General features: G+C 71.5%; 51 protein-coding genes and 1 riboswitch (1 of these 52 running past the window's edge). Of the genes, 35 read left to right on the forward strand and 16 right to left on the reverse strand.

The window, feature by feature from the left end:
* The 4 genes from Acy02nite_RS09595 to Acy02nite_RS09610 form a co-directional block, all read right to left on the reverse strand.
* The coding region (locus Acy02nite_RS09595) for a signal peptidase I (RefSeq protein ID WP_203739551.1) at positions 1-2,213 on the reverse strand (2,213 nt) is incomplete at its 3' end.
* 108 nt (positions 2,214-2,321) lie between these two features.
* Positions 2,322-2,738, reverse strand: coding sequence for a hypothetical protein (locus Acy02nite_RS09600; protein WP_203739553.1), 417 nt, complete (start codon positions 2,736-2,738; stop codon positions 2,322-2,324).
* A gap of 23 nt (positions 2,739-2,761) precedes the next feature.
* A riboswitch (cyclic di-GMP riboswitch) is annotated at positions 2,762-2,836 on the reverse strand.
* A gap of 252 nt (positions 2,837-3,088) precedes the next feature.
* Positions 3,089-3,493 (reverse strand): ribonuclease domain-containing protein, encoded by a 405-nt coding sequence (locus Acy02nite_RS09605; RefSeq protein WP_203739555.1) that lies wholly within the window; start codon positions 3,491-3,493, stop codon positions 3,089-3,091.
* A gap of 115 nt (positions 3,494-3,608) precedes the next feature.
* Positions 3,609-5,177, reverse strand: a complete 1,569-nt coding sequence (locus tag Acy02nite_RS09610; RefSeq protein ID WP_203739557.1) for a hypothetical protein — start codon at positions 5,175-5,177, stop codon at positions 3,609-3,611.
* A 606-nt stretch (positions 5,178-5,783) separates the two neighbouring features.
* Here Acy02nite_RS09610 and Acy02nite_RS09615 point away from each other — a divergent pair.
* The 5 genes from Acy02nite_RS09615 to Acy02nite_RS47175 all read left to right on the forward strand — a co-directional run bounded on the left by Acy02nite_RS09615 (position 5,784) and on the right by Acy02nite_RS47175 (position 10,810).
* A complete protein-coding gene (locus Acy02nite_RS09615; protein ID WP_203739559.1) occupies positions 5,784-8,690 on the forward strand; it encodes a sensor histidine kinase in 2,907 nt (968 codons plus the stop codon).
* Complete coding sequence (locus Acy02nite_RS09620; protein ID WP_203739564.1) at positions 8,687-9,094, forward strand: roadblock/LC7 domain-containing protein; 408 nt, start codon at positions 8,687-8,689, stop codon at positions 9,092-9,094. Before Acy02nite_RS09615 ends, Acy02nite_RS09620 begins: the two co-directional genes overlap by 4 nt.
* A 44-nt stretch (positions 9,095-9,138) precedes the next feature.
* Positions 9,139-9,501 carry a DUF742 domain-containing protein gene (locus Acy02nite_RS09625; protein ID WP_203739565.1) on the forward strand — a complete coding sequence of 121 codons (363 nt, stop codon included), beginning with the start codon at positions 9,139-9,141 and terminating at the stop codon, positions 9,499-9,501.
* On the forward strand, positions 9,482-10,096 hold the full coding sequence (locus Acy02nite_RS09630) for a GTP-binding protein (RefSeq protein ID WP_203739566.1): 615 nt from the start codon (positions 9,482-9,484) through the stop codon (positions 10,094-10,096). The genes Acy02nite_RS09625 and Acy02nite_RS09630 overlap by 20 nt, the downstream gene beginning before the upstream one ends.
* Before the next feature lie 591 nt (positions 10,097-10,687).
* Complete coding sequence (locus Acy02nite_RS47175) at positions 10,688-10,810, forward strand: hypothetical protein (RefSeq protein ID WP_264653250.1); 123 nt, start codon at positions 10,688-10,690, stop codon at positions 10,808-10,810.
* Positions 10,811-10,980: 170 nt separating this feature from the next.
* Here Acy02nite_RS47175 and Acy02nite_RS09635 read toward each other — a convergent pair whose 3' ends face one another.
* Positions 10,981-12,126, reverse strand: a complete 1,146-nt coding sequence (locus Acy02nite_RS09635; protein ID WP_203739568.1) for a uroporphyrinogen-III synthase — start codon at positions 12,124-12,126, stop codon at positions 10,981-10,983.
* The gene (locus Acy02nite_RS09640) at positions 12,123-12,374 is read right to left on the reverse strand and encodes a hypothetical protein (RefSeq protein ID WP_203739570.1); all 252 of its coding nucleotides are present in this window, start codon (positions 12,372-12,374) and stop codon (positions 12,123-12,125) included. Before Acy02nite_RS09640 ends, Acy02nite_RS09635 begins: the two co-directional genes overlap by 4 nt.
* Before the next feature lie 505 nt (positions 12,375-12,879).
* Here Acy02nite_RS09640 and rplM point away from each other — a divergent pair.
* From rplM to glmM, 3 genes are all read left to right on the forward strand, one after another.
* Positions 12,880-13,323, forward strand: a complete 444-nt coding sequence (gene rplM / locus Acy02nite_RS09645; protein ID WP_109598659.1) for a 50S ribosomal protein L13 — start codon at positions 12,880-12,882, stop codon at positions 13,321-13,323.
* 20 nt (positions 13,324-13,343) lie between these two features.
* The gene (gene rpsI, locus Acy02nite_RS09650) at positions 13,344-13,859 is read left to right on the forward strand and encodes a 30S ribosomal protein S9 (protein WP_203739571.1); all 516 of its coding nucleotides are present in this window, start codon (positions 13,344-13,346) and stop codon (positions 13,857-13,859) included.
* 256 nt (positions 13,860-14,115) lie between these two features.
* Positions 14,116-15,471: a phosphoglucosamine mutase gene (glmM, locus tag Acy02nite_RS09655; RefSeq protein WP_203739572.1), complete on the forward strand. Its 1,356-nt coding sequence runs from the start codon at positions 14,116-14,118 to the stop codon at positions 15,469-15,471.
* Between the two features lie 14 nt (positions 15,472-15,485).
* Here glmM and Acy02nite_RS09660 read toward each other — a convergent pair whose 3' ends face one another.
* Positions 15,486-16,652, reverse strand: coding sequence for a pyridoxal phosphate-dependent aminotransferase (locus tag Acy02nite_RS09660; RefSeq protein ID WP_203739573.1), 1,167 nt, complete (start codon positions 16,650-16,652; stop codon positions 15,486-15,488).
* An 8-nt stretch (positions 16,653-16,660) separates the two neighbouring features.
* On the reverse strand, positions 16,661-17,251 hold the full coding sequence (locus tag Acy02nite_RS09665; protein WP_203739574.1) for an MmpS family transport accessory protein: 591 nt from the start codon (positions 17,249-17,251) through the stop codon (positions 16,661-16,663).
* 158 nt (positions 17,252-17,409) lie between these two features.
* Between Acy02nite_RS09665 and glmS the strand changes: the two genes are divergently transcribed.
* Positions 17,410-19,293, forward strand: a complete 1,884-nt coding sequence (glmS, locus tag Acy02nite_RS09670) for a glutamine--fructose-6-phosphate transaminase (isomerizing) (protein ID WP_203739577.1) — start codon at positions 17,410-17,412, stop codon at positions 19,291-19,293.
* A 17-nt stretch (positions 19,294-19,310) separates the two neighbouring features.
* Here the strand turns inward: glmS and Acy02nite_RS09675 are convergent, their stop codons facing one another.
* Positions 19,311-20,747 (reverse strand): alpha/beta hydrolase, encoded by a 1,437-nt coding sequence (locus tag Acy02nite_RS09675; protein ID WP_203739579.1) that lies wholly within the window; start codon positions 20,745-20,747, stop codon positions 19,311-19,313.
* Entirely contained in the window at positions 20,744-21,031 is a 288-nt protein-coding gene (locus Acy02nite_RS09680) for a hypothetical protein (RefSeq protein ID WP_203739581.1), read from the reverse strand. The genes Acy02nite_RS09675 and Acy02nite_RS09680 overlap by 4 nt, the downstream gene beginning before the upstream one ends.
* A 155-nt stretch (positions 21,032-21,186) precedes the next feature.
* Here Acy02nite_RS09680 and Acy02nite_RS09685 point away from each other — a divergent pair, with 155 nt between their 5' ends.
* From Acy02nite_RS09685 to Acy02nite_RS09740, 12 genes are all read left to right on the forward strand, one after another.
* Positions 21,187-21,555, forward strand: a complete 369-nt coding sequence (locus tag Acy02nite_RS09685) for a holo-ACP synthase (protein ID WP_203739583.1) — start codon at positions 21,187-21,189, stop codon at positions 21,553-21,555.
* A 24-nt stretch (positions 21,556-21,579) separates the two neighbouring features.
* Positions 21,580-23,031: an NAD(P)H-hydrate dehydratase gene (locus Acy02nite_RS09690; protein WP_203739585.1), complete on the forward strand. Its 1,452-nt coding sequence runs from the start codon at positions 21,580-21,582 to the stop codon at positions 23,029-23,031.
* A gap of 49 nt (positions 23,032-23,080) precedes the next feature.
* Positions 23,081-24,190, forward strand: a complete 1,110-nt coding sequence (gene alr / locus Acy02nite_RS09695) for an alanine racemase (RefSeq protein WP_203739591.1) — start codon at positions 23,081-23,083, stop codon at positions 24,188-24,190.
* Complete coding sequence (locus tag Acy02nite_RS09700) at positions 24,187-25,329, forward strand: alpha/beta fold hydrolase (protein ID WP_203739592.1); 1,143 nt, start codon at positions 24,187-24,189, stop codon at positions 25,327-25,329. Before alr ends, Acy02nite_RS09700 begins: the two co-directional genes overlap by 4 nt.
* Positions 25,326-25,775 (forward strand): tRNA (adenosine(37)-N6)-threonylcarbamoyltransferase complex ATPase subunit type 1 TsaE, encoded by a 450-nt coding sequence (gene tsaE, locus Acy02nite_RS09705; RefSeq protein WP_203739597.1) that lies wholly within the window; start codon positions 25,326-25,328, stop codon positions 25,773-25,775. The genes Acy02nite_RS09700 and tsaE overlap by 4 nt, the downstream gene beginning before the upstream one ends.
* A complete protein-coding gene (ung, locus tag Acy02nite_RS09710; RefSeq protein ID WP_203739599.1) occupies positions 25,772-26,455 on the forward strand; it encodes a uracil-DNA glycosylase in 684 nt (227 codons plus the stop codon). The genes tsaE and ung overlap by 4 nt, the downstream gene beginning before the upstream one ends.
* Before the next feature lie 9 nt (positions 26,456-26,464).
* Complete coding sequence (tsaB, locus tag Acy02nite_RS09715) at positions 26,465-27,115, forward strand: tRNA (adenosine(37)-N6)-threonylcarbamoyltransferase complex dimerization subunit type 1 TsaB (protein ID WP_203739601.1); 651 nt, start codon at positions 26,465-26,467, stop codon at positions 27,113-27,115.
* Complete coding sequence (rimI, locus tag Acy02nite_RS09720) at positions 27,112-27,549, forward strand: ribosomal protein S18-alanine N-acetyltransferase (protein ID WP_203739603.1); 438 nt, start codon at positions 27,112-27,114, stop codon at positions 27,547-27,549. Before tsaB ends, rimI begins: the two co-directional genes overlap by 4 nt.
* A gap of 90 nt (positions 27,550-27,639) precedes the next feature.
* Positions 27,640-28,692, forward strand: a complete 1,053-nt coding sequence (gene tsaD / locus Acy02nite_RS09725; RefSeq protein WP_203739604.1) for a tRNA (adenosine(37)-N6)-threonylcarbamoyltransferase complex transferase subunit TsaD — start codon at positions 27,640-27,642, stop codon at positions 28,690-28,692.
* A 67-nt stretch (positions 28,693-28,759) separates the two neighbouring features.
* Positions 28,760-29,014, forward strand: a complete 255-nt coding sequence (locus tag Acy02nite_RS09730; RefSeq protein WP_203739606.1) for a hypothetical protein — start codon at positions 28,760-28,762, stop codon at positions 29,012-29,014.
* 42 nt (positions 29,015-29,056) lie between these two features.
* Complete coding sequence (locus Acy02nite_RS09735) at positions 29,057-30,739, forward strand: ABC transporter transmembrane domain-containing protein (RefSeq protein WP_203739608.1); 1,683 nt, start codon at positions 29,057-29,059, stop codon at positions 30,737-30,739.
* Positions 30,736-32,532 carry an ABC transporter ATP-binding protein gene (locus tag Acy02nite_RS09740; RefSeq protein ID WP_203739610.1) on the forward strand — a complete coding sequence of 599 codons (1,797 nt, stop codon included), beginning with the start codon at positions 30,736-30,738 and terminating at the stop codon, positions 32,530-32,532. The genes Acy02nite_RS09735 and Acy02nite_RS09740 overlap by 4 nt, the downstream gene beginning before the upstream one ends.
* Positions 32,533-32,542: 10 nt before the next feature.
* Here Acy02nite_RS09740 and groL read toward each other — a convergent pair whose 3' ends face one another.
* Positions 32,543-34,189: a chaperonin GroEL gene (gene groL, locus Acy02nite_RS09745; RefSeq protein WP_203739612.1), complete on the reverse strand. Its 1,647-nt coding sequence runs from the start codon at positions 34,187-34,189 to the stop codon at positions 32,543-32,545.
* A 74-nt stretch (positions 34,190-34,263) separates the two neighbouring features.
* Entirely contained in the window at positions 34,264-34,572 is a 309-nt protein-coding gene (gene groES, locus Acy02nite_RS09750) for a co-chaperone GroES (protein WP_014687825.1), read from the reverse strand.
* 222 nt (positions 34,573-34,794) lie between these two features.
* Between groES and Acy02nite_RS09755 the strand changes: the two genes are divergently transcribed.
* The 9 genes from Acy02nite_RS09755 (at position 34,795) to Acy02nite_RS09795 (ending at position 46,422) form a co-directional block, all read left to right on the forward strand.
* A complete protein-coding gene (locus Acy02nite_RS09755) occupies positions 34,795-35,973 on the forward strand; it encodes a class I SAM-dependent methyltransferase (protein WP_203739613.1) in 1,179 nt (392 codons plus the stop codon).
* A gap of 89 nt (positions 35,974-36,062) precedes the next feature.
* Positions 36,063-36,545, forward strand: a complete 483-nt coding sequence (gene ybaK / locus Acy02nite_RS09760) for a Cys-tRNA(Pro) deacylase (RefSeq protein WP_203739615.1) — start codon at positions 36,063-36,065, stop codon at positions 36,543-36,545.
* Positions 36,546-36,871: 326 nt separating this feature from the next.
* Positions 36,872-37,978 carry a sugar ABC transporter substrate-binding protein gene (locus Acy02nite_RS09765; RefSeq protein ID WP_203739617.1) on the forward strand — a complete coding sequence of 369 codons (1,107 nt, stop codon included), beginning with the start codon at positions 36,872-36,874 and terminating at the stop codon, positions 37,976-37,978.
* 120 nt (positions 37,979-38,098) lie between these two features.
* On the forward strand, positions 38,099-38,902 hold the full coding sequence (locus Acy02nite_RS09770) for an ATP-binding cassette domain-containing protein (protein WP_203739619.1): 804 nt from the start codon (positions 38,099-38,101) through the stop codon (positions 38,900-38,902).
* Positions 38,899-40,161: a sugar ABC transporter permease gene (locus tag Acy02nite_RS09775; RefSeq protein WP_203739622.1), complete on the forward strand. Its 1,263-nt coding sequence runs from the start codon at positions 38,899-38,901 to the stop codon at positions 40,159-40,161. The genes Acy02nite_RS09770 and Acy02nite_RS09775 overlap by 4 nt, the downstream gene beginning before the upstream one ends.
* A 2-nt stretch (positions 40,162-40,163) precedes the next feature.
* Entirely contained in the window at positions 40,164-41,342 is a 1,179-nt protein-coding gene (locus Acy02nite_RS09780; RefSeq protein WP_203739623.1) for an ROK family transcriptional regulator, read from the forward strand.
* A gap of 168 nt (positions 41,343-41,510) precedes the next feature.
* Entirely contained in the window at positions 41,511-43,199 is a 1,689-nt protein-coding gene (locus tag Acy02nite_RS09785) for a M16 family metallopeptidase (RefSeq protein WP_203739624.1), read from the forward strand.
* Positions 43,199-44,890, forward strand: a complete 1,692-nt coding sequence (locus tag Acy02nite_RS09790; RefSeq protein WP_203739625.1) for an insulinase family protein — start codon at positions 43,199-43,201, stop codon at positions 44,888-44,890. The genes Acy02nite_RS09785 and Acy02nite_RS09790 overlap by 1 nt, the downstream gene beginning before the upstream one ends.
* Before the next feature lie 29 nt (positions 44,891-44,919).
* Positions 44,920-46,422, forward strand: a complete 1,503-nt coding sequence (locus Acy02nite_RS09795) for a molybdopterin-dependent oxidoreductase (protein ID WP_203739626.1) — start codon at positions 44,920-44,922, stop codon at positions 46,420-46,422.
* A gap of 159 nt (positions 46,423-46,581) precedes the next feature.
* On the opposite strand, the gene Acy02nite_RS09800 is transcribed toward Acy02nite_RS09795, so the two are convergent.
* On the reverse strand, positions 46,582-46,968 hold the full coding sequence (locus Acy02nite_RS09800; RefSeq protein WP_203739627.1) for a WhiB family transcriptional regulator: 387 nt from the start codon (positions 46,966-46,968) through the stop codon (positions 46,582-46,584).
* 231 nt (positions 46,969-47,199) lie between these two features.
* On the opposite strand from Acy02nite_RS09800, the gene Acy02nite_RS09805 reads away from it, so the two are divergent.
* Positions 47,200-48,027 carry a response regulator transcription factor gene (locus tag Acy02nite_RS09805; protein WP_203739628.1) on the forward strand — a complete coding sequence of 276 codons (828 nt, stop codon included), beginning with the start codon at positions 47,200-47,202 and terminating at the stop codon, positions 48,025-48,027.
* Between the two features lie 600 nt (positions 48,028-48,627).
* Here the strand turns inward: Acy02nite_RS09805 and Acy02nite_RS09810 are convergent.
* Positions 48,628-49,023: a DUF5319 domain-containing protein gene (locus tag Acy02nite_RS09810; protein ID WP_203739646.1), complete on the reverse strand. Its 396-nt coding sequence runs from the start codon at positions 49,021-49,023 to the stop codon at positions 48,628-48,630.
* Between the two features lie 119 nt (positions 49,024-49,142).
* Between Acy02nite_RS09810 and guaB the strand changes: the two genes are divergently transcribed.
* Together guaB and Acy02nite_RS09820 are read left to right on the forward strand one after the other, a co-directional pair.
* Positions 49,143-50,630 carry an IMP dehydrogenase gene (gene guaB / locus Acy02nite_RS09815; protein WP_203739629.1) on the forward strand — a complete coding sequence of 496 codons (1,488 nt, stop codon included), beginning with the start codon at positions 49,143-49,145 and terminating at the stop codon, positions 50,628-50,630.
* A 17-nt stretch (positions 50,631-50,647) separates the two neighbouring features.
* Positions 50,648-51,769, forward strand: a complete 1,122-nt coding sequence (locus Acy02nite_RS09820; protein ID WP_203739630.1) for a GuaB3 family IMP dehydrogenase-related protein — start codon at positions 50,648-50,650, stop codon at positions 51,767-51,769.
* A 1-nt stretch (position 51,770) separates the two neighbouring features.
* Here Acy02nite_RS09820 and Acy02nite_RS09825 read toward each other — a convergent pair whose 3' ends face one another.
* Positions 51,771-53,150 (reverse strand): M1 family metallopeptidase, encoded by a 1,380-nt coding sequence (locus Acy02nite_RS09825; RefSeq protein ID WP_203739631.1) that lies wholly within the window; start codon positions 53,148-53,150, stop codon positions 51,771-51,773.
* Positions 53,151-53,165: 15 nt separating this feature from the next.
* Complete coding sequence (locus tag Acy02nite_RS09830; RefSeq protein WP_203739632.1) at positions 53,166-54,266, reverse strand: LCP family protein; 1,101 nt, start codon at positions 54,264-54,266, stop codon at positions 53,166-53,168.
* Positions 54,267-54,414: 148 nt separating this feature from the next.
* Between Acy02nite_RS09830 and Acy02nite_RS09835 the strand changes: the two genes are divergently transcribed.
* Together Acy02nite_RS09835 and guaA are read left to right on the forward strand one after the other, a co-directional pair.
* Positions 54,415-56,178 (forward strand): S8 family serine peptidase, encoded by a 1,764-nt coding sequence (locus Acy02nite_RS09835; RefSeq protein WP_203739633.1) that lies wholly within the window; start codon positions 54,415-54,417, stop codon positions 56,176-56,178.
* Between the two features lie 83 nt (positions 56,179-56,261).
* Positions 56,262-57,188 carry the 5' portion of a glutamine-hydrolyzing GMP synthase gene (guaA, locus tag Acy02nite_RS09840; RefSeq protein ID WP_203739634.1) on the forward strand. 621 nt of this gene lie beyond the right edge of the window, so the window shows 927 of its 1,548 coding nt (coding positions 1-927); its start codon is at positions 56,262-56,264; its stop codon lies beyond the right edge, outside the window.

The following is a 57,188-nucleotide window of genomic DNA, read 5'->3' on the forward strand; positions in this document are numbered from 1 at the left end:
GCGGGCTCAGGCTGGGCGGGCTGCTCGGCGACGGGCTCAAGCTCGGCGGGCAGCTGAGTGGCGGGCTCGGCCTCGGTGTGCTGCTCAACGGCGGGCTCGGGCTCTACGTGCAACTGGGCGGGGGCCTCGGGCTCGGTCTCGGGTTCGACGGTCGGCTCGATCTCGGCGTTCTGGGCGGCGACTTCCGGAACGGTGGGCGTGTCCTCTTTCGCCGACTGAAGCTCGATCTTCGCCTCGGTGGCCTGCTCTGCCGGGGTGGCCTCGACTTCCTCGGGTTCTTCAGCGGCGGCCTTCGGCTCGGCCCTCTCGGCCTCCGGTGCCGCCTCGGATTTTGCGGCTTCCAGCGTGGCCTGGGGCTTCTCTGCCGGGGCGGACTCCTTGGCCGTGGGTTCTGGCTCGGTGGCCGGCTCGGGCTCGGGCTTGGCGGCTGCTTCGGGCTCGGGCTCCTGCTTGGCGGCTGCTTCGGGCTCGGGCTGTTGCTCGGCGGGTGTCTCGGGTTCGGGCTGCGGGTCGGCGGTCGTTTCGGGCTTGGTCGCCGTAGGTCCGGCGACGTCGTGCCGAGGCTCGGGCTCGCGGGCGCTCGACGGTTCCGGGGTGGGCTCGGGCTCTGGTGCGGCAGTCTGTGCGGGGGAGCCGATCACCGAAGCGATGCCGAGCGCGGCAGACTTCTGCGTGCGGCGAGCCGGGTGCGGCATCCCGGAGAGCGGCGGCTTCGCGGCGGCCGGGCGAGCGGGGACGATCCGATACCGGTAGACGACCCCGTCATCCCGGACCACGAAATCGTCGGCGCCGTCAGGACGGGTCCAGGTGAGGATCATCTGCCCGTACTTCTCGGCCAGCTTCACCAAGGCCGGCACCGACGCCACGGTGATGACCGTTTCCCCCTGCTTGCTGGCCATCGGCTCGACCGGGACGAGCAGGTGGCCGTATCGTTGCTCGATCTGTTTCCTGGTCCGCAGCGGCACGTGGCGCAGCGCGGCGAACCCGATGCCGATCGCGCCGGCGGCGGCGACGACCAGGAACCAGAGGGCGTACTTTCGCGCGACGGCGGCGGTCATCAGATCTCGGCCGAGCACGCTGATCTGCCGCGGATAGAGCCCGCCGCCGGAACTCGTGCCGGACCGGGTGACGGTCAGGCTGTCCAGACCCTTGGCCAGGGTGAGCTGGGTTTGATCGAGGCCGAGAGCCAGTTGCGGCTCGAACACGGCGCCGTCGGCATGCTTGACGTGTGCGGTGACCAGGATCGTCACCGGGCCGAGATTCGTGCCGATCGCCTCGCCGGCGGCCACGACGCGTTCCTCCACGCCGGCGAGATCGAGAAGGACCGTGCCGGTGTAACGCTCGGCCGCGAAACGCCTCGGCTGGGAGAGCTGCATCGTCGAGTGCCAGCCCCCCTGCGTGGAGAGCCGGGCGTCGACATTGATGGTGCCGGGCTCACCCTGGTACTGCATCTGCAGGTTGGCGAAGTCGGCGAGCCGCCGGAAGATCGGGTCGGGTGAGTAGACGACCGTGCCGTCGTAGGCCGCTGACGGCCTGACCTTCGCCGAGTAGGAGAAAGTCATCGACTCGCCGGTCTGTGCGCCGACCGGCGCGGTCCGGGTGGTGGGCTTCATGAACCCGAGCACGCCGAGCGTGAGTCCTGCCGCCGCGCAGAGAGCGGCCAGGACGGCGAGGATCCGGTAGATCGGGCTGAGGCGGCCGACGGCCTTGACCACGGTCGAGGCCGCTGCCCAGGAGCCACCCTGACCAGCCATACCCTTAGCCCTCTTCTTCCGGCGGCCGCGGGGGATCTCCCGGCGGTTCTTGGCCGTGGCCGCGCCACTGGCGAACAGGAAACCGAGCATGCCCAGGCCGGTCGGGCTCAACAACGGTTTGAGCCACGTGCCGCCCTTCGGGATGTGCAGGAAGGCACGGCCGACCAGTTCATCGGCGGTCGGGGTGGCGCTGTCGACCGAGGGGTTGTTGTCTCCCTTGAAGACGAATCCGGATTCACCGTCGCCACCGATGATGCGGTGCAGCACCTGGACCTGGCCGTGCGCCCCATTGTATGCGGCGATGTCGCCTTTCTTGTACGACTTGGATTTGATCACCAGGACCAGATCATCGGCGTGATAGAGCGGTTGCATACTGACGCCGTGTGTGACGACATAGGAGACCCGATGCGTTGCGACAGCCCATACGGCGATGGCCGCCATCATGATGATGGCGGCCATCGCTAAGCGCTTGAACTTCGATATGGGAATGCTCCGCTGAAATCGATGAGTCTCCAGCGAGATCCTACGTCGCGGACAACGGCGCCAAGGCGTGATCGAGCTACTCGATCATGCCTCCTGGTACTTGCCGTCGATCAGGGTGATCGCGGTCCAGGGAGCGCCCGGCGTGCAGACGAAGGCGTTCGTGCTGGAGGCGACGTAGCCGCAGGTGATCTCGGTGAGGGTGCCCGTGCCCGCGGTGACGGTGACCTTGAGCGTGCCGTTGGTGATCGCGACGTTCGCGTCCGTCTTCAGCGTGATGTTCAGGCTGTCGATGGTGCTCGGAGCGGCGTTGTGGTTGAAGACCAGGGTGTTGATGGTCGCGCCGGTCACCACGATCCCGGTGCTCAGCGCACCACCGACGATGACCGGGGCGGAGGCCGAGGTGCCACCGAAGAAGCCCGATCCGGCGGTGAAGGCGGTGCTGCCGGCGGCGACGGCACCGGCGACGGCCACGCCGCCCACGAGCTGAATGAGGTTACGCATATTGGTTGTTCCCCTGTTCGTTCGGTGGTAGCCCAGCCGACCTCGTGGGTCCTGTGGCTTTGCGTCCCCGGCTCGCGCCGGGTTTGCCTTTCTCGCCGAGCGGACTTCGTTATCCCCTGGCACCGGGTTGTTCGACCGTGACCGGGGTCGGGCTAAGCGTTAGCCGAGAATTGCCTGGACTGGTTTTGGTGTTCTGCTCGCCTGAGCGCCTTCAGGGTGCTAATGGTTGCGGCCGGGTTGCGGTGCTCGGCTGAAAGCGCGGCAGGAGTGTGATTCGGGGGAGGAATGCGACGCGGCGGCCGTCGGCGGACGACCGCCGCGGGGGCGCTCATGGCGTACCGAACAATGGTTCAGAGCTTGTAGAACGTCACGTAGTGATCCGGGGTGAAGTAGGCGACCTTCGTGCTGCGGTTCACGACGATGCGGTACGCGTCGCGCGAGGCGCCGCGGGCGCGGGAGTAGACGTCGTACTCGTTGTAGGTGGCTGACGGCAGGTAGCCCTCACGGTTCTGGAAGGTGCCGCCGGTGTAGTTGTACTGGCCGTACGGCCACGAGTACCAGCCGGCGCTCAGCGGCCAGCCGAGCGTCTGCCAGCCGGTGTAGGCGGTGCGCGCGGCCGAGCAGCGGCTGATCGTGCAGGTCTGGTAGACGGCGGCCTGGGCTGCCGTGGGGACGGCGAGGCCGGTGCCGGCCAGTCCGAGGATCAGCGCGAGGCTGAGCAGCAGCTTGTGGATGCGGGGCACGGGACGGGTCATGGGTCAGCTCTCCGATATGCCGAGGGGGCGGGGCCCGGATATCGAGAATCGTGGCTGTCCCGGGCGCTCGGCGGTACCTCCCGAACGCATCATTCCATCGGAGTTTACGAATGCTTTACTGGCCGCCCAGGCCGCTCACCCAATCGACATAGTCGTTCTCCTGGCCGGGCTTGCGGGCGGGGCCGGAAGGGTGCGGCCCGCTGATCGAGGTCGGCTCGACGACCGGCCCGCGAGCAGCCGGAACCCGCGGATGCTCAGTGGTGATAGCCCCGCGCCCACCGGCAAAGCCTGTGGCGTCAGCGCGCCCACCGGCGAAACCGGGGGCGTCGGGGCGACCGGCCGCGAAGCCGTCGAAACCTTCGCCGCCCTGGCCCGGGGCCGGCGCCGGCGGGCCGGAGCGGCGGCCGGGGAACCCGGAGGCCGGCCGCGGCTGCTGGCCGGAGAAACGCGGCGGGTTCTCGGGGGCCGGAGCTTGCGGCGGTGCCTGGTTCGGTGCCGGCTGCGGCGGGAACGGTGTGCCGGACCGGAACGGGCTGCCGCTGCCATGCCCGAACGGGTTGTTCGGCGTGCCGGCCGGGATGACCCCGGTGTCCGACGGCCGCAGCTCGTGCTCGGGGCGCTGTGCGGCGGCGGCCGCGGCCTGCGCGATCGCGGACTGGGCGGCCACGTCCCGCTTGGGTAGCGGCGGCACGGCCGGCTCGCTGGATGAAGCCGGTGAAACGGGGGAAGCCGGTGAAGCCGCTGAAGTGGACGAGGCCGCTGACGTGGAGGAAGCCGGTGACGCGGCGGAAGCCGACGAGGCGGCGGCGTGAGAAGCGGGAGCGGAAGAGCCGGCCGGGGCGCCGCGGACGAGCGCCGCCAGCACCGAGCCGAGCACGCCGGCGCCACACGCCGTCATCGCCGACCAGTACGGATCGTCCTGGAACCCGGCAGCGTTCACCTCGGGACCGGCCACCAGGTACGCCACGGTCAGCAGGGCCGGACCGGCCAGTCCGGCGAGCCCCGCGGCCGTCATCGACACGCGGCGGGCGCGGGCCAGGAAGCCGATCGCGAGGCCGGCGAGCAGGGCCAGCGTCGGCATGGTGAGGAACGCGGTGTGTGCCGCGAGGGCGGACGGGATCAGGCTGCCGCTCAGCACGCCGAGCCGGACCTGGGCCGGGTCGTGACCGGGGCGCAGGGACGGGCCGATCGAAACCAGCGCGACGATCCACAGCAGCACGGTCACCGTCGCCAGGTTCCAGCGCGCGGCCGGCTTGGCGGCGGCCGCCCACCCGGCGAAGAGGCCCGCGGCGGCGCCCAGCCCGGCGGCGATGCCGATCACCAGGGCCGGCTGCACCCCACTGACCTGGGCGTCGCGGGCCGGCTGGATGGTCAGCGGCAGGACGGCCAGCGAGCCGAGCGCGGCGGCGAGCCCGACGGTGAGCGCGCCACCGGCGCCGAGCGGGCGATCGCGCCAGCGCGGGAGCAGGCCGGTGGCGACGGTCGCGCCGAGAGCGGCGGCGGTCATCGTGATCCAGGTGACCCAGGCAAGCTGCGCGGTCCATTGATCACGCGCAGTGACGTCGAGGGTGAGGTCCAGCCGGACGATACCGAGCCCGTAGGCGATGCCGAGTTGGCCGGCTCCGACCACCGCGGCTGCCGTGGCGGTGGCGGCCAACAGCTTCGCCCAGCTCCGAATTGCCATGCCGGGCACGTTACGTAATGCGGCGTCGGTCACGCCAGTGGGGGCGTGGCTTCTTAAGGCACCCTAAAGTCTGGATCTTCATCGATAGAGATACATCGATTACTCAGCGTCACGGTGGGTCACTTCAGGACGACGTACGGGATAGTTGCGGTACCGGTGCTCCAGAGTGGACACTGTCCCGCACGGACATTGAGTCCGTCGCATCGTGCCAATCCTTGCGAACGTGAGACCCCTGCTCAGAAGCCGCGGTTTCGTCAGGCGCGGGACAGGACTCTCACATAGTGGTTGGAATCGTGATGGCGTTCGAGTGCCGTGACCGCAGAAACGGGCGCGGATGAGGTATTCGCGCACGTCAACCCCACAATCCCGAGCCAACGCCGTTCTCGCGCGCGGCTACCACCCGGACAGCCGGGTGGATTCCGGGAGGATCCAGGCTTCCCAAAACCGTCGGGGGTCTGATGAAATCGCCGCCGTGCCGATTTCGGCACGGACCTTGCTGCGCGCGCCGGACGGGGCCGGACCGCAGCCCCCGGACGCCGCCGCGACGGTGGTGACGTTCCTTCTCCGGGGCGCCCACCCAGGCGGGACGACCGCGAAGGAGATGTCGTGAGCACGGGATCCTCGGGCCTGGCTGTACGACGCGGTCCCTTTCCCTGGCTGCGCGACGCACGCATCCGCGCCAAGGTCGCCGGCATCCTCATCATCCCGCTGGTCGCGGTGCTGGTGCTGGCCTCGGTGCGGCTGATCGAGGTGCGCGGCCGGGCCGTCGACGCCGGACGGGTCGCCGACCTCACCGAGCTCGGCACCGACCTCTCCGGCCTGAGCCGGCTGCTGCACCAGGAGCGGATGGCCGCCGCCGCGTTGCTGGCCACGTCCGACGCGCCGCGGGACGCCTATCAGAACGCGATAGCGGCGACCGACGCGCAGGCACAGACCTTCCGCCGGCATCGTGCCGCGCTGCAGGAGGTGCCGGCCCGGGTGCGCGACCGGCTCGCGCTGATCCAGGAACGGCTCGGCGCGCTCGGCGACACCCGCGGGGCGGTCAACGCCCGCAAGGACGTGACAGTCGCGACCGCGGTGCAGCAATACGGTGACGTGCTGAACGGGCTGGCCGACTACGACGAGACGGTCAGTCAGATCGCCGAACCCGGAACGGTCGCCGACGGGCTGCGCGCGCTCGCCGCGTTCACCCGCATCGAGGCCGCCGCCGCGGACCAGGAGGCGGCCGCGTACGTCGTCCGGGTCACCGGTCAGCTCAGCGCCGTCTGGCAACAGGAGCTGATCGGCGCGCAGGCCGCGCGGCAGGAGGCGCTCGACGACTTCCGGCAGATCGCCACCACCGATCAGGTCGGCCTGGTCGAGTCGGCTCTCGCGGACTCCGCGGTGGCGCGAGCCGACGGAATGATCACCCGCCTGAGCGGGGCGGGCTCCGCGTCGGCGGAGGAGCTGACGAAGGCGTACGGGCAAGTCCTCGATCTTCTCCGGACCACCGAGACCCGGCTGGAGGGTGAGGTCGTCCGGATCGCCGAGGACGACAGCTCGGCGACCGGCAAGCGGTCGACCCTCGAGTTCGTGGTGGTGCTGCTGGTCCTGATCGCGGCCATCGCGCTCGCCGTCTACCTGGGCCGCAACCTGCACCTGTCACTGCGCAGGCTGCGGGAGGGCGCCCTCGCCGTGGCCCACCGCGACCTGCCCGACGCCGTCAGCAAGCTGCAGGACGTCGGCAGTCTCGGCGAGGGCGGCGTCGACCGGATCGTCGCGCAGACCCGGGACCCGATCCGGCTGCCCGACCGGGACGAGTTCGGCCAGGTCGCCGAGGCGTTCAACATGGTGCACCGGGAAGCCATCCGGGTCGCCGCCGAACAGGCCGCGCTGCGCACCAGCGTCTCCGCGATGTTCCTCAGCCTCGCCCGGCGCAGCCAGGCCCTGGTCGACCGGATGATCGGCGAGCTCGACCAGATCGAGCGCACCGAGGAGGACCCGAAGCGGCTCTCCCGGCTCTTCGACCTGGACCACCTCGCCACCCGGATGCGCCGCAACGACGAGAACCTGCTCGTCCTGGCCGGCGCCGACGTGGGAACGCCGCGCCGCGAGGACGCGCTGCTCGTCGACGTGCTCCGCGCGTCGCAGTCCGAAGTGGAGCAGTACAACCGCGTCGAGTTCGGCGCGACCGACACCGACGTCTCGGTCGCCGCGGCCGCGGTCAACGACGTGGTCCGGCTGATCGCCGAGCTGCTCGACAACGCCACCCGGTTCTCGCCGCCGACCACTGCCGTGATGGCGCAGGGCCGGCGCGCCGACGACCGGGCCGTCATCCAGATCGAGGACCGCGGGCTCGGCATCACGCCCGAACAGCTCGAAGTGATCAACCGCCGGCTGGCCGAGCCGGCCGAGGTCGACGTCGCCGCGTTCCGGCTGATGGGCTTCGCCGTCATCGCGCGGCTCGCGGCCCGGCACGGCATCGAGGTGCGGCTGCTGCCCCATCGCGAGGGCGGGACGATCGCGGAGGTCACCCTGCCGGCCGAGATCACCGTGCTGCCGGGGGCGTCGCCGGTCGCGCCGGTGCGGGCGGCGAGCTGGACCCGTCCCGGGCCGGCGCCGCAGCCGGCCGCGGGGATCGACCGTGCGCCCGAGGCGCGGCCACCGGTCCGGTCCGTGCCCGCGCCCACCATCCCTCCGGCGATGCCGCGGTGGGCGGCGATGGAGCTGGGGCCGGTGCCGGACCTGGATCTGCGGCCGACGCCGGACCGGCCGAAACTGCCGACCCGGGTGCCGAAGCCGGACGTGCCGGCGGATCTGCCTCCGGCCCCGCTGTTCGAGCCGGTGTCAGCGCCGGTCTCCGGGCTGCCGGTTTCTGCCCAACCTGTTTCTGCCCAACCTGTTTCGGCTCAGCCTCGTTCCGCCCAGCCCGTTTCTGCTCAGCCGGTCTCGGTTCAGCCGGTCTCGTCGCGTCCGGTTTCCGCCCGTCCGGTTTCCGCGCAGCCCGTCCCCGCGCCGGCCGTGCCCAAGACCTCGACCGGCTCGATCCACGTGGAGATGCAGCACAACTGGTTCGAGGCCGAAACCTCGGGCACACCCGACCTGCGGGGCATGCCGACCGCCGGATACGCCCCGGCCCCGGTCGCCGTCTCTCCGGCGCCCGGCCCGTCCGTCGCGGTCAACGGGACAACGGCTGACGGGCGGACCTCCGAGCACAGCCAGATCCCCAGGCCCCGGGCCGCCCCCGAGGACCGCTGGCGCACCGCGGCCGACGACGGCTGGCAGCGCGCTCGCGAGGCCTTGGCTCCCAAGGACGCCGGCATCACCAGCTCCGGCTTGCCGAAGCGGATCCCGCAGGCGCAGCTCGTACCCGGTGGGGTGCAGGAGGCACCTCGCGCACAGAATCGTCGCAGCCCTGACGACGTACGCGGACTTCTCTCCGCGTACACCCGCGGGGTTCAGCGAGGGCGGACGGACGGCGTCGCCGAATCCGCCGCCGTGGCACCACAGGCTCCTAAGGAGAACGAACAGTGACCAGGCCTCCCACCATGCACGACATGGGCTGGCTGCTCAACAACTTCGCCGACAGCATCGCGGGCATCGCGCACGTGGTCGCCGTCTCGGCGGACGGGTTGTTGCTGGCATCCTCGCGGGATCTGCCGACCGACCGGGCCGAGCAGCTGGCCGCGATCACCTCCGGCGTGGTCAGTCTGACCGACGGCGCGTCCCGGATGTTCACTGCCGGAAAGGTGCAGCAGACCATCATCGAAATGGACAGCGGCTATCTTTTCCTCATGTCCATCAGCGACGGTTCGTCGATGGCCGTGCTGGCGGCGCGCAGTTGCGACGTCGGCCAGGTCGGTTACGAGATGGCGTTGCTGGTGGAGCGCGTCGGCGCGGCACTGTCGCCGGCGGCACGCGAGGCCGTCAGCCACTAGGCGCCGGGGTTGGCAGACCCCGGCGGAGATGAGGTGACCGCGACATGACAGAGCCGCATGATCCCCGGGGCAACCTGGTGCGGCCTTACGCGGTGACCCGCGGCCGGACCGAGCCGATCCGGGACATCCCGATCGAAGCGGTCCTGGTCGCCAGCCCGGCAGCCGTTCAGGAATCGCGTTTTGCCGGACACGACAAATACCGCATCGCCGTCCTGTGTGAACCGAAAGCGCAGTCCCTCGCCGAGCTCGCGGCGCTCACCCGGTTGCCCCTCGGGGTGGCCCGGGTCCTCGTCGCCGACATGGTCGCCGATGGTCTGCTTTCGTTGCACAGCGCCGCTCCCCTCAAGGGTTACACGGAGCGGATGGATCTGCTGGGAAGGGTTTTGAGTGGACTTCGCAAGCTCTGAGCGGGCGGGCGCCCCTCCTTCGGAGATCACCTCCGCGAAGATCGTCATCGCTGGTGGTTTCGGCGTGGGGAAGACGACGCTGGTCGGCGCCGTCTCCGAGATCGAGCCGCTGACCACGGAGGCGGTGATGACCGCGGCCGGCGCCGGCATCGACGACGCCTCGAAGGTGCCGGAGAAGGGCACCACCACTGTCGCGATGGACTTCGGCCGCATCACGATGGCCGAGGACCTGATCCTCTACCTGTTCGGAACGCCTGGCCAGACCCGTTTCTGGTTCATGTGGGACGAGCTCATCCGCGGTGCGGTCGGCGCCGCCGTCATGGTCGACACGCGTCGCCTGACCGATGCGTTCGCCCCGCTCGACTACTTCGAGAACCGGCACCTGCCCTACCTCGTGGCGGTCAACTGCTTCGACGGCGCGCCACGATACGAGCCGGAGGAGGTTCGCGAGGCGCTCGCCATCCCGGCCCGCGTCCCGTTGGTCATGTGCGATGCCCGCCACCGCGAATCGGTCAAAGCCGTGCTGATCAGCGTCGTCGAGCACGCCATGACGACCCTGGTTGCCGAGCACGAGCAGGGGATCGTCGTCGCCTGACGAACGTCTTGGACCCGCGCCGCCTGATTACTTCCGGTCGGCGCGGGTCCTGCTTTTCAAGAACTTCATGTCCCATCTCCGCTGTGGTCCGGATCGTCGCTCCCGCGGGGACCCTTGCGGGCTTCGCAGGGCCGTGGCCGGCCCAGAACGCGAAACCCTCCAGGGCGATCTCCGTGGCTGGTGACGGTCAGACCAACCCCGATCCACCCCACGCCCCGCAGTTATCCACAGCCTGTCCACACCTCAAATCCCCGCAAAGCCGACACCACCGCCAATCGTCCGGCGACGTGACTCCGAACCGCGCGCAGCAACGCCCCAGCCGCCTCTGACCTGTCTTGTTCCACCCCTGACACCCAGCCGCGGCCGCTCGGCTGGTCCCCAGGTGTGCTTCGAGCCCGTGTTTGACCCGTGACGTCCAGCCGCGTCCGCTCGGCTGGTGCTCCGGGGTGCTTTGAGCCCGTGTTTGACCCGTGGCGTCCAGCCGCGCGCGCTCGGCTGGCTTTCAGGATGCTCGGGGGCTTGGCGGAGCTCGAGGTGCAGGGCCGCGCGGGTGGTCTGGGGCGCTGGTGTGTCGGGGCGCGAGGATGGTCCGTGGGTGAGGCGGCGGCGCGGGAGGGTGAGCGCGCCGCTGCCGGGACCGGCCGGGGCGTCGCGGAGCGCGACGGGCGGAACCGGGTGTGGGTGGCCGGGCTGTGGACGGGTTTGTTGCTCTGACCGTGCCCCGCCACGGAGGCCGCCCTGGAGGGTTTCGCGTTCTGGGCCGGCCACGGCCCTGCGAAGCCCGCAAGGGTCCCCGCGGGAGCAGCGGACCTCGACCACAGCGGACGTGGGACCTGAAGATCTTGATGTTGATCGGGGGTTGGCGCTGACGGCGGAGCCGCAGGTCAGATGGGGATTCGGTAGCCGCGTTTGACGACGGTCTGGACGACTCCGGGGATGGCGAGGCCGGCTCGGAGGCGCGCGACCGCCATCTCGACCGCGTGCTCGTCGGCGTTGCGGGGGAGGGCCTGCAGGAGGGCGGCGCGGGAGAGGACGCGGCCCGGCGGGGTGGCGAGGGCGCGGAGGACGGCCATCGGGCCGGGGGCGAGCGGGCGGAGTTCGCCGTCGACGACCGCGGCGTGGCCGCGCAGGGTGATGGCGTGACCGTTGACCTGCAGGGAGATCGCGCGTTTGGGCAGCTCGTCGACGAGGGTGCGGACCAGGGCGCTGAGGCGGGCGCGGCCGGGAGTGGCGACGGGAACGTCGAAGCGGCGCAGCGGGGCGGCGGTGACCGGTCCCACGCCGGCGGCCAGGACGTCGCCGCGGAGCGCGTCGAGGAGGGGGTCGGCGGCTGGGCCCGCGGCGCGGAGCAGGGCCTGGACGGCGGCGGCGGAGGTGAACGTCACGGCGTCGACGAGCCTGCCGACGATCAGGTCGACCAGGCGGTGCAGCGGGGCGGGGTCGGTGGGTGGCGCCCAGCGGTAGACGGGGACCTCGATCACCCGGGCGCCGGCGGCCTCCAGGGCCTCGGTGTATTCCGGCTGGCTCTCGCCGTGCAACTGCATGGCCACGGTGAGGCCGGCGACGCCGCGCGTGGTCAGGTGCTCGACCACTTCCTCGTAGCTCTCGCCGTCCGGGGTCCACTGCTCCTGCAGGCCGGCGGTGCGGACGGCGGCGCGCGCCTTCGGGCCGCGGGCGACCAGGTAGGCGCGGCTCAGCACGGCGTGCAGCGGGTCGGACAGGCCCCAGCCCTCGGCGGCCTCCAGCCAGCCGCGCATGCCGATACCGGTGTTGACCAGCACGATGTCGGGTGGATCGTCGAGGCAGGCGCGGGTCGCGGCGCGCAGTTCGGCGTCGTCGGCGATCGGGACGATGCGCAGCGCGGGAGCGAGCACCACCCGGGCGCCGCGGCTCTCCAGCAGGGCGGCGAGCTCGTCGCGGCGGCGGTCGGAGGTGACGCCGATGGTGTAACCGGTGAGCGCGGCGGCGGGCTGGGCCAGCGCGGCAGCGGTCAGCACCGGCCGGCGGGCGCCGGGGATCCGGTCCCTCATCCCGCGATGCTCCGGGCGGGGACGGTGATGCGCCGGGCCGGGGTAGCGACGGCCGGGATGGTGGCGATCCGGGCCGGGGTGGCGACGGCCGGGATGGTGGCGCTCCGGGCCGGGGTGGCGATGGCCGGGATGGAGGACGGGAGGGTGAGAAGTCGCGGCGTGGCCGGGCGGTCCACCGAAGGGCACGCTCGAGAACCGTCGTCCTCAGCGTCGACCCGCTCCCACGTCACGCTTACGGTTCTCGCCATGCCTCCGTCCGGGGCACGCCGCGACTTCTCCTCACCATCCCGGCGAGCCGGGGTGGTGAACACCGTCAGGTCCGTCCTCAACCCTGACGATGGTCTTTCCATGGTGCGCCCGAACACGCCGCCTCGGCCAATGCCGGGCCGCGTCGTCGGGGGTTCCGCACCGTTGGGCATGCCAGGAAGCCTGCCGGTGGCGAATTTCGGCCGGACGTCCCATTTGTTTCGAGCCTGCTAAGAGCATTCCGGAACAGCCGGGCTTGCGTTGCGACACCCGCGGTCGGGCGAGTCCGAAGACCGAGTATGCTGGATACCGTTTGAGGTCCCGCCTCGGGCCATTCACCCAGGGGCAGCCTGTTTTGACCACGCGCCGCGCGGCCGGGTATTGTTGCCTGCTGTTGTGCGATAGCTGGCGAGCGCTCCCCCTGGGGTGTGCTTGATCGTCGTGTCGACGTCGAGTTCGACGCGACCAGCGCGCGCCCCCAGACCGACGACGAGACAAGGTAATTCTGTGCGTACGTACAGCCCGAAGCCGGGTGAGATCGAGCGTCAGTGGCACATTATCGACGCTTCTGACGTCGTTCTGGGCCGCCTGGCTACCCACACCGCGACCCTCCTCCGCGGCAAGCACAAGCCGACGTTCGCCCCGCACGTCGACACCGGCGACTTCGTGGTGATCATCAACGCCGGCAAGGTCGCTCTGACCGGCAACAAGCGGCAGACCAAGGTCGCCTACCGGCACTCCGGCTACCCGGGTGGTCTGAAGCAGGTCGGTTACGAGGAGCTGCTGACCAAGCGCCCCGAGAAGGCGATCGAGCTGGCCGTCAAGGGCATGCTCCCGCACAACAAGCTCGCGCGGCAGATCATCAAGAAGCTGAAGGTGTACCCGGGCGCCGAGCACCCGCACGCCGCGCAGCAGCCGCAGCCGTTCGAAATCAAGCAGATCGCGCAGTGAGCGCGGGAGAAGGCAGCAGCATGACCGACATCATCGAGCCCGAGGCCGTCGAGCCCGAGGCTGTCGTCGAGACCGTCGAGGAGCCCGCTGAGACGGTCGTCGTGGTCGAGGAGCCCGCGGCGGCTCCGGTCCGCGCCCCGCGCCCCGGTGGTCGTCCGATCCAGACCGTCGGCCGCCGCAAGGAGGCCATCGTCCGGGTGCGTCTCGTCCCCGGCACCGGCAAGATCACCTGCAACGGCCGTGAGCTCGAGGAGTACTTCCCGAGCAAGGTTCACCAGCAGCTGATCCGCGAGCCGCTGGGCACCGTCGAGCGCGCCGAGCAGTTCGACGTCTTCGCGAACCTGCGTGGCGGCGGCATCACCGGCCAGGCCGGCGCGCTGCGTCTCGCCATCTCCCGGGCTCTGATCTCCAACGAGCCCGACGACCGCCCGGCCCTGAAGAAGGCCGGCTTCCTGACCCGTGACGCCCGGGTCAAGGAGAGCAAGAAGTACGGTCTCAAGAAGGCCCGTAAGGCTCCGCAGTACTCGAAGCGCTGATTTTCCTGCGACGGCCGAGTGTGCTTCCCGATTGAGTCGGGGAGCGTGCTCGGCCGTCGTGGTTTTTCGGCGTCTGGTCGATGCTGTGGTCGCTGTGCCGGCGCTGTCACGCGCCCGGCGGCGCCTGTGGTTGCCATGACAGAGCTTTTTCTCGTGTGACACCCCCCTCCCCCCAACTAGCCGTTCCGGTACTCCTGCCCTGACCAGTTGTTGTTGCACGCTTGAGGGCACTTGTCACCGGCGAAAGGAAGCCGCCATGGGGCGACTCTTCGGCACCGACGGCGTTCGCGGCCTCGCGAACGGCGAACTGCTCACCCCGGAACTGGCCCTCTCGGTCGCCGTCGCGGCTGCCCGGGTGCTGGTCGAGACCGACAGCAGCCACCGGCCGCTCGCGATCGTCGGGCGTGACCCGCGAGCCAGCGGCGAAATGCTGGAGGCGGCCGTGGTCGCCGGCCTGACCAGCGCGGGGGCCAACGTGGTCCGGGTCGGCGTGCTGCCGACGCCCGCGGTCGCGTACCTGGTGGGGCAGACCGGCGCCGATCTGGGTGTGATGCTCTCGGCGTCGCACAACCCCATGCCGGACAACGGCATCAAGCTCTTCGCCGCCGGCGGCCAGAAGCTCCCGGACGAGCTGGAGACCCGGATCGAGAAGGCGATCGAGGACGGGCACGGCCTGGTCGGGCGGCCCACCGGCGCCGGCATCGGCCGGGTGCACGACCTGCTGGACGGGGCCGAGCACTACATCAAGCACCTGACCGAGTCGCTCCCGCACCGGCTCGAGGGCATCAAGGTCGTCGTGGACTGCGCGAACGGCGCGGCCAGCGAGGTCGCCCCGGTGGCGTACCGGGAGGCCGGCGCCGAGGTCATCGCGATCCACGCCGAGCCGGACGGGCTGAACATCAACGAGGAGTGCGGCTCCACGCACCTTGACAAGGTCCGCGAGGCGGTGCTGCTGCACGGCGCCGACCTGGGCCTGGCGCACGACGGCGACGCCGACCGCTGCCTGGCCGTCACCGCGTCCGGCGAGGAGGTGGACGGCGACCAGATCATGGCTATCCTGGCGCTGGCCATGCGCGACGCCGGCACGCTGACCGACGACACCCTGGTCGCCACCGTGATGAGCAACCTGGGTCTGCGCATCGCCATGAAGCAGTCCGGGGTCAAGCTGATCGAGACCAAGGTCGGTGACCGCTACGTGCTGGAGCACCTGCAGGCCAACGACCTGGCGCTGGGCGGCGAGCAGAGCGGGCACATCGTCATGCCGGCGTTCGCCACCACCGGCGACGGCGTGCTGACCGGCCTGCACCTGATGGCGCAGCTCGCGGCGAGCGGCAAGTCGCTGGCCGACCTGGCCGCGGTCGTGCACAAGCTGCCGCAGGTGCTGATCAACGTGAAGGTCGGCAACCGCGAGGCCGGGGCCGCCGCCCCGACCGTGCAGGCCGCCGTGGCGCTCGCCGAGGCGGAGCTGGGCGAGACCGGGCGGGTGCTGCTGCGGCCCTCCGGCACCGAGCCGCTGGTCCGGGTGATGGTCGAGGCCGCCACCGAGGACGCCGCGCGCACGGTCGCCGAGCGGATCGCGGGCGAGGTGCGGGCCGCGAGCCCGGTCGCCTGACCTTCCTGCCCGACCTACAACGCCTTGAGGCGGTCGGCCGCTTCGTCGATCACCTCAGGGCGCTTGCAGAAGGCGAACCGGATCAGGTGCCGCCCGGCCTCCTGGTGGTCGTAGAAGACCTGGGTGGGCACCGCCACGACGCCGCAGCGCCCGGGCAGCTCACGGCAGAACGCGACGCCGTCGGTCCCGCCCAGCGGCCGGATGTCGGCGGTCACGAAGTAGGTGCCCTCGGGCGCCAGCACGTCGAACCCGGCCGCGGTCAGTCCGGCGACCAGCCGGTCCCGGTTCGCCCGCAGACCTGCCGTGAGACCGGTGAAGTACGACTCCGGCAGGGCCAGGGCGACCGCGACGGCCGGTTGCAGCGGGGACGCGTTCACGAACGTCAGGAACTGCTTGACCCGCTGCACGGCGGAGACCAGCGGCGCCGGACCGGTGGCCCAGCCGACCTTCCAGCCGGTGCAGGAGAACGTCTTGCCCGCCGACGAGATGCGCAGCGTGCGTTCGCGCATCCCGGGCAGCGTCGCCATCGGGGTGTGCACGCCGTCGAAGACCAGGTGCTCGTAGACCTCGTCGGTGACGGCCCACGTGTCGTGCTCCTGGCAGAGGGCGGCGATCAGCGCCAGCTCCTCGGCGGTGAAGACCTTGCCGGTCGGGTTGTGCGGGGTGTTGAGCAGCACCAGCCGGGTGCGCGGGCCGAACGCCGCCCGCAGTTCCGCCTCGTCGAAGCCGTACCGCCCGTCCGGCCCCGGGCGCAGGGTCACCGGTCGCCGGACCGCGCCGGCCAGGGTGATCGAGGCCGCGTACGAGTCGTAGTACGGCTCGAAGCACACCACCTCGTCGCCAGGCTCGCAGAGCGCCAGGACGGCGGCCGCGATCGCCTCGGTGGCGCCCGCGGTGACCACGACCTCGGAGTCCGGATCCCGGCTCAGCCCCCAGAACCGCTGCTCGTGGGCCGCGATGGCGTGTCGCAGCGCCGGGATGCCGGGCAGCGGCGGGTACTGATTCGCGCCGCTCGACAGGGCTTGCACGGCCGCGGCGAGCATCTCCGGCGGGCCGTCCGTGTCCGGGAAGCCCTGACCGAGGTTGATCGCGCCGGTCCGGGCGGCGAGCGCGGACATCTCGGAGAAGATCGTGGTCCCGAACGGACGCATCCGCTCGACGAGAGGCTCCCTGCTGCTCACCGTGCTCCCTAGTTGAACGTGACCTTGTTGCAGGTGGCGGTGGCGCCGACGCCCGACGCGCTGTGCTCGGCCACCGTCCTGCCGTCGACGGTCGCCTTGCAGGAGATGCTCCCGTCCTGCAGCGAGATGCGCAGCGCCGACACCGACACGAACGACACGCCGTCCATCTCGACCGACAGCCGCCACGGCAGTTTGGCGTCGTTCACCGTCCTGGGCAGACCGCCCAGCTTCTCGGTGTAGACGATGGTCGCCGGACCGTCGCCGCTCACCTCGTACTTCACGGTGATCTTCGCGCTGCCGGCGGTGCTCGGCGCCACCGTGGGCGCCTTGGTGGGCAGGGCCGTCGGGACCTTCTGGATCGCGTCCCCGGCCTTGTCGCGGGCCCGCTGGAACAGCAGCACGCCGGTGGTCACCACGCCGCCGCACAGCAGCAGCGAGACGGCCAGGACCAGGGCGACGAGCGGGACGTTGCTGCGGCGCGGGGCCGGTGGCGGTGGTCCATGGGGACCTTGTTGCCCATAGCCAGGTGGGGCATAGCCGACCGGCGGAAACTCGGAGGTGGGCGGATAGTCCCGCGACGGGTCCTCCTGGTAGCTCATCTCGTCCCTCCGGGTTCGGCCCCTGACGAGGCCGATGACGACGGTACGCCACCGGAGCGAGTGCCCACCGCGCGGTCTATGTTTCCGATCACGTACGATGCTCGTAAGAGTGCTTCTCGAGCATGACGTTTGCGCGAAAGTCGGCTACGCTGCCCGGCATGTGTGGGATCGTTGGTTACGTAGGCAATCGCCCGGCATTGAGCATCGTTCTCGATGGACTCCGCCGGCTGGAGTACCGGGGGTATGACTCCGCCGGGGTCGCCGTCATCGACGGTGGCGTGGTGCGCACCGAGAAGCGGGCCGGCAAGCTGGCCAACCTGGAGAAGGCGCTCGCCGAGCGGGCCGCGGACGGCATCGCCGCCGGGCGCACGGCCATCGGGCACACCCGGTGGGCCACCCACGGCGGGCCGACCGACCGCAACGCCCACCCGCACCTCTCCGCCGACGGCCGGGTCGCCGTCATCCACAACGGCATCATCGAGAACTTCTCCCGGCTGCGCGCCGAGCTCGAGGCCGACGGCATCGAGTTCCGCAGCGACACCGACACCGAGTGCGCGGCGCACCTGCTCGCCGCGGAGATGCGCGCGCTGCGGGCGGCCGGCGGGCAGGACAGCCCCGCGCTGCTCGCCGAGGGCATGCGTCGCGTCGTGCGCCGGCTGGAGGGCGCGTTCACGCTGCTCGCGGTCGACGTCGAGGTGCCCGACGCGGTGGTCGCGGCCCGGCGCAACTCGCCGCTGGTGGTCGGCCGCGGCGAGGGGGAGTACTTCCTGGCCAGTGACGTCTCGGCGTTCATCGAGCACACCCGCGAGGCGGTCGAGCTGGGTCAGGACCAGGTCGTCCTGATCACGCCGGCCGGCATCGAGATCACCGACTTCGACGGCAACCCGGCCGCCGGTCAGGAGTTCCACGTCAACTGGGACCTGTCCGCCGCGGAGAAGGGTGGCTACGAGTACTTCATGCTCAAGGAGATCGCCGAGCAGCCGCAGGCCATCGCCGACACGCTGCTCGGCCGGCTCAGCGAGCGCGGCGAGATCATCCTGGACGAGGTCCGGCTCACCGACCAGGACCTGCGGGACGTGGACAAGGTGTTCATCGTGGCCTGCGGCACGTCGTTCCACGCCGGCATGGTCGCGAAGTACGCCATCGAGCACTGGGTGCGCATCCCCTGCGAGGTGGAGCTGGCCAGCGAGTTCCGCTACCGCGACCCGATCCTGGACCGGTCCACCCTGGTCATCGTGATCAGCCAGTCCGGCGAGACCATGGACACCCTGATGGCGCTGCGGCACGCCAAGGAGCAGAAGGCCCGGGTGCTCGCCATCTGCAACTCCAACGGCTCGACCATCCCGCGCGAGTCGGACGCCGTCCTTTACACCCACGGCGGGCCGGAGATCGCCGTCGCCTCGACCAAGGCGTTCCTGACCCAGCTGGTCGCCTGTTACCTGATCGGCCTGCACCTGGCCCAGATCCGTGGCGTGATGTACGCCGACGAGGTCGCCGCCGTGGTCGAGAAGCTGCGCGCCACCCCGGACAGCCTGCGCACCCTGCTGGCCCGGATGGAGGACGTCCGCGCTCTCGGGCGGGACCTGTCGACCGCGTCCACGGTCCTGTTCATCGGCCGTCACGTCGGCTTCCCGGTGGCCCTGGAGGGCGCGCTCAAGCTCAAGGAGCTCGCCTACATGCACGCCGAGGGCTTCGCCGCCGGTGAGCTCAAGCACGGCCCGATCTCGTTGATCGACCAGGGCACCGCGGTGGTCTGCGTGGTGCCGTCGCCGGCCGGCCGCGGCGTGATGCGCGACAAGGTCGTCTCCAACATCCAGGAGGTCCGCGCCCGTGGCGCCCGGACCATCGTGATCGCCGAGGAGGGTGACGACGACGTCGCGGCCTTCGCCGACCACCTGATCATGGTGCCGCCGACGCCGACCCTGCTCGCGCCGCTGATGACGACCGTGCCGCTGCAGATCCTGGCCTGCGAGATCGCCGCGGCCCGCGGTAACGACGTGGACCAGCCCCGCAACCTGGCGAAGTCGGTCACCGTCGAGTGATCCGCTGAAGCCGGCCCTCATGGCGCCCCGCCCAGGGTGATCCGGGCGAGGGCGTCGAGGGCCGGCTTGCCCCGGTCCCAGTAACCCAGGTGGCCGGCGTCCCACTGGCTGCTGAAGACCCGCGCGCCGAACCTCTCGTCGCCCGGGTTGTGCCCGAACCACAGCTCGTCGGCCGGCCCGGTGGGCGGCGGCGCCGGCAGCAGGTGGCGGACGGCGGTCCCGGGCGAGACCGCCGTGTACTGGATCGGGTCGCTGATCGACGTCGACGCGAACACCCGGTCGGCCGGGACGGTCAGCTCCCTCACCGAGTCGGCGCCGACCCCGGGCGAGCCGACGAAGACCACCCGGTCCGCGTCCAGCGCCCCGGTCGCCGCCTTGCCGACCACCAGCGATCCGTAGCTGTGCCCGAGCACGGTCTGCGTCGCCGCCGGCCCGTCGTGGCTGGCCCGCAACCCCTCCTGGAACCGGCGCAGCCCGACGGCGCCCTCCTCGGCCTGCCGCGCCGACCAGGCCTCCTGCAGGAAATCCGGCGCGTCGTAGCCCAGCCACACCACCGCACTGGTCGCCGTGGCCGGGCCCAGCTCGGTGGCGCGGGCCGCGACCCGCTCGGCACGGACCAGCTCGTGATCAAGCCCGGCCAGGTCGGAGGTCATCCCCGGCACATGGGTCAGCACGTTCGCGGCGCGGTCCGGGTCACCGAAGGCGACCACCGCCGTGCCGTCATTCCCGACATCCAGGCCCAGCAGGTACGCCCGGGGCCCGCCCTCGCTCTCGAGACGCCCGGCGAGCCGGTCCAGCCCGCGCAGCTTGCCCGCGTCAGCGCCCGTGCGCAGCAGCTGGTCGCGCCGGTCCGCGAGCAGCAGCCGGTTCGCCAGATCCCGGTCGGCGACCGGAACCCCGTCCAGCCCGGCGACCGTGCCCGGCTCGTTGCCGAGCAGCCACATCCGCTCGGCCGGGGACAGCCCGTCCCACCACTGCCGGACCTGGGCCGGGGTGGCAGTGCAGTCCGGCCGTCGTCGCTCGCCCGGCGCCACCGGCAGCGCCGCCAGCTCGGCGAGCCGGGCCGTGGCGCTCGCATCGGCGGACTCGGCCACCCGCAGGGCGCCGGCCAGGTCGGGCCGGTCCAGGGCGGGCTCGGCGCCACCGGCCGCGGCACGGGCGCGGTCGAGCAGCACCCGGGCCCGGGACAGCGCGGCCGAGAGCTCGGACAGCACTTGATCGGCTCGCCAGCAGAGCAGCCGGAACAGCACGAGCCGGCGGCGGAGCGTGCCCAGCCGGGTGACCGCGGCGTCGGCGGCCGCGCCCGACCAGGCCGCACGCAACCGGTCGACCAGGGGACCGAACTCGCCGCAGAGCGCGCCCGTGAGCGCGGCCCAGCGGCGCCAGGCGAGGGCGGCGGCGCTCCAGCGGGCCGGATCGGTGGCGCGCAGGCGGTGGTAGGTGACGACGCTCAACGGGCCCCTCGCAGCCGCGCCGCGGCACGGGCGTCGGCATCGTCGTACCCGGCGATCGTGGTCGTGATCAGGGTGACGGTGTCGGTGAGGGCGGCACCGAGGTCGCGCAGGGCACGCACGGCGGCGTCGGTGATGGAGGCGGTGGCGTCGACGGCCGCCCAGCGCGGGCCGGGCACGGGTGACGGCGCCGCGGCGGCTGCCTCCCGCACCCGGGCCGCGGTGGCGCCGGTCGCGGTGGCGGTGTCCCGCAGTTGCTGCGTGTCGACGTCGAGGTCGGGATTCATGGCGGCGAGGCTAGGCGTTCTCCCCGGGGCTCCGGGACGCCCTGTGGACAACCCCGAGGGGGTCATCCACAGACACCCGACGGGTGGGCCCGGCCACCCCCTGCACCTCGCCTCGCTCCCACCCGATCCGCGATCCAGGGCCTAGGGTGTCCGTTGTGATCGTGTCTGTCGGCATCGACGTCGTCCTGGTGGACCGCTTCGCCCAAGCGCTGGAGCGGACGCCGCTGCTCACCGACCGGCTGTTCACCGAGGAGGAGCGGCTGACCGGCTCGGGGAACCCGCGTTCGCCGGAGTCGCTGGCCGCCCGGTTCGCCGCGAAGGAGGCGGTCGCCAAGGCCCTCGGCGCGCCGGCCGGGCTGCGCTGGCACGATTGCGAGATCGTCACCGATCCGGACGGGCGGCCCTGGTTGACCGTTTCGGGTACGGTCGCCGCCGCCGCCTCGGAGCGCGGCATCAATCGATGGCATCTGTCGCTGTCCCACGACGGCGGCATCGCCTCCGCGATGGTCGTCGCGGAAGCCTAGGAGGCGGAAGCCTAGGAGGACAGCATGCGCCTTGCCTGGCGGGTCGCCGACGTACGCGCGGCGGAGAAGACGCTGATGGCGACGCTGCCGGAGGGCACGCTGATGCGGCGCGCCGCGGCCGGACTGGCCCGGCGCTGCGCGCTGCTGCTGGAGCCGACCGGCGGGGTCTACGGCTCCCGGGTGCTGCTGCTGGTCGGCAGCGGTGACAACGGTGGCGACGCGCTCTTCGCCGGGGCGGCGCTGGCTGCCCGGGGCGCCCAGGTGCGCGCGCTGCTGCTCAACCCGGACCGGGTGCACCTGGCCGGGCTCGCGGCGCTGCGCCGGGCCGGCGGGTTCACCACCGTGGACCTGCCCGCCCGTGCCGACCTCGTGGTGGACGGCATCGTCGGGATCGGCGCGTCCGGCGGCCTGCGACAGCCCGCGGCGGCGATCGTCGCGTGCCTCGGTGACCTGCGCGGGCGTACCGGGGAAAGGCCGTTGATCGTCGCGGTGGACGTGCCGAGCGGGGTGCGGGTCGACACCGGTGACGTGCCCGGCGACGCGGTGACCGCGGATGTCACAGTGACCTTCGGCTGTCTCAAACCGGCGCACCTGGTCGGCCCGGCGGCGCCTCGCTGCGGGCAGGTCGAGCTGGTCGACATCGGGCTGGGGCCGAACCTGGTCACCGACCCGGCGGTGCGCGTGGCGGACTCGCAGGACATCGCCGAATGGTGGCCGCGCCCGGGAGCGGCCTCGGACAAGTACACGCGCGGCGTGGTCGGCCTGGCCACCGGCTCGGCGCAGTACCCGGGCGCCGCGCTGCTCTCCACCTCCGGGGCGCTGGCCGGCCCGACCGGGATGGTGCGGTACGCCGGCAGCGCGCAGGAGGAGGTCGTCCGCGCGCATCCCTCGGTGGTCGCCGCGCGGCGGGTCGCCGACGCCGGGCGGGTGCAGGCCTGGGTCTGCGGCTCCGGGCTCGGGACCGGGGCGGACGCCCGCACCGAGCTGCGCAGCGTGCTGGCCACCTCGCTGCCGGTCCTGCTGGACGCGGACGCGATCACCCTGCTGGTCGGCGGCGAGCACGCCGAGGACCTGCGCCGGGACGCGCCGCTGGTGCTGACCCCGCACGACGGCGAGTTCAAGCGGCTGGCCGGGGAGGCGCCGGGCGCCGACCGGATGGCGGCCGCGGCGCGGCTGGCCGCCTGGACGAACGCGGTGGTGCTGCTCAAGGGCGACCGGACGATCGTGGCGACGCCGGGCGGCGAGATCTGGGCGAACCCGACCGGCAGCCCGGCGCTGGCCACCGCGGGCAGTGGGGACGTGCTGGCCGGGCTGCTCGGCTCGCTGCTGGCGGCGGGGCTGCCGGCCGTCCGGGCGGCGGTCACCGCGGCGTACGTGCACGGGCTGGCCGGCCGGCACGCGGCGGAGAACGGGCCGGTCACCGCGCCCGACATCGCCGCCGCGCTGCGTCCCGTGCTGGCCGGCCTGCTGGGGTAGCCACCCGGCCCGAGACGAAACTGTCGTACCCCTCAGTAGGGTGGATGGCATGTGGCAGGCCGAAGTCCGCGTCGATCTGGACGCCATCCGGGACAACGTCGCGTTGCTGCGCGCCCGCACCTCCGCCGAGGTGCTGGTCGCCGTCAAGGCGGACGCCTACGGGCATGGTCTCGTCCCGGCGAGCCGCGCCGCGGTGGCCGGCGGCGCGACCTGGCTCGGGGTGGCCACCCTGGGTGAGGCGCTGGAGCTGCGCCGGGCCGGCATCGAGGCCCGCGTGCTCGCCTGGCTGCTCGCGCCCGGGCTGCCGCTGCACGAGGGTGTCGAGGCGGGCATCGATCTGAGCGCCGCCACCCCCGATCTGATCGCCGAGCTGGTCACCGCCGCGCGCACCGCCGGGCGGCCGGCCCGGGTGCACCTGAAGCTGGACACCGGGCTGGCCCGCGGGGGTGCGGTGCCGTCGGAGTGGCCGGCGCTGTTCGAGGCGGCGGCCAAGGCGCAGGCCGGCGGTGACGTCGAGGTGGTCGGCGTGTGGAGCCACTTCGCCTGCGCCGACGAGCCGGGCCACGAGTCGATCGACCGGCAGCTCGCCGCGTTCACCGCCGGGCTGGAGCTGGCCGGGCGTTACGGGCTGGCCCCGCGCTACCGGCACATCGCGAACTCGGCGGCCACGCTGACCCGGCCGGACGCGCATTTCGACCTGGTCCGGGTCGGGATCGCGGCGTACGGGTTGTCGCCCATCGCCGGGCAGACCTACGGGCTGCGGCCCGCCATGACCGCCCGGGCCCGGGTGACGCTGACCAAACGGGTGCCGCAGGGGCAGGGCGTCTCCTACGGGCTGACCTATCACACGGCGCGGGAGACGACCCTGGCCGTGATTCCGCTGGGCTATGGCGACGGCGTGCCACGTCATGCGTCCAGCGCCGGGCCGGTGCGGGTGGGGGAGGTCACCGCGCGGATCGCCGGGCGGGTCTGCATGGACCAGTTCGTGGTGGACGTCGGTGACGCGCCCGTCGCGGCCGGTGACGTGGTGACGCTCTTCGGCGACGGCGGTCCGAGTGCCGACGACTGGGCCGAGGCCACCGGCACGATCAACTACGAGATCGTCACGCGGTTCGGCAGCAGCCGGGTGCCGCGGGTCCATGTCGGGGAGATCGCGTGAGCCCGTCGCGAGCTGCCCGGACAGCGGGCATCGCCGGCGCCGTGGTCGGGGTGGCGGCCGCCGGGCTGGCCACCGCGTTCGCGGTGGAGCGGGTGCTGGTGCGGCGGTCGGTCAACAAGCCGGGCGATCCCTATGTGGACGAGCCGTTCGGTGATCAGCCGTTCGACGAGGGCCTGACGGTGACCGCGGCCGACGGCACCGAGCTGCACGTGGAGATCGTCGATCCGAAGCTTCCGGAGGAGCCGGCCGAGCCGCCCGCCCGGCGCTGGCTCGGCCGCAAGAAGCCGGAGAGAGCCGAGAAGGACGAGGTCAAGGTCAAGCCGACGATCGTCTTCGTCCACGGCTTCGCCCTCGACATGGGCACCTTCTACTTCCAGCGCAAGGCGCTCGCCGAGCGCGGCGATCACCGGCTGGTCTTCTACGACCAGCCCGGCCACGGTCGCTCCTCGAAACTGCAATCCGGGACGTACGACATAGCCGCGCTCGGCAGATCGCTGGCCGCGGTCTTGGACGCGACGGTGCCGGAGGGCCACATCATCCTGGTCGGCCACTCGATGGGCGGCATGACGATCATGGCGTTCGCCGAGCAGTTCCCGGAGTGGTTCGGCAACCGGGTGACCGGCGTCGTGCTGATGTCCACCTCGGCCGGCCTCTTCGACAAGGCGACCCTCGGCGTGAGCAACGTGGTGGCCCGGTTCAGCTCGCCGTTCTTCCCGCTCTGGGACAAGGCGGCCAAGCTGGGCGGCGGCACCATCGACCGGGCCCGGGTGGCCTCGTCGGACCTGGCCTGGCTGCTCACCCGGCGGTACGGGTTCGGCGACGCCCAGCCCAGCCCGTCCCTGGTCACGTTCGTGGAGAGCATGAACTCCAAGACCTCGGTGGAGACGCTCACCAAGTACCTGAACACCCTCTACCGGCACAGCCGCCTGCCGGCCCTCTCCGCCCTGCGCGGCGTCCCGGTCCTCGTGGTCGTCGGCACCCGGGACTACCTGACCCCGGTCACCCACTCGGAGGAGATCATCAAGGTGCTCCCCGAGGCTGAGCTGCTGAAGGTCGAGAACAGCGGGCACGTGGTGATGCTGGAGAAGGCCGACGAGGTGAACGCGGCCCTGATCCCGTTCCTGGAGAAGATCTCGTGAAGCTGACCACCGTCGAGGAGACGCAGGCGTTCGGCCGCCGCCTCGCCGCCGTGCTGCGCCCGGGCGACCTGGTGCTGCTCGCCGGCCCGCTCGGGGCCGGCAAGACCGCGCTGGCCCAGGGCATCGGGGCGGGGCTGGGCGTGCACGGGCCGATCACCTCGCCCACGTTCGTGATCGCCCGGGTGCATCGCGGTCCGGTGCCGATGGTGCACGCGGACGCGTACCGGCTGGGGGATCGTCCCGACCCGCGCGCCGAGATCGACGACCTGGACCTGGACGCCTCCGCCGACGAGGCGGTCACCGTGGTGGAGTGGGGCGCCGGCCTGGTCGAGCAACTGAACGACGAATACCTGCTGGTCACCATCGACCGGCTGGACGACGACACCCGAGTGATCGAACTGGTTCCGCACGGCGGCGACTGGGCCCGACGACTGGAGAGAATGTGAACCTGACCGAGCTGCTTCCCGGCGAGTGGCGCACCGAGCTGGCCCCCTTCCTGGACGAGAAGGCGACGGCCGCGCTGGGCGAGTTCGTCGCCGCGGAGTATGCCGAGCACACCGTCTACCCACCGGTGGAGGACCTGTTCTCGGCGTACCGGCTGTGCCTGCCGGAGCAGACCCGGGTGCTGATCCTGGGCCAGGACCCGTACCACGGCGCGGGCCAGGCGCACGGGCTGAGCTTCAGCGTGCGTGACGGCGTGCGGGTGCCGCCGTCGCTGCGCAACGTGTTCAAGGAGCTCTCCGAGGACGTGAACATCGCCCCGCCCAAGAGCGGCAACCTGAGCGGCTGGGCGCAGCAGGGCGTGCTGCTGCTCAACGCGGTGCTCACGGTTCGGGCCGGCAAGGCCGCCTCGCACGCCAACAAGGGCTGGGAGACGTTCACCGACGCGACGATCCGGGCGCTGAACGAGCGGGACGAGCGGGTCGTCTTCCTGCTCTGGGGCAACTACGCGAAGAAGAAGGCGGTCCTGGTCACGAACCCGGTGCACGCGGTGATCGAGGCCGGCCACCCGAGCCCGATGAACCCGGCCGGTTTCCTCGGCAGCCGCCCGTTCAGCGCGGCGAACAAGGCCCTCGCGGACGGTGGGCGCCCGGTCATCAACTGGGACCCGCGGGCGACCGACTAGGCTCTTTCCGTGCTTGTTCTGGCTCTGGACACCGCCACGCCGGCGTCGACGGCGGCGCTCATCGAGGTCACCGCGGACGGCCTGTTCGGCGTGGCGGAGAGCCGCACCGTCGATCCCCGGGCGCACGGCGAGAAGCTGGCGCCGGAGATCGCGGCGGTTCTCGCCGAGGCCGGCTTGCGGCCACGTGACCTGACCGCGATCGTGGCCGGTCTCGGCCCCGGGCCGTTCACCGGTCTGCGGGTCGGGCTGGCCACGGCCGCGAGCATGGGTCAGGCGCTCGGCATCCCGACGTACGGGGTGTGCTCGCTGGACGCGCTGGGCCGGGCCGCGGGGCCGGGCCGGGTGCTGATCGCGACGGACGCGCGCCGCCGTGAGGTGTATTACGCGACGTATGCCGACGGCGTACGGGAAAGTGGTCCTGATGTTGCGAAGCCAGCGGATGTCGCGGTAAACGTCGACAAATCGGCTGGTGAGGGCGCGCTGAAGTATGACTTCGGTGTGCCGGTGGAGGAGCACCTGCTCTACCCGTCCGGCGCGGCTCTCGTCGCGATCGCGGCCGATCGGGTCCGGGCCGGGGCGCCCAGCGAGATCCTCACCCCGCTCTACCTGCGTCGCCCGGACGCCGTCGAGCCGGCGGGCCGCAAGCCGGTGCTGACGTGAGGATCGAACGGTTCCGCTGGTGGCACATCGACGACGTGCTGCCGCTGGAGGAGGACCTCTTCGGCCCGGAGAAATGGTCGGCCGCCATGTTCTGGAACGAGCTGGCCCAGCGCAACCACTACGTCGTGGCCCTGGAGAAGGACGCCCTGGTGGGCTATGCCGGTCTCTCCATCGTGGACCGCGAGGAGTCCTGGGTGCAGAACATCGCGGTCCGGCGTGACGCCCAGCGGCTCGGCATCGGCCGGGCCCTGCTCGAGAACCTCCTGGCCGAGGCGGAGCGGAACCGGGTCGGTCGGACACTGCTCGAGGTGGCGGTGGACAACCACGCGGCGCAGAAGCTCTATGCCACTTACGACTTCGAGCCGGTCGGCATCCGGCGCGGCTACTACCAACCCAGCAACACTGACGCCCTGGTGATGATGCGAGATGCGTGACGAGCCCCTGGCCCTCCGGATCAAGACGGTGGTGGCGCGCGATGCGTGACGAGCCCGTGATCCTGCGGATCGTGACGGTGGTGACGCGCGATGCGTGACGAGCCCCTGGTCCTCGGGATCGAGACCTCCTGCGACGAGACCGGCATCGGCATCGTCCGCGGCCACACCCTGCTCGCCGACGCGCTCGCGTCCAGTGTGGATCAGCATGCCCGCTTCGGCGGCGTGGTGCCAGAGGTGGCCAGCCGCGCGCACCTGGAGGCGCTGGTGCCCACCATGCAGCGGGCGCTGGACGAGGCCGGCGTCACCCTGGCCGACATCGACGCGATCGCCGTGACGAGCGGGCCGGGGCTGGCCGGCGCGCTGCTGGTCGGGGTGGCCGCCGCCAAGGGGTATGCGCTGGCCGCCGAGAAACCGATCTACGGCGTGAACCACCTGGCCGCGCACGTGGCGGTGGACACGTTGGAGCACGGCCCGCTGCCCGAGCCGGCGATCGCGATGCTCGTCTCCGGCGGCCATTCGTCGTTGCTGCTGGTCGACGACCTGACGGCGGGCGTGACGCCGCTCGGCGCGACCATCGACGACGCGGCCGGCGAGGCGTTCGACAAGGTGGCGCGGCTGCTGGGGCTGGGCTTCCCGGGCGGGCCGATCATCGACCGTTCGGCGCGTGCGGGCGATCCGGGGTCGATCGCGTTCCCGCGGGGGCTGACCGCGCCGAAGGATCAGGCCGCGCACCGGTTCGACTTCTCGTTCTCCGGGCTGAAGACGGCAGTGGCCCGCTGGGTGGAGGCGCGTGAGCGGGCCGGCGAGCCGGTGCCGGTGGCCGACGTCTCGGCGAGCTTCCAGGAGGCGGTGGTCGACGTGCTCACCACCAAGGCGATCGACGCGTGTCTGAGCAACGGGGTCGGCACGCTGGTGATCGGCGGGGGCGTGGCGGCGAACTCGCGGCTGCGGGTGCTGGCCGAGGAGCGGGCGGCCAAGCACGGGATCGTGGTGCGGGTGCCACGGCCGCAGCTGTGCACCGACAACGGCGCGATGGTGGCGGCGCTCGGCTCGCACCTGGTCGCCGCCGGTGTCGCGCCGAGCCGGCTGGACCTGCCCGCCGACTCCGCGATGAGTTTGACGGCGGTGAGCGTCCCCGGGTGAGGGCGGCTCGTCGCCGTACGGGAGAAGCGGGTTTGATTCTGATCGTGATCCGGGGTAGACAGCGAGCATGATCGCGCGGATGTGGGAGGTGCGGGCCTCGCGCAGCGGCTTCGACGAGCTGCTGAGCTGGGTCTGCGACACGGCGGTGCCCAGCGTGGAGGTGCTGCCACAACATGTGTCGAGTGACGTCTATTCGTCCACTGATCATCGCATCGTCGTCATCACCAAATGGCGCAACACCCCGGAGAGCCTGCCGACGCCGCCGGAGAAGCTGGTAGCACGCGCTCCGCACGTCTGGGATTTCACTCCCGTCGATCGCTGAGCGGTCGCTCCACGGGCCCGGCGGCCGTACCGTCGGGGCCTGATGCGCAGATTGCCCGTGGCCGATCCCGGCCTGCCCGACGCCCGTTCCGCCACCCGTTTTCTGAGCTGGCTGGTCCGGCGCTCCCGTATGACGATCGTCATCGGCATCGTTCTCTCGGTCGCCTGGATGGCGTGCCAGTCCCTGGTTCCGGCGATGGTCGGCCGGGCCATCGACGCGGCGGCCGAGGAGCGTGGCGGCGCGTTGCTCGGCTGGGGTCTGGTGCTGCTCGTGGCCGGCGTCGTGCAGGCGCTGACCGGGATCAGCCGGCACCGTTTCTCGATCTACAACTGGCTCGGCGCGAGTTTCCGGACCGTGCAGGTGACGGTCCGGCAGGCGAACCTGCTCGGCTCGTCGCTGCCGCGTCGCCTGGAGACCGGCGAGGTGGTGGCGATCGGCACCGCTGATGTCACGCACATCGGCGGCGCGGTCGACGTCGCGTCGCGGGGGACGGGCGCGGTGCTGGCGGTCAGCATCGTGACGCTGCTGCTGTTGCACACGTCGGTGCCGCTCGGGCTGGTGGTGCTGATCGGCGTGCCGGCGCTGATGGCTGTCGTGGGTGGACTGATCCGTCCGCTGCACCGCCGGCAGCAGGCGTACCGGGAGCAGCAGGGCCGGCTGACCGGTCAGGCCGCCGACCTGGTCACCGGGCTGCGGGTGTTGCGCGGGGTGGGCGGGGAGGCGGTCATGGTGGCGCGCTATCGCGCCCGGTCGCAGGCGCTTCGCGCGGCCGGCGTACGGACGGCCACCGTCGAGTCCCTGCTGGAAGCGGCCCAGGTCCTGCTGCCCGGAACGTTCCTGGTCCTGGTGACGTGGCTGGGCGCCCGGTTCGCGGCGGACGGGCGGATCACCGTGGGCCAGCTGGTGTCGTTCTACGCGTACGCCGCGTTCCTGGTCGCGCCGCTGCGTCAGCTCACCGAGTCGATCGACAAGGTGACCCGCGGCCACGTGTCGGCCCGCCGGGTGGTGAAGCTGCTCGGGCTGTCCCGCGGCACGCCGCCGCAGTCCCCGGCGGAACGACCATCGGGGGACCTGACCGACCCGGACTCGGGGGTGCGGGTCGTGCCCGGACTGCTCACCGCGATCGTGACCGAGGACCCGGCGGACACGGCCCGGATCGCCGAGCGCCTCGGTGGTTACGCCGCCGGCGCCGAGCTCGGCGGGATCCCACTGGGGTGTCTGCCCCCGGCCGGGCTGCGGGAACACATCCTGGTGGCGGAGAACGACGCCCGGCTCTTCTCCGGGCGCTTACGGGCCGATCTGGATCCGGACCGCGGCGGCCGGCTCGACGAGGCGCTGGAGGCGGCCGCCGCGCAGGACATCGTGGACGGTCTGCCGGACGGCTTGGACAGCGTGGTCGCCGAGCGTGGCCGCTCCTTCTCCGGCGGCCAGCAGCAGCGGCTGCGACTGGTCCGGGCACTGGTCGCGGACCCGGAGATCCTGATCCTGGTCGAGCCGACCAACGCGGTCGACGCGCACACCGAGGCGCGGATCGCCGAGCGGCTCCGGGCCGTACGCTCCGGGCGTACCACCGTCGTCTGCACCTCCAGCCCGCTCGTGCTGGGGCACACCGACCGGGTGCTCTACCTGGAACGGGGACGGGTGGCAGCCGCCGGGACCCATCACGAGCTGCTGGACTCGGAGCCGCGGTACGCCCGCGTGGTCCTCCGCGAGGAGCAGCCGTGACGCATGCACTCCCTGTCGCCGGCCGTTCCCAGGCCTGGCGTTACGCCCGATCGTTGTTCCGCACCCACCCCGGCATGTTCCGCGCCACCATCGGGCTGCACCTGCTCGCCGCGCTGGCCGGCCTCGCCGGGCCCTGGCTGCTCGGCGACCTGGTGCAGGCCGTCCAGCGGTCGGCGCAGGTGGCCGAGCTGAACCGGCTCGCCACCGCGCTGGCCGGGTTCGTGCTGCTGCAGGCCGTGCTGATCCGGTTCGCGTATCTCGCCTCGGCCCGGCTCGGCGAGCAGGTGCTGGCCGAGTTGCGGGAGGAGTTCATCGCCCGGGTGCTCACGCTGCCGCTCGGAACGGTGGAGTCGGCGGGGACCGGGGACCTGCTGACACGTACCACCCGGGATGTCGACGCCCTCTCCCGGTGCGTCCGGCTGGCCGTGCCGGAGACGCTGATCGCCCTGCTCACCGGTGGCCTGGTGGTGGTCGCGCTGGTCGCGGTCAGCCCGATCCTGGCCGCTCCGCTGCTGATCGGCGTGCCGATCACGGTCGCCGGGACCCGGTGGTACGTCCGTCGCGCCCCCGCCGGATATCTGCGGCAGAACGCGGCCTACTCGGAGGTGACCGACGGGCTCGCCGAGACGGTCGAGGGCGCCCGCACGGTGGAGGCGCTCGGGCGGCAGGGGCAGCGGATCGCGCGTACCGACCGGGACCTGGGCCGATCGTGGCGGGCCGAGCGGTACACGTTGTTCCTGCGGACGATCTGGTGGCCGGTGATCGAGGTCAGTTACGTGCTGCCGATGGTGCTGACCCTGCTCGCTGGCGGCTGGCTCTACCTGCGGCACGCGGTCTCACTGGGCCAGCTGACCGCCGCTGTCGTCTATGTCCAGCAGCTGATCCACCCGCTCGACAGGCTGCTCTCCTGGCTGGACGAGCTGCAGGTGGGCGCCGCGTCGCTGGCCCGGCTGCTCGGCGTGGCGGACGCGCCGGAGCCGTCCCGTCCGGCCGCGCCGCTGCCGGTGGGCACCCGGATCGAGGTGCGCGGGGTGCGCTTCGGCTACCTCGAGGGGCGTGAGGTGTTGCACGGCGTCGACCTGACCCTGCGACCGGGGGAGCGGCTGGCCGTGGTCGGCCCCTCAGGCGCCGGCAAGTCCACCCTGGGCCGGCTGCTGGCCGGCATCCACCGGCCCACCGAGGGCAGCGTGACGGTCGGCGGGGTGCCGCTCGGCGCGCTCGCCCCGGACCGGCTGCGCGCCGAGGTGGCGCTGGTCAGCCAGGAGCACCACGTCTTCATCGGCACCCTGCGGGAGAACGTGGCGATGGCCCGCCCGGCCGCGCCGGAGCCGGACGTGCGGACCGCTCTGGCCGCCGTGAACGCCCTGGAGTGGTCGGACGCGCTGCCCGCCGGGCTGGACACCCCGGTCGGCGACGGCGGGCATCCGCTGACCGCGGCTCAGGCGCAGCAGGTGGCGCTGGCCCGGCTGATCCTCGCCGACCCGCACACGCTGGTGCTGGACGAGGCGACCGCGCTGCTCGACCCGCGGGCGGCGCGGGACCTGGAACGGTCGCTGGCGGCGGTGGTGCACGGGCGGACCGTGGTGGCGATCGCGCACCGGCTCTTCTCCGCGCACGACGCGGACCGGGTGGCCGTGGTGGAGGACGGCCGGATCACCGAGCTGGGCTCGCACGACGAGCTGGTGGCGGCGAACGGTTCCTACGCCGCGCTCTGGCGTTCCTGGCAGGGCGAGGCGCCGGAGAAGCCTCCGGACATGGCGAGGGCGCGCCCCCGGGAGGACGCGCCCTTCTGAAACCGATGGATCAGAAGCCCGGACCGTGCTGGTGGCCGTGCCCGTGACCGTGACCGTGGCCACCGGCGGCGGCCGGCTCCGGCTCGGCCGGCTTCTCCACGATCAGGCTTTCCGTGGTCAGCAGCAGCCCGGCGATCGAGACGGCGTTGGAGACCGCGTTGCGGGTCACCTTCACCGGGTCGATGATGCCGGCGGCGGCCAGGTCCACGTACTCGTCGGTGGCCGCGTTGAGGCCGTGGCCCCAGCCCAGCTCGTTGACCTTGCCCACCACGACGTAACCGTCGTGGCCGGCGTTCTGGGCGATCCAGCGCAGCGGCTCGACCAGCGCCTTGCGGACGATCGAGACGCCGATCGCCTCCTCGCCGGTCAGGTCCAGGTTGCCGTCGAGCTCCTTGGCGACCTGCGCGAGAGCGGCGCCGCCGCCGGGGACGGTGCCCTCCTCGACAGCCGCCTTGGTCGCCGCGATGGCGTCCTCGATGCGGTGCTTGCGCTCCTTCATCTCGACCTCGGTCGCGGCGCCGACCTTGATCACCGCGATGCCGCCGGAGAGCTTCGCCAGCCGCTCCGAGAGCTTCTCACGGTCCCAGTCGGAGTCCGACGCCTCGATCTCCTTGCGGATCTGCGAGACCCGGTCGGCGACCTCGGCGGAGTTGCCGCCGCCGTCGACGATCGTGGTGTTCTCCTTGTCGACGACGATCCGCCGGGCGCTGCCCAGCTGCTCGAGGCCGACCTGGTCGAGCTTGTAACCGAGCTCGGGGGCGATCAGCTCGCCGCCGGTCGCGATCGCCAGGTCCTGCAGGATCGCCTTGCGGCGGTCACCGAAGCCGGGCGCCTTCACGGCAGCGACCTTGATGGTCTTGCGCAGCGAGTTGACCACCAGGGTGGAGAGCGCCTGGCCCTCCACGTCCTCGGCGATGATGAGCAGCGGCTTGCTGGTCTGCAGCACCTTCTCCAGCAGCGGGAGCAGCTCCTCGATGCTGGAGATCTTCTGGGTGGTGATGAGGATGTGCGCGTCCTCCAGCACCGCCTCCTGCGACTCGGCGTCGGTCACGAAGTTCGGCGAGATGAAGCCCTTGTCGAACTGCAGGCCCTCGGTGACGTCGAGCTCGGTCGCCATCGCCGAGCCCTCCTCGACGGTGATGACACCGTCGCGGCCGACGCGGTCCATCGCCTCGGCGATCAGCTCGCCGATGGTGGCGTCCTGCGCCGAGATGGTGGCGACGTTGGCGATCGCCTTGTGGTCGGCGACCTCGACGGCCTTCGCCAGCAGCGACTTGGACACGACCTCGGAGGCCTTGTCCATGCCGCGCTTGAGGCCGATCGGGTTGGCGCCCGCGGTGACGTTGCGCAGGCCCTCACGGACCAGGGCCTGAGCCAGAACGGTCGCCGTGGTGGTCCCGTCGCCGGCGACGTCGTTGGTCTTGGTCGCCACCTCCTTGACGAGCTGCGCGCCGAGGTTCTGGTACGGGTCGGTGAGCTCGATCTCCTTGGCGATGGTGACACCGTCGTTGGTGATCGTCGGAGCGCCGAACTTCTTGTCCAGGACGACGTTGCGGCCGCGCGGGCCGAGAGTGACCTTGACCGTGTCGGCGAGCGTGTTGACGCCGTGCTCCAGCAGGTGCCGGGCGTCGTCAGAGAAGCTGAGGATCTTCGCCATGTATTGGTCCCTTCAAGCGCCGACGCCCTGCCCCGATTTCCCGGAACAGGGCGCCTGCACAGTCGGTTTAGGTCTTACTTCTCGATGACCGCGAGGACGTCGCGGGCGGAGAGCACCAGGTACTCCTCACCGGCGTACTTGACCTCGGTGCCGCCGTACTTCGAGTAGAGGACCACGTCGCCGACCTTGACGTCGAGCGGAACGCGGTTGCCCTTGTCGTCGATCCGGCCGGGACCGACGGCGAGGACGGTGCCCTCCTGCGGCTTCTCCTTGGCGGTGTCGGGGATCACGATGCCGGAAGCAGTCGTGGTCTCAGCCTCGTTCGCCTGGACCACGATGCGGTCCTCGAGCGGCTTGATCGCAACCTTGGTCGCGGTAGTCACGGGCATACCCTCCTGGGTACAGGTTTCGCCGGCCTTGAACCAGGCCAGTCAATGCCTCATGCCACCGGGCGGGGCCGTCGTCGCGGGTGCCGGTCCGCCTGGTGCCTAACCGCCACGGGCGAGCCCGGGCGGCTGGCACCCTCATGTTGAGAGTGCTAACCGGAGATTATGCCGGAACTAGCACTCCGTCAACCAGAGTGCCAACCTGTCACGCCGGGGAGAATGCCTGGTGTGACCCCTGAACTTCTTACCCTGCTGCAGACCCCGCAAGGGGTGGATGCCCTGGCCGCGGCGGCCGAGGCCGGCGACGGCGAGCCACTTGCCGCGGCCTCGGCGCTGCGGGCCCGGGGCTTCGGCGCGGAGCTGGCCGCAGCCGCACTCACCCAGGCTAGTTTGCGCCGGCGGGCGGCGGTGAAGTTCGGCCCGGACGCCACCCGAATGTTCTTCACCCGGCAGGGTCTCGAGCAGGCGACCCGCGCCGTGGTCGCCGAGCGCCGGGCCGCCCGGCTCGCCGCCTCCGGCGCGACGACCCTCGCCGATCTGGGTTGCGGCCTGGGCTCCGACGCGCTCGCCGCGGCGCGGCTGGGGATCTCGGTGCACGCCGTGGAGGCCGACCCCGCCACGGCCGCGCTCGCCGCCGCCAACGCGCGGGCCGCGGGGCTGGCCGATCGGATCACTGTCACCTGCGCCGACGCCACCACCGTCGAGGTGGAGAGGTTCGACGCGGTCTTCGCCGACCCGGCGCGCCGCCAGGCCGGGCGTGGCCGGGTGTTCGACCCGAAGGCGTACTCGCCGCCCTGGGACTTCGTGGCCGGTCTCGCCGAGCGGGTGCCGCGGACCGTGCTCAAGCTGGCCCCGGGCATCGACCACGGCCTGCTGCCGCCGGGCGCTGAGGGTGAGTGGGTCAGCGTCGGCGGCGACCTGGTCGAGGCGGCGTTCTGGTGCGGCCCGCTGGCCCGCGCGCCGCGGCGGGCGACTCTGGTCGGCCTCGGCGAGCTGACCGGCTCGGGGCTGGCGAAAGCGCCGGTCGGGCCGGTCGGCGCGTGGTTCTACGACCCGGACCCGGCAGTGGTCCGGTCGCACCTGGTCGCGGAGTTCGCCGCGGGGATCGGCGGCCGGCTCGGCGACCCGGAGATCGCGTACGTCTACACCGACGACCCGGTCGACACGCCGTTCGCGCGCCGGCTGGAGGTCACCGACATGCTGCCGTTCTCACTGAAGCGGCTGCGGGCGCTGCTGCGCGAGCGTGGGGTGGGGACGCTGGAGATCCGCAAGCGCGGCTCCGCGCTGGTGCCGGATCAACTGCGCAAGGACCTGAAGCTGAGCGGACCGCATGCCGCCGGCCTGGTGCTGACCCGGGTGGCCGGCGCGCCGACCGCGCTGCTGACCGCGCACTCGTGACGACGACGAAAGGCGCAACGTAACCGAATCGTCGCAACGGGTCGGTATCGGGGCGAGGCGTAGATCACTTCGGGGGTACCGTGCCGCACATGCCGAAGAAAGCGGCCGGCACCCCGGCCACCGTGCTGCTGACCGCGGAGAAGGTGCCCCACACCCTTCATCCGTACGAGGTGTCGCCCGACGCGCCGAACTACGGCGCCCTCGTCGCGCAGGCCCTCGGGGTGGCGCCGAAACGGCTGTTCAAGACGCTGATCGCCGAGGTGGACGGCCGGCTCGTGGTCGGCGTCGTGCCGGTCACCGGCGATCTCGACCTCAAGGCGCTGGCGCACGCCGCGGATGGCAAGCGGGCCACGCTCGCCGAGCGGGCCGCCGCCGAGCGCAGCAGTGGCTACGTGCGCGGCGGCATCTCTCCGCTGGGCCAGCGCAAGCGACTGCCCACAGTGATCGACTCCTCGGCGCAGGACCTGGATCTCATGTACGTCTCCGCGGGCCGCCGCGGTCTGCAGGTCTCCCTGGCGCCGGCCGACCTGATCCGGTTGACCAGCGCGACCGTCGCGGTGATCAGAAGCTGACACAGCGTCCCGGTGATGACGACCGGGATCCTTCGGGCCCACCTCGCGATCTCACTCAGCGTCACCTGACGTACCAAGATCGACGACTTTCCGGGGCAGTTCACGCATGCAGGGGCTCAGTCGTGTTGCTGGATTGTTATCCAGCGTTACGAGATAGATCTCCGCAGTGGGTTGTGTTCCAGGCCACTGTCGGAATACGTTGCCGGGCACAACAAACCGGTTCCTGATCCATCGGCGCCCAGGGGAGCGACACTCCCAGGCACGCACCACCCCTGTGACAAATCCGAACGAAGGCCCCGGATTTACCCCCCGAAAGGACATACGGAATGCGTAAGGGACTGTTCGCCCTTGCCGCGGTCGGCCTGCTGGCCACCGGAAGCATGGCTGCCTGTGGTGACGACAAGGGCAGTGACACCGGTGCGTCCGGTGGTAGCGGTAGCAAGGTCGGCAAGGTCGGCGTGATCCTGCCCGACACCAAGAGCTCGGCTCGGTGGGAGACGGCGGACACGAAGTACCTGACGGAGGCGTTCAAGGCCGCGGGCGTCGAGGTCGAGATCAAGAACGCGCAGAACGACAAGGCCGCGTTCCAGACCATCGCCGACGGCATGATCCAGGGGGGCGTCAAGGTCCTCATGATCGTCAACCTGGACGCGGGCACCGGCAAGAACGTGCTGGACAACGCCAAGAAGGCCGGCATCGCGACGATCGACTACGACCGGCTGACCCCGGGCGGCGGCGCCAACTACTACGTGTCGTTCGACAACGTCCAGGTCGGCAAGCTGCAGGGCGAGGGCCTGGTCAAGTGCCTGACCGACGCGAAGGCGGACAAGCCCTTCGTCGCCGAGCTCAACGGCTCCCCGACCGACAACAACGCCACGCTGTTCAAGCAGGGCTACGACTCGGTCCTGCAGCCGAAGTACGACTCGGGCGACTACCAGAAGGGCCCGGACGACTCGGTTCCGGAGTGGGACAACGCCAAGGGCGGCACCATCTTCGAGCAGCAGCTCACCAAGCAGCCGAAGATCGCGGGCGTGCTCGCCGCCAACGACGGCCTCGGTAACGCGGCCATCGAGGTGCTGAAGAAGAACAAGCTGAACGGCAAGGTCCCGGTGACCGGCCAGGACGCGACCGTGCAGGGCCTGCAGAACATCCTCGCCGGCGACCAGTGCATGACGGTCTACAAGGCCATCAAGAAGGAGGCCAACGCGGCCGCCGAGTTGGCTGTCGCGCTCGCCAAGGGCCAGAAGCCGACCACCGCGACCGGCACCACGGAGGACCCGACCACCAAGGCGGCCGTCCCGTCCGTGCTGCTGACCCCGGAGGCGATCACCAAGGAGAACGTCAAGGCGGTCGTCGACGACGGCTACGTCACCAAGGCGGAGCTGTGCACCGCCGCCTTCGCCGCGGCCTGCACCACCGCCGGCATCAGCTGACCCAGCGCAGCATCACCGCTTGAACCGGCGACGGCGCCGCTCACGCACTCGCGTGGGCGGCGCCGGAGTCGGTTGCGGCGGTCCCCGAACGGCCGGTCACCGAACGAAGGAGAAACATCCGTGGCCGCGACACCCCTTTTGGAGCTGCGCGGGATCGACAAGAGCTTCGGTCCCGTACAGGTCCTGCACGATGTCGAACTGAGCGTCTACCCCGGCGAGGTGACCGCCCTGGTCGGCGACAACGGCGCCGGCAAGTCGACGCTGGTCAAGTGCATCAGTGGCATCTACACGATCGACGCGGGCACGGTGACGTTCGACGGCAAGCAGGTTGCCATCCACAGTCCCCGGGAAGCCGCCGACCTCGGCATCGAGGTCGTCTACCAGGACCTCGCGCTCTGCGACAACCTGGACATCGTCCAGAACATGTTCCTCGGCCGGGAGAAGGTCCGCGGCATCGTCCTGGACGAGCCGACGATGGAGCAGATGGCCGGTGAGACCCTGGCCAGCCTCTCGGTCCGCACCGTCAAGTCGCTGCGCCAGCTCGTCGCCAGCCTCTCCGGCGGTCAGCGTCAGACCGTGGCGATCGCCAAGGCCGTGCTCTGGAACAGCCGGGTCGTCATCCTCGACGAGCCGACCGCGGCCCTCGGCGTCGCGCAGACCGCCCAGGTGCTGGAGCTGGTCCGCCGGCTGGCCGACAACGGCCTCGGCGTGGTCCTGATCTCGCACAACATGAACGACGTCTTCGCGGTCTCCGACCGGATCGCCGCGCTGTACCTGGGCCGGATGGCCGCGCAGGTCAAGGCGAGCGACGTCACGCACTCGCAGGTCGTCGAGCTGATCACCGGCGGGCGCAGCGGCAACCTGGGCCTCCCGCCGGAGAAGCCCACCGACTTCGTCGACATCACGCCGGGAGCGGACCAGTGACCACCACACCCACCCTTGAGACCGCCGGTGGCGTCAAGGTCGTCAAGCCGACCGTCGGCAGCCACATCCGCGACTACTTCGGGCGGATCCGGGGCGGCGACCTCGGTGCGCTGCCCGCCGTCCTGGGCCTGGTCATCCTGGTGGCGATCTTCGGCAGCGCCCGCAGCGACACGTTCTTCAGCGCCGGCAACTTCGCGAACCTGTTCAACCAGGCGGCCGGCGTCATCATGATCGCGATGGGCCTGATCTTCGTCCTGCTGCTGGGCGAGATCGACCTGTCCGCGGGCTTCACGGCCGGCCTCTGCGGCGCCGTGATGGCGGTCCTGCTCACCGAGCACGGCTACAACCAGGCCATCTCGCTGGTCGCCGCGCTCGTCACCGGTGTGGTGATCGGTGTGGTGCTCGGCCTGCTGGTCTCGAAGGTCGGCATCCCGTCGTTCGTCGTGACCCTGGCCGCCTTCCTGGCCTTCCAGGGCATGCTGCTGGTGCTGCTGGGCGAGGGCAAGAACATCTCGATCCCGGACGGCTTCATCAAGTCGCTCAACAAGGACAGCCTCCCGGTCGGGTGGAGCTGGGGCCTCGCCGTGGCGGCCGTCGCCGGGTTCGCGCTGGTCCAGTTCCTGCGTCACCGTGGCCGGGCCCGCCGTGGCCTGGTCACCGAGCCGCTCGGCATCATCGCGATGCGCATCGCCGGCATCGCCGCGCTGCTGCTGATCTCGACGGCGATCCTGACCCAGGAGCGGGCGATCAACCCGGCCGTCGCGACGCTCAAGGGTGTCCCGATCGCGGCGCCGGTGATCGGCGGTTTCCTGGTGCTCTGGACGTTCGTCCTGGGCCGCACCACGTACGGCCGGCACGTCTACGCCGTCGGCGGCAACGCCGAGGCCGCCCGTCGCGCCGGTATCCCGGTCGACCGGATCCGCATCTCGGTCTTCGTGATCGGCTCGTTCATGGCCGCGGTCGGCGGTGTCATGCTGGTCAGCCGGGCCGGCTCGGTCGACCCGAACACCGGTGGCAGCAGCACCCTGCTCTACGCCGTCGGCGCCGCCGTCATCGGTGGCACCAGCCTGTTCGGCGGCAAGGGCAAGGTGATCCACGCGGTGATCGGTGGCGCGGTGATCGCCGTCATCGACAACGGCATGCTGCTGATGGACTTCTCGTCCGGCACGCGCTACATGTTCACCGGCGTCATCCTGCTCATCGCCGCCGGTGTCGACGCGCTGGCCCGGCGCCGGGCCGCGGCAACGGGCAACCGGTAGCGATGCGCGCTGGCCCCAGCCAGGACGAGGTCCGTCGGCACAACCTCGGGACACTGCTGCGGTACGTCCACGTACACGGCGCCACGTCCCGGGCGGAGCTCACCTCCCGGCTCGGCCTCAACCGCAGCACCATCGGGGCACTCACCGCCGAGCTGACCAGCGCTGGGCTGGTCAGCGAGGCGGTGCCGAAGGAGACCGGCCGGGCCGGGCGACCGTCACTAGTCGTCCGGCCCGAGTCGGAGAAGATCTTCGCGTACGCCCTGAGCATCGAAGTGGATCGCCTGCGTGCCGCCCGGGTCGGGCTGGGCGGGCAGATCCTGGAGCAGTACGAGACGGTCCGGCCGCCCGGCATGAGCGCCGACGAGGCGGTCGAGCCGCTGGCCCGGTTCGTCCGCGCGATGCACGACCAGGTCGGCGACGACGCCCGGTGCGTGGGCAGCGGGCTCGCGGTGGCCGGCATGGTGCGCCGCGAGGACGGCATGGTCCGGCTCGCGCCCACCATCGGCTGGGTCGAGGAACCGGTCGGCGCGGCGCTGCGCGCGGAGCTGGGCGCGCCCGGCACGCTCAGCATCGGCAACCACGCGGACGTCTGCGCACTGGCCGAGCACGCCCGCGGCGCGGCGGTCGGCTGCGACAACGTCATCTACCTCTACGGCGACGTCGGGGTGGGCGCGGGCATCGTCGCCGGTGGACGCCGGGTCACCGGGCACGGCGGGTACGGCGGCGAGGTCGGTCACATGGTGGTCAACCCGTACGGACGTCCCTGCGACTGCGGCTCGCGCGGCTGCTGGGAGACCGAGATCGGCGAGCACGCGCTGCTGCGCCTGTCCGGGCGCGAGGGGCGTACCGGCCGGGACGTCGTGCTCGAAGTGGTCGACGCCGCCGTCCGCGGGGACAGTCAGGCCCAGCACGCGTTGCGGCACGTCGGCGACTGGATCGGTTTCGGGGTCGGCAACCTGGTCAACATCTTCAACCCGGAGGTGGTGATCTTCGGCGGCACGCTGCGCGACGTCTACCTGGTCGCCGCCGCCCAGATCCGCAGCCGGCTCAACGCGGTGGGACTGCCCGCCTGCCGGGAGCACGTCCGGCTGCGCACCCCCGAGCTCGGTGCGGACGCCGCCCTCATCGGTGCCGCCGAGCTGGCCTTCGACCACCTGCTGGACGATCCGCTGGTCTCCTGACCACCGGGGAGGAGCCGGCGATCACCCGGGACGCGCGAACGGCCCCGGAAGTTCTATGCTGCCGCGCATGCCCCCGCACCACCCGGTACCGGACCCCGCCGCCGTGTACTCGAAGATCGCCGAACGTCGCTCCCTCCCCGACGCCCACCGGGCGCCCGGGAGTCCCGCATGATCACCCGGCTCGAGGTCGACGGGGTGCCGGCGGTGCTCGGGCCGACCACCGGCCCGATGCACGCCGGCCTGGCCTTCCGGGTCGGGGTGGCGGACGAGACGCTGCCGTGGCGCGGCCTCACCCGCCTGGTCGAGCACCTCGTACTGGACGGGCTGGGCGCCGCTGACCAGCAGCACAACGGCACGACCGGGACCGAGCACACGTTCTTCCACGTGCAGGGCACCGCCGACGAGATCACCGCTTTCCTCGGGGCGGTCTGCGATGCGCTGCGCGAGCCCGACCCGGGGCGGATAGCGCGGGTCCGGGAGCGGCTGCGCGCCGACGGCCGCGGCAACGACCCGCTCGCCCTGTGGCGGCACGGCGCCCGTGACTTCGGGCTGACCGGCTACCCCGAGTGGGGCCTCGACCGGATCGGCCCCGAGCAGCTGCGTGACTGGATCGCGCGGTACTTCACCAGGGAGAACGCGGCTCTCTGGGTGGCCGGGGAGAAGGTGCCCGAGGGGTTGAAGCTGCTCCTGCCCAGCGGTGAGCGGCAACCGGCCCGGACCCCCTCGTCGGCGTTGCCGGCCGGCCCGGCGTGGTTCAGCGGGGCGGACAGCGACGTCGCGTGGGACGCGGTGGTCGACCGCGAGGCGCGTGCCGCGGTCTTCGCCAACGTGCTGGAACGGCAGATGTTCCGGGAGCTGCGGCAGCACGAGGGCATCTCGGACACGGTCCGCACCGACTACCAGCCGCGGGCCGGTGGCAGCGCACGGATCGTCGCGTACGCCGACGCCCTCCCGGAGAAACGCGAGGCGGCCCTCTCCGGCCTGGTCGGCCTGCTCGCCGGGATGCGCGCCGGCCGGATCGACCCGGAGGACGTGACCACCGTGATCACGCTGACCGCCGACGGGCTGGCCGAGGCCGACACCCGGGGCGGGCGGCTGCCCGGGCTGGCGTTCAACCTGCTGGCCGGCCGGGAGCTGAAGGACCTGGAGGAGGCCGTCGCCGAGGTCCGTGCGGTGACCCCGGGGGACGTGGCCGAGGTGGCCCTGGCGGCGTACGACGCGGGCCTGCTGATGACGCCGGAGGGCACCGCCGCGGACGGGGCCGGTTACACCGCCGCGCCCACCCACTCCGAGTCGCCGATCGCCGGCCGCGTGCACAAGGCGATCCGCGATCCCCGGCACCACCTGGTCAGCGGGCCGGACGGGGTGAGTCACGTGATCGGCGGCGAGGCCGCGACGGTCCGTTACGACCAGGCCGTGGCCGTGCTCGCCTGGCCGGACGGCGCCCGGCAGCTGATCGGCCCGGACGCGATCGTGGCCCGGGTGGAGCCGGCGCTGTTCCGCGGCGCCGCCACGGTGACCCGGGACGTGGACGCGCGCGTGCCGGCCGAGCTGCGGATCGAGATGCCGGCCCGGGACCCGGAGCGGATCCCGCAGCCACCGGCCGCGCCGCAGCGGTCGCGGCGGGAGCGGGTCACGCCGTACGTGTCAATCGTGGTCAATGTCTTGATCTGTCTGCTGCTGGCCGGTGTCGTGGTGGCCACTGTCGTGTCGCTCGGGACCGGGTCGTCGCTGGGTGGCAGGGGCACCGGGGCCGATCTCACCGCGGCCGCGATCTGCCTGGTGATGGCGTGGCCGGCCGGGCGGGCTGTCCCGGCCAGGGTACGTGAGCTGCGCGAACGGTGGGCCGGCCGCTGATGATCAGGCGACTCGACGTCGACGGGGTGCCGGCCCTGCTCGCACCGGGCACCGGGCCGATGCACGCCGGCCTCGCGTTCCGGGTCGGGCTGGCCGACGAGCCGCTGGCCAGGCGCGGCATCACGCACCTGGTCGAGCACCTGGTGCTGCACTCGCTCGGGATGGCCGATCACCACTTCAACGGCACGACCGGGGTGGAGCACACCTACTTCCACATGCGCGGCGCCGAGGCGGACATCGTCACGTTCCTCAACGGGGTGTGCGCCGGTCTGCAGGACCTGCCGATGCAGCGGCTCGAGGTGGAGAAGGACATCCTGCGCACCGAGGAGAACGGGCGCGGCGAGGGTCCTGCCGACGGGCTGGCGCTCTGGCGGCACGGCGCCCGGGACTACGGGATGCCCGTCTACCCGGAGTGGGGCCTGACCGGAATCACCCCGGACGATCTGCGCGCCTGGGTGGCGCACTGGTTCACCACGGAGAACGCGGTGCTCTGGATCGCCGGGCCGGACGTGCCCGCCGGGCTGAGGCTGGCCCTGCCGCACGGTGCGCGCCGCCCCGCGCCGGTACCGTCCTCGGCGCTGCCGGTCCGGCCCGCCTTCTTCCCCGGCCCCGCCAACGTGGTGGCCTGGAACGCGGTCGTGCCGCGCCGGCCCGCCGCGTCGGTCTTCGCCGGGGTGCTCGAACGCACGCTGTTCCGGTCACTGCGCCAGGAGAGCGGCCTCTCCTACACCGTGGAGAGCGATTACGACCCGCGGGGCGACGGCACCGCGGTGCTGACCGCGCTCGCCGACGTGCTGCCGGAGAAGCAGGACGCGGCGCTCCGCGGCTTCATCAACGTGCTGATCGCGGCCGGGGCCGGCCGGATCGACCCGGCCGACGTGACGGCCGTGGTGAACCAGCGCTGCGCGGACCTCGTCAGGGCCGAGGAGAGCGGCGCCCGGCTGCCGGGGCTGGCCTTCGGCCTGCTCGCCGGGCGTACGCCGCAGACCGCCGAGGAGGTGCTGGCCGACCTGCGCGCGGTCACCCCCGACGACGTCGCCGAGGTGGGCCGGGCCGCCGTCGCCGACGGGCTGCTGATGACGCCCGGGAGCACGACCCCGGAATGGGCCGGTTACACCGCGGCGCCGGAACGGTCGGCCGAGGCGGTGCGCGGACATTCCTACCCGTCACTGGACCGTCCCGGCGCTCACCTGATCGCGGGCGAGGACGGGGTCAGCGCCGTCGACGAGGAAACCCTGGTGACGGTCCGGTTCGACAGCTGCTCGGCGGTGCTGGCCTGGCCGGACGGCGCCCGCCGGTTCATCGGCCACGACGGCATCCAGGTGCACCTCGAGCCGGCCCTGTTCGCCGGCGGCCACGCCGTGGTGGCCGCGCTCGACACCCGGGTGCGCCCCGACCTGCGGGTCGCCATGCCACCGCGCGATCCGGCCCGGATCCCCGTGCCGCGTGCGCCCGCGACCCCCGCGCCGGCGGTGCGGCCCGTCCACCGGGGTGCGGCGATCGCGCTGGTGGTGGTCCTGAGCGTGGTCATCCTGCTCTGCGGCGGGCTGGGCCTGCTGATGGCCGCCGACTCGGCCCTCGATGCCGAGGACCGGGACGTCGCGATCGGCATCGCCGTGGTCGGTCTCGGTCTCGCGGCCGCCGCCGGGTATGGCGTACATCGCCTTACGAAACGCTTACGCGGCAGCTGACTTTCAGTTTGGCGAGGCAGGATGGCGCGGTGAGGACATCGATCCGGGCCGGGCTGGCCGGTGTGGCGGCGGCCGCTGCCGCACTCGGGGTGGCGGAGCTGCTCGCCGTCGTCGCCGGGGCGCGCTCGGCGCCGCTGGTGGCGGTCGGCGGGGTGGTCGTCGACCACGTGCCGGCCGCGGTGAAGGACTTCGCGATCGCGGTGTTCGGCACGCACGACAAGACCGCGCTGCTGAGCGGGACGGCGATCCTGCTGGCCCTCTACGCATACGGGGTGGGCGTGCTCGCCACCCGGTCGTGGCCGCTCGCCGGCGCGGGGATCGCGCTGTTCGGCGCGATCGGCGCGGCAGCAGCCACGACCAGGCCGAACGCGGGCGTGGGCGCCGCGATCCCGTCCCTGCTCGGTGCGGCGCTGGCCTTCCTCGTGCTGCGGCACCTGCTGCGGGTCGGCGCCCGGCCCGCGGTCACCGAGGCGGAGAGTCGCCGCGCCTTCCTCAAGCAGGCCGGCATCGTGGCGGCGGTCGCTGCCGGTGGCGGCGTGGCCGGCCGCTGGCTCGCCTCGCGCGGCGCCGCGACCACCGCCCGCAACGAGCTCCAGCTGCCGGCGGCGAGCGGGCCGGCCCCGGTCGTCCCGGCCGCCGCTCAGGTCGACGGCGCGGTGCCCTATGTGACGCCGACCAGGGACTTCTACCGGATCGACACCGCGCTGATCACTCCGCGGGTCGACCCGGCGAACTGGACCCTGAAGATCCACGGGATGGTGCGCAACCCGATCACGATCACCTGGGCGGAGCTGCTGAGACGTCCCATGGTCGAGCGTTACGTGACGATCGCCTGCGTCTCCAACGAGGTCGGCGGCGACCTGATCGGCAACGCGCTGTGGCTGGGCACGCCGATCAAGGCGCTGCTCGACGAGGCGGACCCGCTGCCCGAGGCGGACCAGGCCGTGCAGCGCTCGGCGGACGGCTGGACGTGCGGCACGCCGACCGCCGTGCTGCGCGATGGGCGGGACGCGCTGCTCGCGATCGGGATGAACGGCGAGGCGCTGCCGGTCGAGCACGGCTTCCCGGCCCGGATGATCGTTCCCGGACTCTACGGGTATGTCTCGGCCTGCAAGTGGATCACCGAGATCGAGCTGACTCGATTCTCCGACTTCGATGCGTACTGGGTGCCCCGCGGGTGGTCCGCCCAGGGCCCGATCAAGACCGAGTCGCGGATCGACTCACCCCGCGACGGCGCCTCGAAGAAGCCCGGCCCGATCGTCGTGGCCGGCGTCGCCTGGGCCCAGCATCGGGGCATCGCCAAGGTCGAGGTGCAGGTCGACGACGGTCCATGGGAGACGGCGACGCTCGCGCCGGTGGTCTCCGACGACACCTGGCGGCAGTGGACGCACACCTGGACGGCGACGTCCGGCGATCATGCGCTGCGGGTGCGGGCGACCGATCTCGACGGGTACACCCAGACGTCGGACCTCGCCGATCCGGCCCCCGACGGGGCAACGGGATGGCACCGGGTGACGGTCTCTGTCAGCTAGGTCAAAGCCGCACTTTCGGTCCGACTCGAAAACGCAAGTCGCTCATACGGTGGGTTGCATGTCCACCAATGCGGTTGAAGAACCGCTGAACCACTCGACACGGCCCCCAGGGGAGGACCGTGTCGCCAGTCGTGTGGTGATGCCGCGTGCCGGGCGTTCTCAGGCCGCCGGTGCCTGCCGCTGTGCGGGCACTGCCGATTTGTGGGGCCGGCCGAGGCGCGCCTCGAGCCGGGCCAGGTCGACTCGTCCGTGACGATCGGCCAGATCCTCCCAGCCGACCGCGAGCAGCCGCAGCCGCTCCGATTCGCTGAACCCTCCCCACACCCCGTACGGCTCGCGCACCGCGAGGGCGTGGGCGGCGCACTCGGCTCGCACCGGGCACGCGCCGCACATCGTCTTGGCCTTGGCCTCCCGGCGATTGCGGGACGACCCGCGCTCGCCGTCGGGGTGGAAGAACTGCGCACTGTCCCGGCCCCGGCAGAGCCCCATGCGCTGCCAATCCCAGAGATCTGCGATGGGCCCCGGCAGCCTGCGAACGTTCGACATCAACACCCTCCTCACCGCGCGGCACCGCGGAGTGGTCGACATGGGGGCCTGAGGCAGGCCTCACGCGGGTGTACCCCGGCAAATGCCGGCTCACACGCAACATGTCGATGTCTCTCCGAGCGCAGTGGCAAAGAGGGGGCAAGTCATACCTTTCTTTCCCGTTTTTTCCATCTAAAGCGCGTAATGCTGCGGCCCTCGCGTGATCTCCTCTGAGAGAGAAGGAGGATCACTGTGCGTACCGTCCTCGTGTGCGTCCGAACCCCGCTGGCGGCCCAAACCGTCGCGTCGACCGCGGCCCGGCTCGGCATGACCGGCGTCGTCCGGACCGCGGTCAGCGAGACCGAGGCCATGATCCGACTGGCGGAACGGCCGGCCGAAGTGGTCCTGGCCGACACCGCCGTGACCCGGCCCGACAGCGTCGGCTTCACCCGGCGCGTGCTCGCCCGCGCGCCGCAGGCCCAGGTGGTGCTCTTCGGTGCTGAAGACCCCCGGGTGGCGGCGGCAGCCGTCGCCGCCGGCGCTCGCGGCGTCATCCGTGGCGTCGAGCACGACCTGGTCAGCGTCGTCGCCAAGGCGCTGCTCCTGCTGCTGTTGCCGGTGCGCCCGCAGGGCATGCCGATCAACGGCAACGCGCAGCCGGCCACCGTGGCCGGCGGTATGCGCAACAACAACTCACCGGCCACCCGCGGGCAATACGGCATGGGCGTCGGCGCGCCCAACGCGGCCGCCGTCCCGGCCATGCTGCCGAACTCGCCGATGGTCCCGGCGCAGCGCGGCGACGCCCCGATCGACCCGGCGACCGGCCGGCCGATGGTGGCCTGGCCGGGCAACGAGATGGGCGAGGCGCAACCGGCCGGCCGCCGGCTCACCCTGACCGAGCGTGAGCTGCAGGTCCTCCGGGGAATGGCGGACGGCAAGAGCAACGCCGAGATCGGCCGCGAGCTCTTCGTCTCCGAGGACACCGTGAAGACCCACGCGCGCCGGTTGTTCCGCAAGCTCGGCGCCCGCGACCGTGCCCACGCGGTGGCAGCGGGTTTCCGCGCGGGCCTCGTCGCCTGACAACGCCGCCGGCGGGGATTCCTCGCCGGCGGCGTCACCGTCACTACCTGAAGATCAACTTCAGGATCTTCATGTCCCCTCTGGTCTGTGGTCACCCTCCGCTGCTCCCGCGGGGACCCTTGCGGGCTTCGCAGGGCCGTGGCCGGCCCAGAACGCGAAGCCCTCCAGGGCGATCTCCGTGGGTGGTCCGGCTCAGAGCAGAAACCCGTCCGGGCAGCCCCGCAACCGGCGAAGTCCCGAGCCCGGCCCGGCGCGGCGTAGTCGCAGGGCCGGGGCCGTGGCGCGCCCACGCTCCCGGCTGGTTCTCATGGGCGTAATGAGGCACGAATTACGCCCATGAGAACCAGCCCGGGGGAGTGGGGCGCGCTGCCTGGCCGGCCACCGGCTACGTCGCGGGGCTGCGGCGGGGCGGGACTCTGCGGCGGGCGGGAGCTGTCACCGGGGGTTCTGCTCTGAGCGGGACCACCCACGGACATCGCCCTTGCGGGCTGAGCGTTCTGGGCCGGTCACGGCCCTGCTCAGGTCGCGAGGGTCCCCGCGGGAGCGGCGGAGGGTGACCACCGCGGAGAGGGGACCTGAAGATCTTGAATGTGATCTTCGTCAGTCGTCGTCGCTGCCCTCGGTGAGGGTGTCGTGCACGCCGTCGGCGTAACCACGCGCGTATTCCCACGTCACGTAGTGATCGGGGTCGGGGTCGTAGGCCGGCTCGTGCACCCGGGGACGTCCGCTGCTGAGCAGGTGGCGCAGGTTGCCGCGGAGCAGGTCCCAGTCGAAGTAGTGCGGCTCGTGACAGTCCTCGCACTCGATGACCAGACCGCGGATGCCGGTCGGGCTCAGTAATGCCTGGTAGATCTCCAGGTCGGAGAGATCCTCCAGAACGTCTTGCCGCTCGTCCTCGGTCAGCGGTTCGTTCTCGGCGTCCTCGTTGAGGTCGTCGAGTTCCGCGGCCGGGTCGGCGGGGTCGCCGTTGAACGGGTCGATCGGCTCTTCTTGCACCCCCATACCGTACTCACCTCGCGGGGGAGTGTGCTGGCCCGCACGTTCTGTCCGCCGCCCGGGTGCCCCGCCCGGGATGGGTAGGATGATGAACTCCGCCTCTTGTCTAGGGATGATCTGTGGAAACTGACAGCGCTCGCACTGTTCCCCTCGGTCTGACTTTCGACGACGTGCTGCTGCAGCCCGGCGAGTCCGACGTGGTTCCGAGCCGGGTGAACACGGTCACGCGCCTGACGCGCAACGTCGAGCTGTCCATTCCGCTCCTGTCGGCGGGCATGGACACCGTCACCGAGGCCCGCATGGCGATCGCCATGGCGCGCCAGGGCGGCATCGGGGTCCTGCACCGCAACCTCTCGGTCGAGGACCAGGCAGCCCAGGTCGACCTGGTGAAGCGGTCCGAGTCCGGCATGATCACCAACCCGATCACCTGTGGGCCCGACGACACGCTGCGCCAGGTCGACGCGCTGTGCGGGCGTTACCGGATCTCCGGCGCCCCGGTCGTCGACGCCCAGGGTGTGCTGGTCGGCATCGTCACCAACCGTGACATGCGGTTCGTCAGCGACCTGGACGCGAAGGTCCGCGACGTGATGACCAAGGCCCCGCTGATCACCGCGCGGGTCGGGGTGAGCAAGGACGAGGCGCTGGAGCTGCTGGCCAAGCACAAGGTGGAGAAGCTGCCGCTGGTCGACGAGGGCGGTCACCTGCGTGGCCTGATCACGGTGAAGGACTTCACGAAGTCCGAGCAGTTCCCGAACGCGGCGAAGGACGCCCAGGGCCGGCTGCGGGTGGCCGCGGCGGTCGGGGTCGGCGACGACTCGTACAAGCGGGCCCGCGCCCTAGTCGACGCCGGGGTGGACGTGGTGATCGTCGACACCGCGCACGGTCACCAGCGCGCTGTGCTGGAGATGGTCGCCCGCCTGAAGAAGGACGTCACCGTCGACATCGTCGGCGGCAACATCGCGACGTATGCGGGCGCCAAGGCCCTGGTCGAGGCCGGCGCCGACGCCGTGAAGGTGGGTGTCGGCCCGGGCGCGATCTGCACCACCCGCATCGTCGCGGGCGTGGGCGTGCCGCAGATAACGGCGATCATGGAGGCCAATCGGGCCTGTGCTCCGGCCGGCGTCCCGGTCATCGGCGACGGCGGCATTCAGTACAGCGGCGACATCGCGAAGGCGATCGTGGCCGGCGCCAGCACGGTGATGCTCGGCAGCCTGCTGGCCGGCTCGGAGGAGAGTCCCGGCGAGCTCATCTTCATGAACGGCAAGCAGTTCAAGTCGTACCGGGGGATGGGTTCCCTGGGGGCGATGCAGTCACGTGGTCAGGCGAAGTCCTACTCCAAGGACCGCTATTTCCAGCAGGATGTGAACGAGGACAAGCTGGTGCCCGAGGGCGTCGAGGGTCAGGTGCCCTATCGTGGTCCTCTGTCCAGGGTGGCGCACCAGCTCATCGGCGGCTTGCGCGCGGCCATGGGCTACGTGGGCGCGGAGACCATCCCCGATCTTCAGGAGCGGGGTCAGCTCATCCGGATCACGGCGGCCGGGCTCAAGGAGTCCCACCCGCACGACATCCAGATGACGGTCGAAGCCCCCAACTACCACTCCCGTTAAGAGGATCTGGAAACCCGATGCGTGACGTAGTGGAGATCGGCCTCGGTAAGACCGCCCAGCGCGGCTACCACCTGGATGACATCGCGATCGTGCCGAGCCGCCGGACCAGGGACGTCGACGACGTCTCGACCGAGTGGAAGCTCGACGCGTACCCGTTCAAGATCCCCTGCGTCGCGCACCCGTCGGACGCGACCCAGAGCCCGGAGTCGGTGATCGCCCTGGGCCGCCTCGGTGGCCTGGGCGTGCTCAACGCCGAGGGCCTCTGGACGCGCTACGAGGACCCCAGCAAGATCCTCGAGGAGCTGGCCTCGCTGGACGAGGAGGCGGACGCGACCAAGCGCCTGCAGGAGGTCTACGCCGAGCCGATCAGGCCGGAGCTGATCGCCGAGCGTGTCCGGCAGATCCGCGAGGGTGGCGTCACCGTCGCCGTCCGGGTGTCGCCGCAGCACACGCTGGCGCTCGCCCCGGTGATCCTCGACGCCGGCGTCGACCTGCTGGTCATCCAGGGCACCCTGGTCTCGGCCGAGCACGTCTCCACCACCGACGAGCCGCTGAACCTCAAGGAGTTCATCGCCGACCTGGACCTGCCGGTCATCGTCGGCGGTTGCACCGACTACAAGACCGCCCTGCACCTGATGCGCACCGGCGCGGCCGGCGTGATCGTCGGGGTCGGCGCGGACGAGTGGTCGACCACCGACACCGTGCTCGGCATCCGGGTGCCGATGGCCACCGCGATCGCCGACGCGGCCGCGGCCCGCCGCGACTACCTGGACGAGACCGGTGGGCGCTACGTGCACCTGATCGCCGACGGCGGCATCGCCACCTCCGGTGACATCGCCAAGGCGATCGGCTGCGGCGCGGACGCGGTGATGCTGGGCGAGCCGTTGTCGCTGGCCGAGGGCGCGCCGGCCGGGGGCGCGTGGTGGCACTCGGCGGCCAGCCACCCGGCGTTGCCGCGTGGCGGGTTCTGCATCGCCGGGGAGCCGGACGGGTCGCTGGAGCAGCTGCTCTACGGGCCGGCGGATCGTGCCGACGGGCAGCTGAACCTGTTCGGCGGGCTGCGGCGGGCGATGGCGAAGTGCGGTTACCGCGACGTCAAGGAGTTCCAGAAGGTCGCCCTGGTCCTGGACAGGGCCTGATCTAAAGGGCCGGTGCGGTGGTGCCGGTCAGCCAGGCCGTGAAGAAGGTGTCCAGATCCTTTCCGGACACCTTCTCCGCGGTGGCGATGAACTGGGCGGTGTCACCGTTGCCGTTCCCGCGCTCGCTGGTCCACGTCTTCAGCAGCCGGAAGAAGGCCTCGTCGCCGATCGTCCTGCGGAGCGCGTGCACGACCAGCGCCCCCCGCTCGTAGACGGCGTCGCTGAAGATCCGATCCGGTCCGGGGTCGGCGGCCGGCTGGGTCCAGTCGGTCGAGGCGTAGGTCGTGTCGAACTGCTGCTGCGCCGGCTTGCCGCCGTCGTGTTCCGACCAGAGCCATTCCGCGTACGTCGCGAAGCCCTCGTTGAGCCAGATGTCACGCCATCGGGTGAGGGCCACGCTGTCCCCGAACCACTGATGTGCCAGCTCGTGCGCGACCACCCCGGGGTTGGCCTTGTCGAAGAAGGTGCTGCCGTAGACCGGCCGGGACTGCGTCTCCAGGGCGTACCCGATCCGGTCGTCGTCGACGACCACCCCGCCGTTGGCGTCGAACGGGTACGGCCCGAACACGCTCGCCAGGTAGTCGGTGATCTCCCCGGTGCGGGCGAGCGACCGCGCGGCCGGCCCGTTCTCCGGCAGCGACTCGGGCACCGCGACGATCATCGGCTTGCCGCCGTGCGTGCTGGTGCCGATCCGGTACTGCCCGATCACGACGGTGGAGAGGTAGCTCGCCATCGGCGCTGCCTCGGACCATCGCCAGGTGGTCCAGCCGTCCTTGGTCGCGCGCGGCCCGGGCACCCCGTTGCTGATCACTTCCAGCCCGTCGGGCACTGTCATCGCGAGGGTGAAGGTGGCCTTGTCGGACGGGTGGTCGTTCACCGGGTACCACGTGCTGGCCGACTCGGGCTGGCCGAGCGCGACGCCGCCGTCCCTGGTACGCAGCCAGCCCCCGTTGCCGAGCGTCTTGTTCTCCAGCAAGCCGGGGGTGCCGCCGTACTCGGCGACGACGGTGAACCCTCGCCCTTCGGGGATCCCGGTGGCGGGGGTGACGACCAGCTCGTTGCCGGTGGCGGACGCGGTCGCGGCCACCCCGTCCACAGTGATCTTCGAGACGGTCAGGTGGGCCAGGTCGAAGTCCAGGCGGGACAGGTCCTGCGTCGCGGTCGCGGTGATCGTCGCCCGGCCGGCGAGGGTGCCGGCCGCCGGGTCGTACCGCAGGTCGAGGTCGTAGCCCGCGACGTCGTACCCGCCGTTGCCGTACTTCGGGAAGTACGGGTCACCGGCCCCCTCGGCGCCCGGCCGGAACTCCGTGGCCGTGGAGGACCGGCACCCGCTGATGAGCAGAAGAGCCACTGCAGCGAGAGCGTATCCCCGTCGTCCCATGAGACGAGGTTACGGTCAGCCCTTGTTGACCATTTTGGGGTGTGCCTTCAGATATGCGGCGATCTTCCCGCCGGCGACGGCGGTGAGGAATCCGCGGGCCTCCGAGTTGAGCTGTTCGCCCAGGTAACCGCCGCCGCTGCCGACGCCGCTGCCGTCGAGCTGCACCGAGGTGATGCTCGCCGCGGTGAGGTCGCGCAGGGCGTACGCGTACTCCACCGGCTGCCGTCCGCCGAAGGTGACCAGTGACTTGCCCAGCGCCGTGACCAGCGACTGCAGCTTGGTGGCGTCGCTGAGGTCCTGGCCGAGCGCCTTGTCCAGGATCGCCTTGACCATCTGCCGCTGGTGGCGTTGCCGGTCGTAGTCGCCGTTCGGCAGGCCGTACCGCTGGCGGGCGTAGTCGAGCGCCTGCCAGCCGAGCAGGTGCCGCTTGCCGGGCAGGTAGACCGCCTGCGGCCCGCTGAAGTCGTGACCGGACAGTGGGCGCAGTTTGCCGTTCGGCTGGCGGTGCCGCGACTTCACCTTCTGGTCGATGGTCAGGTCGATGCCGCCGAGCTCGTCGACGAGGTTGTCGAGGCCGCCGAAGTTGAGGATGGCGCCGGCCTGGATGGTCTTGATCCCGGTGTAGTTGCTGATCGTCCGGGTGAGCAGCTCGTACCCGTTCTGGATGTTCTTGGTGCTCTTGCCGGGCACCCTCGACCCGTACGCCATGGCCTCGGTGATCTTGTGTTTGCCGCCGGGGAAGCCGGCCTTCTTGAACGCCGGCATCTGCACCCGGAGATCGCGCGGCAGCGAGTAGAGGTAGGCGGACTTCAGCCCGGCCTCGACGTGCAGCAGCATGATCGCGTCGGAGTGCGGCTCCCAGTCCGGCTCGCTGTTCCGGGTGTCGACGCCCGCGAGCAGCAGGTCCAGGGGGCCGGTGAGGTCCGCGCCGGGGGACGGCGCGGGTGCGGCCGAGGGCGAGGCAGACGGAACGGCTGTGTTCTCGGTCACCGGAGAGGACGGCGAGGCGGCCGTGCTCCCCGAGTCGCGATTGACGGCGATCGCTACGCCCAGGCCCGTGAGCACGGCGATGACCACCCCGGCGATCACTGCCCACGTGATCTTGCTGTTCCGCATAGGCCGAACCCTAGAGGACGGAACGCCACCGGCTCAACGTCGCGCCCGAAGCTGACTGAAAGGGGGGTTACTGAATGGAAGATCGCCAGTATGTTCATCGGGCGATTTCGTCAATATGCGGCGATCGCCAACGGGGAGGCAACCACTCATGAACCGTTCAGTCCGGCGGTTGACCGTCGGCATCATCTCCTCCGCCCTGATCACGGCCGCCGGTGCCGCCGGAAGCGCGCCCGCGACGGCGGCCGACACCCCGGTACGGGTGATGATCGGGCTCAAGCCGGGCTACGACGCCAAGGCGGGGCTGCCCACTCTGGACGCTCTCGGCCTGCGCAACGCCGAGGCATCCGGCCGGAGCCACAGTGCACTGCTGTCGGCGCTCGGGGCCAAGACCCTCTCGGTCCCGCAGAGCCGGGTCAACTCCACCCTCGCCTCGCTGCGCCAGGACCCCTCGGTGGCGTACGCGGAGCTGGACGTCAAGCGGAAGACGTCAGTGGTGGCCCCGAACGACCCGGCCTACACGCAGGGCTACCAGGCGGAGCTCGGCCGGCTGAACGTGCCGGCCGCCTGGGCCACCACCACCGGCTCGGACGTCACGGTCGCCGTGGTGGACACCGGGGTGGCGCCGGTCGGCGACCTGGCCGGCAAGGTCCTGCCCGGTTACGACTTCTTCAACTACGACAGTGACCCGACCGACGACGGCGTCTTCCCGCACGGCACCGTGGTCTCCTCGCTCATCGCCGCCACCGCCGACAACGGTGCGGGCATGGCCGGCGTCTGCTGGCAGTGCAAGATCCTGCCGGTCAAGGCGCTGGACAGGAACGGCGACGGGTTCGACTCCGACATCGCCCAGGGCATCATCTACGCGGTCCAGCACAACGCGAAGATCGTCAACCTGTCGCTGGGTGGCTACGGCTACTCCAAGACGCTGGCCAACGCGGTGGCCTACGCCAACGCGAAGGGCGTCCTGGTGGTGGCCGCCGCGGGTAACGAGAACACCAGCCAGAAGTCGTACCCGGCGGCTCTGCCGGACGTGCTCGCGGTGGGCGGCACCGACACGAGCAAGAGCGGCGACTACAAGGTCAGCTTCTCCAACTACGGCAGCTGGGTGGACGTGTCCGCGCCGGCCGTCACCGCCGGCATGTACAGCGACGGCTCGTACCACTACGGGCTGGAGGGCACCTCGTTCTCCACGCCGCTGGTGTCCGGCGTCGCCGCGCTGGTCCAGTCGGCCCACCCGGAGTACTCGGGGTGGAGCCTGTGGAGCTCGATCATCCGCTCCGGCCGCAAGGGCTCGCGGAACTGGAACTCCTACGGCATCGTCGACGCGGCCAAGGCGCTGACGTTCGGCACCGACGCCACGCCGCCGACCGTCTCCCGGGCGCTCCCGGCGCAGAACACGGTGGTCCGTGGCACGGTCACCATCACGCCTTACGGCCTGAAGGACGCCGGTAGCGGCGTCCGGCTCGTGGAGGTCCAGCGCAACGGTGCGTTCGCGGGCTGGTCCTACACCGGTCCGGCGTTCGCTCCGAAGCTGAACACGGCCGGCCTCAACGGCCCGATCTCGATCCGCCTGAAGGTGACCGACAAGGCCGGCAACGTGGGCTACTCCGGTTACCGCCAGCTGATCGTCGACAACAGCAAGCCGAAGCTCACGGTGACCAGCTGGCCGCGGAACAAGGCCAAGGTCCGTGGCACCATCACGATCAAGGCCACCGCCTCCGACGCGACCACCGGCATCGCCAAGGTCGTCGTCTTCGTGAACGGCAAGGTCGTCGCGACCGACACGCGTTCCCCGTGGACGCTGGGGGTCAACTCGGCCAAGCAGCCCAAGAGCTTCAAGCTGCAGGTCGTGGCGTACGACAAGGCCGGCAACGCGGCCTACTCCGCGACGCGGACGTACACCCGCTCCTGACGCAGGGCCATGACGAGGGGTCGCTCCGTGCGGAGCGGCCCCTCGTCGCGTTCCGGGTTCGAAGCCGCCGGTAAACTCGCCGGGTGAGTACCCCGCGTCCCGTCCTCGTCGTCGACTTCGGCGCCCAGTACGCCCAGCTGATCGCCCGCCGGGTCCGTGAGGCCCGTGTCTACTCGGAGATCGTCCCGCACTCGATGCCGGTGGCCGAGATGCTGGCGAAGAACCCTGCCGCGATCATCCTGTCCGGCGGCCCCTCCAGCGTCTACGAGCCGGGCGCGCCCACGCTCGACGCCGGCCTCTTCGACAGCGACGTGCCGGTCTTCGGCATCTGCTACGGCTTCCAGGCGATGGCCCAGGCGCTCGGCGGCACCGTCGCCCACACCGGTTCCCGGGAGTACGGGCGGACCCTGCTCACCGCCCAGGGCGGCTCCCTGCTCCGTGACCTGCCGGCCGACCTGCCCGTCTGGATGAGCCACGGCGACAGCGTCTCGGTCGCCCCGGCCGGCTTCATGGTGACCGCGTCCACCCCGGGCGCCCCGGTCGCCGCCTTCGAGGACGTCACGACCAGGCGCGCCGGGGTGCAGTTCCACCCCGAGGTGGCGCACACCGACCAGGGCCAGGAAATGCTGAAGCGCTTCCTGTACGACATCGCCGGCCTCGAGCCCACCTGGACGCCCGGCAACATCATCGACGACCAGGTCGCCCTCATCCGTGATCAGGTCGGCGACAAGCAGGTGCTCTGCGCGCTCTCCGGCGGTGTCGACTCGGCGGTCGCCGCGGCGCTCGTCCACAAGGCCATCGGTGACCAGCTCACTTGCGTCTTCGTCGACCACGGCCTGTTGCGCGCGGGCGAGCGCGAGCAGGTGGAGAAGGACTATGTCGCCGCCACCGGCATCCGGCTCGTGGTGGTCGACGCCGAGGAGCAGTTCCTCGGCCACCTGAAGGACGTCACCGACCCGGAGCAGAAGCGGAAGATCATCGGCCGTGAGTTCATCCGGACGTTCGAGGCC

It is taken from the genome of Actinoplanes cyaneus (genome assembly GCF_016862095.1).
In the GTDB taxonomy this organism is placed as follows: Bacteria; Actinomycetota; Actinomycetes; order Mycobacteriales; family Micromonosporaceae; genus Actinoplanes; species Actinoplanes cyaneus.

What these genes read in the sequence shown, in the direction of transcription:
- Acy02nite_RS09600 (WP_203739553.1), bottom strand. Translation starts at nt 2,738, where the DNA reads ATGCGTAACCTCATTCAGCTCGTGGGCGGCGTGGCCGTCGCCGGTGCC.
- Acy02nite_RS09605 (WP_203739555.1), bottom strand. Translation starts at nt 3,493, where the DNA reads ATGACCCGTCCCGTGCCCCGCATCCACAAGCTGCTGCTCAGCCTCGCG.
- Acy02nite_RS09610 (WP_203739557.1), bottom strand. Translation starts at nt 5,177, where the DNA reads ATGGCAATTCGGAGCTGGGCGAAGCTGTTGGCCGCCACCGCCACGGCA.
- Acy02nite_RS09625 (WP_203739565.1), top strand. Translation starts at nt 9,139, where the DNA reads ATGACAGAGCCGCATGATCCCCGGGGCAACCTGGTGCGGCCTTACGCG.
- Acy02nite_RS09635 (WP_203739568.1), bottom strand. Translation starts at nt 12,126, where the DNA reads ATGAGGGACCGGATCCCCGGCGCCCGCCGGCCGGTGCTGACCGCTGCC.
- Acy02nite_RS09640 (WP_203739570.1), bottom strand. Translation starts at nt 12,374, where the DNA reads ATGGCGAGAACCGTAAGCGTGACGTGGGAGCGGGTCGACGCTGAGGAC.
- rpsI (WP_203739571.1), top strand. Translation starts at nt 13,344, where the DNA reads ATGACCGACATCATCGAGCCCGAGGCCGTCGAGCCCGAGGCTGTCGTC.
- glmM (WP_203739572.1), top strand. Translation starts at nt 14,116, where the DNA reads ATGGGGCGACTCTTCGGCACCGACGGCGTTCGCGGCCTCGCGAACGGC.
- Acy02nite_RS09665 (WP_203739574.1), bottom strand. Translation starts at nt 17,251, where the DNA reads ATGAGCTACCAGGAGGACCCGTCGCGGGACTATCCGCCCACCTCCGAG.
- glmS (WP_203739577.1), top strand. Translation starts at nt 17,410, where the DNA reads ATGTGTGGGATCGTTGGTTACGTAGGCAATCGCCCGGCATTGAGCATC.
- Acy02nite_RS09680 (WP_203739581.1), bottom strand. Translation starts at nt 21,031, where the DNA reads ATGAATCCCGACCTCGACGTCGACACGCAGCAACTGCGGGACACCGCC.
- Acy02nite_RS09690 (WP_203739585.1), top strand. Translation starts at nt 21,580, where the DNA reads ATGCGCCTTGCCTGGCGGGTCGCCGACGTACGCGCGGCGGAGAAGACG.
- alr (WP_203739591.1), top strand. Translation starts at nt 23,081, where the DNA reads ATGTGGCAGGCCGAAGTCCGCGTCGATCTGGACGCCATCCGGGACAAC.
- tsaD (WP_203739604.1), top strand. Translation starts at nt 27,640, where the DNA reads ATGCGTGACGAGCCCCTGGTCCTCGGGATCGAGACCTCCTGCGACGAG.
- Acy02nite_RS09730 (WP_203739606.1), top strand. Translation starts at nt 28,760, where the DNA reads ATGATCGCGCGGATGTGGGAGGTGCGGGCCTCGCGCAGCGGCTTCGAC.
- Acy02nite_RS09735 (WP_203739608.1), top strand. Translation starts at nt 29,057, where the DNA reads ATGCGCAGATTGCCCGTGGCCGATCCCGGCCTGCCCGACGCCCGTTCC.
- groL (WP_203739612.1), bottom strand. Translation starts at nt 34,189, where the DNA reads ATGGCGAAGATCCTCAGCTTCTCTGACGACGCCCGGCACCTGCTGGAG.
- Acy02nite_RS09755 (WP_203739613.1), top strand. Translation starts at nt 34,795, where the DNA reads ATGCCTGGTGTGACCCCTGAACTTCTTACCCTGCTGCAGACCCCGCAA.
- ybaK (WP_203739615.1), top strand. Translation starts at nt 36,063, where the DNA reads ATGCCGAAGAAAGCGGCCGGCACCCCGGCCACCGTGCTGCTGACCGCG.
- Acy02nite_RS09765 (WP_203739617.1), top strand. Translation starts at nt 36,872, where the DNA reads ATGCGTAAGGGACTGTTCGCCCTTGCCGCGGTCGGCCTGCTGGCCACC.
- Acy02nite_RS09780 (WP_203739623.1), top strand. Translation starts at nt 40,164, where the DNA reads ATGCGCGCTGGCCCCAGCCAGGACGAGGTCCGTCGGCACAACCTCGGG.
- Acy02nite_RS09785 (WP_203739624.1), top strand. Translation starts at nt 41,511, where the DNA reads ATGATCACCCGGCTCGAGGTCGACGGGGTGCCGGCGGTGCTCGGGCCG.
- Acy02nite_RS09790 (WP_203739625.1), top strand. Translation starts at nt 43,199, where the DNA reads ATGATCAGGCGACTCGACGTCGACGGGGTGCCGGCCCTGCTCGCACCG.
- Acy02nite_RS09800 (WP_203739627.1), bottom strand. Translation starts at nt 46,968, where the DNA reads ATGTCGAACGTTCGCAGGCTGCCGGGGCCCATCGCAGATCTCTGGGAT.
- Acy02nite_RS09820 (WP_203739630.1), top strand. Translation starts at nt 50,648, where the DNA reads ATGCGTGACGTAGTGGAGATCGGCCTCGGTAAGACCGCCCAGCGCGGC.
- Acy02nite_RS09825 (WP_203739631.1), bottom strand. Translation starts at nt 53,150, where the DNA reads ATGGGACGACGGGGATACGCTCTCGCTGCAGTGGCTCTTCTGCTCATC.
- Acy02nite_RS09830 (WP_203739632.1), bottom strand. Translation starts at nt 54,266, where the DNA reads ATGCGGAACAGCAAGATCACGTGGGCAGTGATCGCCGGGGTGGTCATC.
- Acy02nite_RS09835 (WP_203739633.1), top strand. Translation starts at nt 54,415, where the DNA reads ATGAACCGTTCAGTCCGGCGGTTGACCGTCGGCATCATCTCCTCCGCC.